General features: G+C 61.8%; 48 protein-coding genes and 3 tRNA genes (2 of these 51 cut by a window edge). 26 read left to right on the forward strand and 25 right to left on the reverse strand.

What is annotated here, in order from left to right; translation table 11 throughout:
• From AB4Y87_RS08140 to AB4Y87_RS08165, 6 genes are all read left to right on the forward strand, one after another.
• A protein-coding gene (locus tag AB4Y87_RS08140) for a YidH family protein (RefSeq protein ID WP_442003876.1) crosses the window boundary here: on the forward strand, positions 1-271 show its 3' portion. The gene continues 86 nt to the left of window position 1, outside the view; 271 of the gene's 357 nt are visible here — the last part of the coding sequence; the start codon falls outside the window, past its left edge; it ends in the stop codon at positions 269-271.
• Positions 272-277: 6 nt separating this feature from the next.
• The gene (locus AB4Y87_RS08145) at positions 278-652 is read left to right on the forward strand and encodes a DUF202 domain-containing protein (RefSeq protein WP_442003877.1); all 375 of its coding nucleotides are present in this window, start codon (positions 278-280) and stop codon (positions 650-652) included.
• A gap of 99 nt (positions 653-751) precedes the next feature.
• Positions 752-1681, forward strand: a complete 930-nt coding sequence (locus AB4Y87_RS08150; protein ID WP_442003878.1) for an MIP/aquaporin family protein — start codon at positions 752-754, stop codon at positions 1679-1681.
• Positions 1682-1752: 71 nt separating this feature from the next.
• Positions 1753-2928 carry an exonuclease SbcCD subunit D gene (locus tag AB4Y87_RS08155; RefSeq protein WP_442003879.1) on the forward strand — a complete coding sequence of 392 codons (1176 nt, stop codon included), beginning with the start codon at positions 1753-1755 and terminating at the stop codon, positions 2926-2928.
• Positions 2925-5933 carry an AAA family ATPase gene (locus AB4Y87_RS08160; RefSeq protein ID WP_442003880.1) on the forward strand — a complete coding sequence of 1003 codons (3009 nt, stop codon included), beginning with the start codon at positions 2925-2927 and terminating at the stop codon, positions 5931-5933. Before AB4Y87_RS08155 ends, AB4Y87_RS08160 begins: the two co-directional genes overlap by 4 nt.
• 87 nt (positions 5934-6020) lie before the next feature.
• Positions 6021-7439 carry an MFS transporter gene (locus AB4Y87_RS08165; protein ID WP_442003881.1) on the forward strand — a complete coding sequence of 473 codons (1419 nt, stop codon included), beginning with the start codon at positions 6021-6023 and terminating at the stop codon, positions 7437-7439.
• Here the strand turns inward: AB4Y87_RS08165 and AB4Y87_RS08170 are convergent, their stop codons facing one another.
• Positions 7440-8453, reverse strand: a complete 1014-nt coding sequence (locus AB4Y87_RS08170) for a helix-turn-helix domain-containing protein (protein ID WP_442003882.1) — start codon at positions 8451-8453, stop codon at positions 7440-7442.
• Between the two features lie 236 nt (positions 8454-8689).
• Between AB4Y87_RS08170 and AB4Y87_RS08175 the strand changes: the two genes are divergently transcribed.
• Positions 8690-10165, forward strand: a complete 1476-nt coding sequence (locus tag AB4Y87_RS08175; RefSeq protein ID WP_442003883.1) for an APC family permease — start codon at positions 8690-8692, stop codon at positions 10163-10165.
• 86 nt (positions 10166-10251) lie between these two features.
• On the opposite strand, the gene AB4Y87_RS08180 is transcribed toward AB4Y87_RS08175, so the two are convergent.
• The gene (locus tag AB4Y87_RS08180) at positions 10252-10998 is read right to left on the reverse strand and encodes an IclR family transcriptional regulator (RefSeq protein ID WP_442003884.1); all 747 of its coding nucleotides are present in this window, start codon (positions 10996-10998) and stop codon (positions 10252-10254) included.
• Between the two features lie 249 nt (positions 10999-11247).
• Here AB4Y87_RS08180 and AB4Y87_RS08185 point away from each other — a divergent pair, with 249 nt between their 5' ends.
• Complete coding sequence (locus AB4Y87_RS08185) at positions 11248-12582, forward strand: MFS transporter (protein ID WP_442003885.1); 1335 nt, start codon at positions 11248-11250, stop codon at positions 12580-12582.
• A gap of 84 nt (positions 12583-12666) precedes the next feature.
• Here the strand turns inward: AB4Y87_RS08185 and AB4Y87_RS08190 are convergent, their stop codons facing one another.
• Positions 12667-13350 carry a phosphoribosyltransferase gene (locus AB4Y87_RS08190; RefSeq protein ID WP_442003886.1) on the reverse strand — a complete coding sequence of 228 codons (684 nt, stop codon included), beginning with the start codon at positions 13348-13350 and terminating at the stop codon, positions 12667-12669.
• A 69-nt stretch (positions 13351-13419) separates the two neighbouring features.
• On the opposite strand from AB4Y87_RS08190, the gene AB4Y87_RS08195 reads away from it, so the two are divergent.
• Positions 13420-13833 (forward strand): MarR family transcriptional regulator, encoded by a 414-nt coding sequence (locus AB4Y87_RS08195; RefSeq protein WP_442003887.1) that lies wholly within the window; start codon positions 13420-13422, stop codon positions 13831-13833.
• Between the two features lie 14 nt (positions 13834-13847).
• Here AB4Y87_RS08195 and AB4Y87_RS08200 read toward each other — a convergent pair whose 3' ends face one another.
• From AB4Y87_RS08200 to AB4Y87_RS08220, 5 genes are all read right to left on the reverse strand, one after another.
• Positions 13848-14678 carry an alpha/beta fold hydrolase gene (locus AB4Y87_RS08200; protein WP_442003888.1) on the reverse strand — a complete coding sequence of 277 codons (831 nt, stop codon included), beginning with the start codon at positions 14676-14678 and terminating at the stop codon, positions 13848-13850.
• Position 14679: 1 nt separating this feature from the next.
• Positions 14680-15009, reverse strand: coding sequence for a biotin/lipoyl-containing protein (locus AB4Y87_RS08205; protein ID WP_442003889.1), 330 nt, complete (start codon positions 15007-15009; stop codon positions 14680-14682).
• Positions 15002-16054, reverse strand: a complete 1053-nt coding sequence (locus AB4Y87_RS08210) for an alpha-ketoacid dehydrogenase subunit beta (RefSeq protein WP_442003987.1) — start codon at positions 16052-16054, stop codon at positions 15002-15004. The genes AB4Y87_RS08205 and AB4Y87_RS08210 overlap by 8 nt, the downstream gene beginning before the upstream one ends.
• Before the next feature lie 40 nt (positions 16055-16094).
• Positions 16095-17147, reverse strand: a complete 1053-nt coding sequence (locus AB4Y87_RS08215) for a thiamine pyrophosphate-dependent enzyme (RefSeq protein ID WP_442003890.1) — start codon at positions 17145-17147, stop codon at positions 16095-16097.
• Positions 17148-17285: 138 nt separating this feature from the next.
• Entirely contained in the window at positions 17286-18671 is a 1386-nt protein-coding gene (locus tag AB4Y87_RS08220; protein ID WP_442003891.1) for an amino acid permease, read from the reverse strand.
• Positions 18672-18847: 176 nt separating this feature from the next.
• Between AB4Y87_RS08220 and AB4Y87_RS08225 the strand changes: the two genes are divergently transcribed.
• The 6 genes from AB4Y87_RS08225 (at position 18848) to AB4Y87_RS08250 (ending at position 25333) form a co-directional block, all read left to right on the forward strand.
• On the forward strand, positions 18848-19321 hold the full coding sequence (locus AB4Y87_RS08225) for an Lrp/AsnC family transcriptional regulator (protein WP_442003892.1): 474 nt from the start codon (positions 18848-18850) through the stop codon (positions 19319-19321).
• 112 nt (positions 19322-19433) lie between these two features.
• Positions 19434-20153, forward strand: coding sequence for an NUDIX hydrolase (locus tag AB4Y87_RS08230; RefSeq protein WP_431115590.1), 720 nt, complete (start codon positions 19434-19436; stop codon positions 20151-20153).
• Positions 20150-21457 carry a quinolinate synthase NadA gene (gene nadA / locus AB4Y87_RS08235; RefSeq protein ID WP_442003893.1) on the forward strand — a complete coding sequence of 436 codons (1308 nt, stop codon included), beginning with the start codon at positions 20150-20152 and terminating at the stop codon, positions 21455-21457. The genes AB4Y87_RS08230 and nadA overlap by 4 nt, the downstream gene beginning before the upstream one ends.
• Positions 21458-21502: 45 nt before the next feature.
• Complete coding sequence (gene nadB, locus AB4Y87_RS08240; RefSeq protein WP_442003894.1) at positions 21503-23242, forward strand: L-aspartate oxidase; 1740 nt, start codon at positions 21503-21505, stop codon at positions 23240-23242.
• Positions 23243-23252: 10 nt separating this feature from the next.
• Complete coding sequence (gene nadC, locus AB4Y87_RS08245) at positions 23253-24161, forward strand: carboxylating nicotinate-nucleotide diphosphorylase (RefSeq protein WP_442003988.1); 909 nt, start codon at positions 23253-23255, stop codon at positions 24159-24161.
• A 5-nt stretch (positions 24162-24166) separates the two neighbouring features.
• Positions 24167-25333 (forward strand): cysteine desulfurase family protein, encoded by a 1167-nt coding sequence (locus tag AB4Y87_RS08250; protein ID WP_442003895.1) that lies wholly within the window; start codon positions 24167-24169, stop codon positions 25331-25333.
• 18 nt (positions 25334-25351) lie between these two features.
• Here the strand turns inward: AB4Y87_RS08250 and AB4Y87_RS08255 are convergent, their stop codons facing one another.
• From AB4Y87_RS08255 to AB4Y87_RS08270, 4 genes are all read right to left on the reverse strand, one after another.
• Positions 25352-25837 carry a GtrA family protein gene (locus AB4Y87_RS08255; RefSeq protein ID WP_442003896.1) on the reverse strand — a complete coding sequence of 162 codons (486 nt, stop codon included), beginning with the start codon at positions 25835-25837 and terminating at the stop codon, positions 25352-25354.
• A gap of 18 nt (positions 25838-25855) precedes the next feature.
• Positions 25856-26704 carry a fumarylacetoacetate hydrolase family protein gene (locus AB4Y87_RS08260; RefSeq protein WP_442003897.1) on the reverse strand — a complete coding sequence of 283 codons (849 nt, stop codon included), beginning with the start codon at positions 26702-26704 and terminating at the stop codon, positions 25856-25858.
• A 25-nt stretch (positions 26705-26729) separates the two neighbouring features.
• The gene (locus tag AB4Y87_RS08265) at positions 26730-27332 is read right to left on the reverse strand and encodes a DM13 domain-containing protein (RefSeq protein WP_442003898.1); all 603 of its coding nucleotides are present in this window, start codon (positions 27330-27332) and stop codon (positions 26730-26732) included.
• A gap of 87 nt (positions 27333-27419) precedes the next feature.
• Complete coding sequence (locus tag AB4Y87_RS08270) at positions 27420-28094, reverse strand: DUF1684 domain-containing protein (protein ID WP_442003899.1); 675 nt, start codon at positions 28092-28094, stop codon at positions 27420-27422.
• Positions 28095-28156: 62 nt separating this feature from the next.
• On the opposite strand from AB4Y87_RS08270, the gene AB4Y87_RS08275 reads away from it, so the two are divergent.
• Both AB4Y87_RS08275 and AB4Y87_RS08280 read left to right on the forward strand, forming a co-directional pair.
• A complete protein-coding gene (locus AB4Y87_RS08275) occupies positions 28157-29023 on the forward strand; it encodes a hypothetical protein (RefSeq protein WP_442003900.1) in 867 nt (288 codons plus the stop codon).
• A 70-nt stretch (positions 29024-29093) separates the two neighbouring features.
• Positions 29094-29900: a transglutaminase-like domain-containing protein gene (locus tag AB4Y87_RS08280; protein ID WP_442003901.1), complete on the forward strand. Its 807-nt coding sequence runs from the start codon at positions 29094-29096 to the stop codon at positions 29898-29900.
• A gap of 50 nt (positions 29901-29950) precedes the next feature.
• Here the strand turns inward: AB4Y87_RS08280 and AB4Y87_RS08285 are convergent, their stop codons facing one another.
• From AB4Y87_RS08285 to bcp, 7 genes are all read right to left on the reverse strand, one after another.
• Complete coding sequence (locus tag AB4Y87_RS08285) at positions 29951-30427, reverse strand: MarR family winged helix-turn-helix transcriptional regulator (RefSeq protein ID WP_442003902.1); 477 nt, start codon at positions 30425-30427, stop codon at positions 29951-29953.
• On the reverse strand, positions 30427-31551 hold the full coding sequence (locus tag AB4Y87_RS08290; protein WP_442003903.1) for an LLM class flavin-dependent oxidoreductase: 1125 nt from the start codon (positions 31549-31551) through the stop codon (positions 30427-30429). The genes AB4Y87_RS08285 and AB4Y87_RS08290 overlap by 1 nt, the downstream gene beginning before the upstream one ends.
• A gap of 137 nt (positions 31552-31688) precedes the next feature.
• Positions 31689-34904, reverse strand: coding sequence for an efflux RND transporter permease subunit (locus AB4Y87_RS08295; RefSeq protein ID WP_442003904.1), 3216 nt, complete (start codon positions 34902-34904; stop codon positions 31689-31691).
• Positions 34905-34970: 66 nt separating this feature from the next.
• Entirely contained in the window at positions 34971-36476 is a 1506-nt protein-coding gene (locus AB4Y87_RS08300; protein WP_442003905.1) for a malate:quinone oxidoreductase, read from the reverse strand.
• 79 nt (positions 36477-36555) lie between these two features.
• On the reverse strand, positions 36556-38223 hold the full coding sequence (locus AB4Y87_RS08305) for an ABC transporter substrate-binding protein (RefSeq protein WP_442003906.1): 1668 nt from the start codon (positions 38221-38223) through the stop codon (positions 36556-36558).
• Positions 38224-38451: 228 nt separating this feature from the next.
• Positions 38452-38533: transfer RNA gene (locus AB4Y87_RS08310), tRNA-Leu, on the reverse strand.
• A gap of 63 nt (positions 38534-38596) precedes the next feature.
• Positions 38597-39070 carry a thioredoxin-dependent thiol peroxidase gene (bcp, locus tag AB4Y87_RS08315; RefSeq protein ID WP_442003907.1) on the reverse strand — a complete coding sequence of 158 codons (474 nt, stop codon included), beginning with the start codon at positions 39068-39070 and terminating at the stop codon, positions 38597-38599.
• A gap of 85 nt (positions 39071-39155) precedes the next feature.
• On the opposite strand from bcp, the gene AB4Y87_RS08320 reads away from it, so the two are divergent.
• A complete protein-coding gene (locus AB4Y87_RS08320) occupies positions 39156-39614 on the forward strand; it encodes a MarR family winged helix-turn-helix transcriptional regulator (RefSeq protein ID WP_442003908.1) in 459 nt (152 codons plus the stop codon).
• Between the two features lie 51 nt (positions 39615-39665).
• Here the strand turns inward: AB4Y87_RS08320 and AB4Y87_RS08325 are convergent.
• From AB4Y87_RS08325 to AB4Y87_RS08340, 4 genes are all read right to left on the reverse strand, one after another.
• A tRNA-Lys gene (locus AB4Y87_RS08325) sits at positions 39666-39738 on the reverse strand.
• A 194-nt stretch (positions 39739-39932) separates the two neighbouring features.
• Positions 39933-40008, reverse strand: a tRNA-Lys gene (locus AB4Y87_RS08330).
• Positions 40009-40127: 119 nt separating this feature from the next.
• Positions 40128-41273 carry a PQQ-dependent sugar dehydrogenase gene (locus tag AB4Y87_RS08335; RefSeq protein WP_442003989.1) on the reverse strand — a complete coding sequence of 382 codons (1146 nt, stop codon included), beginning with the start codon at positions 41271-41273 and terminating at the stop codon, positions 40128-40130.
• 71 nt (positions 41274-41344) lie between these two features.
• Positions 41345-42286, reverse strand: coding sequence for a sunset domain-containing protein (locus AB4Y87_RS08340; protein ID WP_442003909.1), 942 nt, complete (start codon positions 42284-42286; stop codon positions 41345-41347).
• 231 nt (positions 42287-42517) lie between these two features.
• Between AB4Y87_RS08340 and ilvD the strand changes: the two genes are divergently transcribed.
• From ilvD to metG, 8 genes are all read left to right on the forward strand, one after another.
• Complete coding sequence (gene ilvD, locus AB4Y87_RS08345) at positions 42518-44239, forward strand: dihydroxy-acid dehydratase (RefSeq protein ID WP_442003910.1); 1722 nt, start codon at positions 42518-42520, stop codon at positions 44237-44239.
• Between the two features lie 290 nt (positions 44240-44529).
• Positions 44530-46434 (forward strand): acetolactate synthase large subunit, encoded by a 1905-nt coding sequence (locus AB4Y87_RS08350; protein WP_442003911.1) that lies wholly within the window; start codon positions 44530-44532, stop codon positions 46432-46434.
• A 2-nt stretch (positions 46435-46436) separates the two neighbouring features.
• Complete coding sequence (ilvN, locus tag AB4Y87_RS08355; protein WP_216923893.1) at positions 46437-46949, forward strand: acetolactate synthase small subunit; 513 nt, start codon at positions 46437-46439, stop codon at positions 46947-46949.
• Positions 46950-47049: 100 nt separating this feature from the next.
• The gene (gene ilvC / locus AB4Y87_RS08360) at positions 47050-48075 is read left to right on the forward strand and encodes a ketol-acid reductoisomerase (protein ID WP_442003912.1); all 1026 of its coding nucleotides are present in this window, start codon (positions 47050-47052) and stop codon (positions 48073-48075) included.
• A gap of 266 nt (positions 48076-48341) precedes the next feature.
• Entirely contained in the window at positions 48342-49937 is a 1596-nt protein-coding gene (gene serA, locus AB4Y87_RS08365; protein WP_442003913.1) for a phosphoglycerate dehydrogenase, read from the forward strand.
• A gap of 210 nt (positions 49938-50147) precedes the next feature.
• On the forward strand, positions 50148-52958 hold the full coding sequence (locus AB4Y87_RS08370; RefSeq protein WP_442003914.1) for an FtsX-like permease family protein: 2811 nt from the start codon (positions 50148-50150) through the stop codon (positions 52956-52958).
• Positions 52955-53710, forward strand: coding sequence for an ABC transporter ATP-binding protein (locus AB4Y87_RS08375; RefSeq protein WP_224090846.1), 756 nt, complete (start codon positions 52955-52957; stop codon positions 53708-53710). The genes AB4Y87_RS08370 and AB4Y87_RS08375 overlap by 4 nt, the downstream gene beginning before the upstream one ends.
• Before the next feature lie 103 nt (positions 53711-53813).
• Complete coding sequence (metG, locus tag AB4Y87_RS08380) at positions 53814-55373, forward strand: methionine--tRNA ligase (protein WP_442003915.1); 1560 nt, start codon at positions 53814-53816, stop codon at positions 55371-55373.
• 119 nt (positions 55374-55492) lie between these two features.
• Here the strand turns inward: metG and AB4Y87_RS08385 are convergent, their stop codons facing one another.
• Positions 55493-56980, reverse strand: coding sequence for an FtsX-like permease family protein (locus AB4Y87_RS08385; RefSeq protein WP_442003990.1), 1488 nt, complete (start codon positions 56978-56980; stop codon positions 55493-55495).
• Positions 56872-57671: the 3' portion of an ABC transporter permease gene (locus AB4Y87_RS08390; RefSeq protein ID WP_442003916.1), read on the reverse strand. The gene runs 286 nt beyond the window's last position; only the last 800 of its 1086 coding nucleotides appear in the window; its start codon lies off the right edge, out of view; it ends in the stop codon at positions 56872-56874. The genes AB4Y87_RS08385 and AB4Y87_RS08390 overlap by 109 nt, the downstream gene beginning before the upstream one ends.

The following is a 57671-nucleotide window of genomic DNA, read 5'->3' on the forward strand; positions in this document are numbered from 1 at the left end:
CCGTACTTCTTTGGCATTGCTGGCAGGGTCTATTGCCATTGATCAGTTGGCGCCGAACATTGCCCCGCAGCCTGTAAGGATCGTCCTCTGTGTCCTCCTGTCCCTTATCGGAGCAGGCCTGGCTGCGCTGTCCTACCGCAGGTGGGGGCAGATGGAAGCTGCCATGCGCAACGACGAAGCCTTGCCGTTCTCTTGGGTCATGCTGCTCATGACGATCGTGGTGGCCGTGGCGGCATGCGCTTTCGCCGTGTTGATTTTGGTGGCGCGATGACCAGGCTTGCGCGATGAGCAGGCGGGCGAGTTGACCATGGACGTCCGTGATCCTGGCCTTCAGCCTGAACGGACCACATTGGCTTGGCGGCGCACCCTCATTTCGCTCGTGGTGGTGGACCTGTTCATCTGGCGCAGTTGGCTTACCTCCGAGCCCTCCACCGGCCGTGTGATTGCGGGCCTTCCGGGGCTGGATTATCAAGGAATCTGCGCCCTCATGGCTGCTGCCGCCACCATTGTCCTGGCTTGTGTCGTGTGGGTCCGCTCACGGCAGCTTCATGCTGGAAACGAAGCAGCTTCGGCACGACTCATCTTTGTCAGCACCCTTGCCGTGATAGGGCTGGGCGGAACGGCGATCGCCGCCATCGCCTTGGGCGGCTAAGCTCGGATCGGGACTCAGCAAGGACTCAGCAACTGTTCAGACTCAACTGGCAGGATGCTCAAGGGCCGTCCCAAAACCAATCGTAAGGAACCATTCGACATGACCTCTCCTATGCAAACCACGACCGACCACGAACCGGGGCTGTTCGCGCGGCTGTCGGCTGAAGCCGTCGGTTCGATGTTCGTAGTGCTCGTGGCCGTGGGTGTGTCGATCTTCTCGAACCCTTCCTCAGCGCCCCTACCCGCAGCCCTTGCGACCGGCCTGACAGTGACAGTTGCCATGCTTGCGTTCGGTCATGTTTCCGGCGGTCACTTCAATCCAATAATCACGCTGGGCAACCTGATTGCCGGCCGTATCCGCGCGGTGGCGGCTGTTGCCTACCTTGCGGCTCAAATCATCGGCAGCGTGATCGGCGCAGCTCTGGCCTACGTAGTGGTTCTCACGGTTCCGGTCTTGACGGATGCGCGGGCTGCCTTCGGCTCTGTGGCAGCGGGTTATGGCGAGCATGCTGCTGCCCAAACCCAGATGGCAGGGGTCTTGATCGTTGAGGTTGTTGGCTCCGCCTTGCTGGTTGCGGTATTCCTTGGAGCGACTGCCGGACGCCGTGCCTTTCCTGCCGTGGCTCCCTTTGCTGTAGGCCTTTGCGTCGCCGTGTTGCTGCAGTTTGGCCAGGTCCTTGGCAACCTTCCGTTTAATCCCGCACGCGCAACTGCGCTGGCTTTCTTCAGCCCTTCCTGGGCCTTGGGTGGATTGTGGCTCTTCTGGGTTGCTCCACTCATGGGGGCCGCACTGGCCGGACTGGCCTTCCGTGGCTTTGGCTACGCCTCCGCGGATTCCAACGTCGCAGATGACGTGCCGTTGACGTCAGTCCCAACCAGCGAGGATGAGCACCTGGATGTGGATGACACAGACGATTTCCGGGCAGAGGCAGAGGCAGAGGCAGAGGCAGAGGAAGTGGAGACCAGCACCGTTCGGAAAGAAGCTGCCGCAGATGACGCACGCGACTTCTTTGACGGAAAGAAGGGCTAGCAGCCGGACAGGATCGACGCCGGACGGCCTGTCTGCGCTTTTTTGTCGGTGCCCCCAGTTAGCTTGAAAATATGCGGTTACTCCATACCTCCGATTGGCATCTCGGCCGGTCATTCCACGGCGTTGGCATGCTTGAAGCCCAGCGCGGTTTTGTGGACCAGCTCGTGTCCTTCGTAGAAGCGAAGTCTGTAGACGTCGTCCTCATCGCGGGTGACGTCTATGATCGCGCCCTGCCTGGACTCGATGTCGTCAAACTTCTCGACGACGCCTTGGTCCGTATTACCCAAGCCGGGGCCACCGTAGTGCTCACCAGCGGCAACCACGATTCCGCCATTCGGCTGGGATTCGCGTCCCGCTTGCTCGAACGTGGCGGCGTTCACCTCAGGACAAGGGTGGAGGACCTGGACGTTCCCGTGCTCGTTCCCTTCGGAAAAGATGGGGAGGGCAGCGCCACACTTGCGATCTATGGGATTCCCTACTTGGAACCGCGGCTTGTCGCGGAGCGGCTGGAAGTGGAGACCGTGAGTCATTACGAGGTCACCCGTGAAGCGACCGATCGGATTCGGCGCGACCTCCAGGACCGCCGTGCATCAGGCGCAGTGCATCCGGTGGTCCTTGCACACACTTTTGCCAGTGGAGGTATCACTTCTGACAGTGAACGGGACTTGAGCATCGGAGGGTTGGGCGCAGTGCCCCTGGATCTCTTCGAGGATTTTGCCTACACCGCACTTGGTCACTTGCACGGTCGGCAGGAACTTGCCCCGAATGTCCGCTACTCCGGCTCCCCACTGGCCTACTCGTTCTCCGAAGCCAAACATTGCAAGGGCGGTTGGTTAGTTGATATCGATGCCGATGGAAGCATCGGTGTCCAGGAAGTTCTTTGGGAAGCTGCCAGGAGCCTGGCCGTGTTGAGAGGCAAGCTGAACGATCTCCTTGAATCAGACCAGCACGCCTGGGCTGAAGCTGCCTATTGCCAAATCACCCTCACGGATGCCGAGCGGCCCGCCCAGGCTATGGAGCAGCTCCGAACCCGTTTTCCTGACACCTTGGTTCTGTCCTTCGACCCCGAGGGTGCTGGAACCAAAGACAAAGTCAGTTACAGCAGCAGGATTGCAGCCGCCCAGGACGACCTCGAGGTCTGCTGCGGATTCCTGGAACACGTTCGGGAGCGCAGTCCCGGATCTGCGGAAGAAGCTGCCCTGCGCGCCGCCCTCGAGGCCGTGCGCCTGGAGGAGGCTGAACTGTGAGAATCCATCGACTGGAAATTGAGGCTTTCGGGCCTTTTGCCACTGCGCAGCACATTGATTTTGATCAACTCAGTGCACAGGGGTTGTTTCTGCTCAACGGCGCCACCGGGGCCGGCAAAACCAGCATCCTCGACGCCATCTGTTTCGCCCTCTATGGCTCCGTTCCGGGTGCACGCCAGGAAGGTAAGCGCCTTCGCAGCGATCATGCAGCGCCGGGTGCCGAACCCCGTGTGGTGTGCGAATTCTCGGCCCGCGGCAGGCGTTTCGAAGTCAGCCGTTCCCCGGCATGGGAACGCCCCAGCGCGCGCGGCCGGAACGGCTTCACCACCCAACAAGCCAAGACACTGCTCCGCGAGTGGGTTTCGGGGGTCTGGGAGGAAAAATCTTCGCGTAATGACGAAGTCGGCGCCGAACTGTCCGAGCTTTTGGGTATGGACCGGGACCAGTTCACGCGCGTTGTGATGCTTCCCCAAGGCGACTTTGCGGCGTTCCTTCGCTCCAAAGCCAATGATCGGCTCGAGCTCCTCCAGAAACTCTTTGGGACGCAGCGATTCGAGTCGGTGGAGAAGCAAATTGCGCGGCAGGCGGCCGAAGCTGCGCGCGCCGTGCAGGACAATGCGGCCGAACTGAAGATGCTGCTTGGCAGGGCAGCCGCGGAACGGGAGCAGCTTGGCCTTCCCGATGAGCTCTCAAATGCGGAGACAGCTGCCGAGGCGCCAGAGGCATGGCTCGCGGCCCTGGAGATGGAGTTGCTGGAAGAAGGTGGGCGACGTAAAGACGTGGCTACCGCAGCTGATGCCCGAGCCATACGGCTTGCGGAACAACTTCAGGAGGACCAGGAGAAGGCCCAACGGCATGCCAGGCTTGCTGCTGGGATGCAGCGGCGGGTCCTGCATGAACTAGCTGCTGCGCGGGCACTGGAAAACAAGGAAAAGCTCGGAGGACATCGCCGTGCGGCCGTCCTTGGGGGACAACTGGACGCCTTGGACGCCACGGAGCGTAAGTACCGGTCTGCCTTGGCGGATAGAGACAGATCCCGGGAGCAGCTTGAATCCCAGGGCCTGGACGCGGCACATCCTGTTGCTGCGCTGGAGACAGTAAAGACCACCCTTGCCGTCCTGGAAGCCCGCCTTCCAGATGAGCGGCGCATGGAGGACGTGGCCACCCGACTCGCAGCCAAACGAAAAGAGCACTCCAGCCATCTGGCGGCCGTCGAAGCAGCAGCAGAATCCCTGCAACGCCTTCGAGCCGAGGAATCAGCGGTGAAGGCCGGGATGGAAGACCTGGAACCCTCAGCTGCCCGCGTCGATGACATGGAACGGGAGGCGGCCGCTGCGGCCGAACTAGTGTCGGTTGTGTCCCGTCATGAAGCTGCCGCCGCCGAGTCGAAGGATCTCACTGAGCGCCACGCCCGTGCTCGCAACAAAATGCAGGACCTCAGGCAAGCGTGGCTTGATGTGAGGGAGGCACGCTTGGCCAATGCGGCCGGTGAGCTCGCGGCAGCCCTTGTGCCTGGACAGCCCTGTGCCGTTTGTGGCAGCAACGAGCACCCAAATCCCGCCGCCGCAGCTCGTTCGGCACTTTCCATCGCCCAGGAAGAGGAAGAAGCCAGCAAACTATTTGAGGCCAGCGAGAAGGCGCTGGGACGCATCGCGGAAGAGGTATCTAGAGCCGCACAGTTGCTGGCAGGCCTGGCTGCACAGGGTGGCTCCGCAGATCCAGAAGAATGCGCCGCCCGCTTGCTCGCATCCGAAGCTGCGGCGATCGAAGCCCGAAAGGCCTCTGGCGCGTTGGATAAGCTCCGCAAACGGCATGAGGATCTCAACAAACGCATTACCCTCCTGCAGGAGGATCATACCGGGTCAACGAATGCCGCCTTGCAAGCAAGCTCTGCTGTCGAGTTACTCCAGGAGCAGTACCTTGCGCTTGAAGACGAGCTTGCCGGCCTGAGGCAGGGCTTCGCCAGCCTTCGTGAGCGGGCAGAAGCTCTCACGTCCCAGCGTTTGCTGCTTCAGGCTGCTGTGGATGCCGCGAACGAACTCGAACGTGCCGGGGCTGCGCGCCTGGAGGCGCTCGCTGCGCTGGAAAGGGCACTGCCCGGGTCCGGTTTTTCATCAGTCGAGGATGTGCGTCGCCAGCTCATGTCGCCCGCGGATGTTGTGGCATTGGAGAAAGCCCTCGCGGATTTCGAGGCCGAAGCTGCCCGACTGGATGAACTGTTTGCCGGCGAGGAACTCGTCATGGCAGCGAAGGAAGTCAGCATCGGCGTGCTTCCCCTGCCGGAGGACGAAATCAGGGTCGCCAAGACTGAGGCTGCCCACGCCATGGAAGCAGCCAAGGCATTGGCGCTTTCCGCGGGGCTCGCGAGCAAAGCTGTCCGGTCTGTGCAGAAGATCCGCGCTGAGTATCAAAACACTGCCGAGGCAGGAAGGGAACCGCGCGAGTATGCCAACGTGTTGGGTGGGCTGGCGGACACGCTTCGTGGCGCAGGAGATAACAACTACCGCATGAGCTTGAACAGCTATGTCCTGGCTGCCGGGCTGGAGCAAGTGGCCATCGCAGCTTCGGAGAGGCTCGTTGCCATGAGCGATGGTCGCTACACCTTGCAACACACTGACGCCCGGGCTGCACGCAACCAGAAATCCGGTCTCGGACTGGAAGTGGTGGATGAATGGACGGGCCAGCGCCGTGACACGTCCACGCTCTCCGGCGGAGAGTCCTTCATGGCCTCCTTATCATTGGCCCTTGGCCTGGCTGATGTTGTACAGCAGGAGGCCGGTGGAGTGGACATTGAAACGCTCTTTGTTGATGAAGGGTTTGGAAGCCTGGACGAGCAAGCCTTGGAACAGGTGATGGATGCCTTGGAGGGTTTGCGCGACGGCGGCAGGGTTGTCGGGCTGGTCAGCCACGTGGCAGAAATGAAGCAGCGCATCAGCAGCCAGTTGCACGTGGTCAAGGGCCGCCATGGTTCCACGGTGGTTGTTGCCGAAGCAATGCCTGCCTGAGACCGCATCCGATAGACTTGATGTGTTACACCGGGTCGCGCGCATCGGGAGGAGGGACGATGCGCAGACTTTAGCGAACCCGGAACAATGGAAAAATCTTCTTTGGCCTCCAAGCCACTGCCTTCGCAATTGACCACCACCTCGTCCACGCATCGATCCCGCCTGCCGGGGAGGTTCGCGCGGCTGCCTGAGCTCGCCGGGCCGGGGTTCCTGCCCCTCGGCCTCTTCGCACGACTCCCGTTGGCAATGCTTACCGTGGGTACACTGACCCTGGTCACAGCGGTGAGTCATTCCTACGCAATCGGTGGGATGGCCGCCGGAGCAGTGGGTATCGGTTCGGCCGTCGGAGCTCCCGTCCTCGGCTCGCTGGCCGATCGCGCCGGCCAACGCATCGTTTTGCTTGTCGCGGCAGTTGTTAACACCCTGGCCGTCCTCGGCCTTCTCGCCGCGGCCTACGTGACTCCAAGTTATGTCTCCGTACTCGACGCTACGGGCGTGCTCGTCGCAGGCTTCCTCGCCGGGGCGAGCTGCCCGCAGGTCGGCCCCATGGCCCGTGTTCGCTGGATGGCGCTGACCGCCCGGAATCTGTCATCAGTGCACAAGGCCACTGTTTCCACGGAAGAGATTCCTGCAGCAGAATCATCAGTGGCAAGGAGCGGAGGCCGAAGCGTCGCGGCCAGCCGTGCCGATCTGGACACAGCGCTTTCCTATGAGGGCACTGCTGACGAGGTTACTTTCGTGCTCGGACCTGCCTTGGTTGGAATCCTGGCCAGCCTCATTGCTCCTTGGCTGCCCCTCGCCTTGGCAGCGATCATGACTATAACGCTTGTACCCGCCTTCGCCGCCCACCCCAGCCAGCAGGCCGTGGTGCCGGCACCGCGTCAGGCTGCTGCCGCCGTCGTGGGTAGTTCCAGTGAACCCGCAGCAAAGCGGGGGAGCCGCTGGGCGGGCGCGGTCGTGGCTGTGCCGGTTGTGGCAATGGTGTGCATGGGCACTTTTTTTGGTGCTACGCAGAATGCCCTGAGCGCCTTTTCTGCCCAGTACGCTACTGCGGAAATTGCTGGTCTCCTCTACTCCGTGATGGGTTTGAGCTCCGCGGTGGCGGCGCTGTCCGTTGCGTTCTGGTCGCAGCGCTTTAGTCTTGCCGCCCGGTGGGTTGCTGCGGCCCTTGCGATGTCATTGTTCGCCTTGCTGCTGTTGGTTCCGGCTGGCATCTGGCCCATGGTGTTCGTGCTGCTGTTGCTGGGAATCCCGGTGGGGCCGGTCATGGTCACGGTGTTCAGCATCGGTGGCGTGGTGGCCCCTGCTGGCCGCATGGCTACGGTGATGACAGCCTTGGCCAGTGGGATCGTGGCAGGCACGGCGCTCGGTTCCTACCTTGCAGGGCAGTTGGCGCAGACCCAGGGTCCCAGTGCAGCCTTCGTCGTATCCATGGCTGCCGCAGCGGGCTTGTTGGTGCTGGGAGTTCTGACTTATCTGGTCATGAAGCGTCGACCTCAGGCGTAATCAAATGCCTGACGTCGGCCCTTTGGTTCCCGACGAAGGTTCCCTCAAGTGGCTGTTGCGGTAGCCGGTGGGGGAGTTGCCGAATGCAGCCCGAAAGATCCGGCTGAAGTGGGCTGCGTCAGTGAATCCCCATCGCGCCGCAATGGCCGTGACGGGTCGGTCTGCCAGGACGGGGTCCAGGAGGTCGCGCCTGCAGCGTTCGAGCCTGCGCTGCCGGATGGACGCTGCCACGGTGGTGCCGATCTCCTGGAAAAGATCGTGCAAGTGCCGTGTGGAGACGTAGTGGGCCGCGGCTATGGTTCCCGGGGAAAGCTCGGGGTCACCCAGGTTGGCCTCGATGTGGTCATGGATCCGACCCAGCAGGAGGAGGTGGGGATCGCGGCCTGTCTCGATGAGCTGGTCCAGTTCCCCGTTGAACAGGGTAGTGACCAGGTCCAATGCGTTATGGACAAGGCGGAGGCCGTTCGCCCCTGAAAGGGCTTCGAGGTTATCGGCCAGTCTTACCAGGAAAGGGCTGATGAGTTCGCCGAGACCTTCGTCGCCTGGAATCCGCAGGGCTGTCACGTGGCCCATGGCTTCGGCCGGTAAGTCGAGGAGGACGTGCGGGAACATCAGCACCAAAGTGCGGAAGTCGTCGTCGAACGTTAATTGGTAAGGGCGGGAGGTGTCGTAGATGGCGAGGTCCCCGGGACCAAGCACCGCTTCGCGTTCGTCCTGAACCAGGCGGCCAGAGCCGGAGAGCTGGATGCTGAGCTTGAAGAAGCGTCCGGTGGACTTGGCGATCAGCTCAGGCGTTCGCAGGACCGTATGGGGACCAGCCGTTATTTCGACCACCGAAATTTGACCCAGGACCCGGGCCCGCATGGTCCCGTGGAAGGGAGCGCCTTTGGCGTGTTCAGGGGCTTTGGCCAGTAACGGCACGAAGGATGCTGAGATGGCGCGGCTCCATTCCTGGAACGAATCCGCCACCACTGTGTGCACGGTTGCGGGGCCGGTATCAGCCGCGACGGTCATCAAATTCCCTTTCAATGCCCGCCGTACCTGATGGCACCGGTACAGAATGCCACCAGTGCGGACGTGAGCTTGCCCACGATTCTACACCGGGGGACATTGCGCGGACTGTGCTTGCGTGCACCGACAAACACCTTGCGGTGTGAGACAAGTCACGCAATGCCCCAGCGGGGGAAGATTGCGGAATGACCGACATCGTGCCGCCCAATCTCCGTCCGGCACCCAGGCAGGAGCACACTATGAGCGTGGATAACCCCGTCAAAGGCAAGATCGCTGAGCCCGCAGACACCAAGAGGCGTCTTGGCGTCCCAGCCGTTACCTTCATGATTATTGCGGCCTCTGCGCCGCTGACCGTCCTTGCGGGCGGCGTGACCACCACTTTCGCTGTCACCGGAGTAACAGGTGTTCCGCTTTCGTTCTTGATTCTCGGCGGGATCCTGGCACTCTTCGCAGTCGGGTACGCGGCCATGAGCCGCTACGTCACCAACGCCGGTGCTTTTTACGCCTACATTGCCCAAGGCATATCCAGGCCGGCGGGTGTGGGAGCCTCGCTGGTCGCCTTGATGGCCTACAACCTTATGCAGGTAGGCATCTATGGGCTCTTCGGCTTTACCGTTTCCTCACTGCTCTCGGCAAGGCTGGGCATCAGCGTTCCCTGGTGGATCCCAGTGCTGGTCTGCATCGCGATTGTCGGCTGGTTGGGCGTTAACCGGGTGGATCTCTCGGCAAAGGTGCTGGGTGTCCTGGTGGCCCTGGAATTCCTGGTGGTCATCGCCTATGACCTCATCAGCCTTGCCGTGGCACCTGAAGGAGTCTCTGCAGCCTCCTTCAGCCCAGAAAGCCTGTTCGTCCCCGGAATCGGCGCAGTCCTTTCCTTCGGAATCGCCGCTTTCATGGGCTTTGAATCCGCAGCCATCTATGGGGAAGAGTCAAAAGATCCCAAGCGCACTGTTGCCCGCGCCACGTTCGCAGCGGTTGCCATCATCGCCCTCTTCTATGCCGCCTCAGCCTGGGCGATGACCGTAGGCGCAGGCCCATCCGCAGTCATCGAAACAGCCACCAACAGTGGTCCGGATATGATCTTCGCCTTCCTGGGTACCAACGGAGGCATGCTCTTGAGCGATATAGCGCAGATCCTGTTCGTGACCAGCCTTTTCGCTGCCTTGGTCAGCTTCCACAACGCTGTGGCGCGATACTTCTTCTCGCTCGGCCGAGAGCGCGTCATCCCCCCGTTCTTCGCAGCTGTCCGCAAAGGGAGTGGAGCTCCCTTCGCGGGGTCGCTGGCGCAAACGGTGATTGCCGTCGTCGTGACTGTTGCCTTCGCCATCGCGGGATCGGGCTCTGAGCTTGGTGAACTGTATCCCGTGCTGACCATGTTTACCTGGCTGACCAACAGCGGCGCCATGGGGCTGGTCCTGCTCATGACCGTAGTGTCCGTCGCCGTGATTGGCTTCTTCCGCCGGAAGCAGCATGGTGCCAGCCTCTGGGTACGGGTTGTGGCGCCTGGTCTTGGCTCCGTGCTCCTGGCGATAGTGTTTGTGCTCATCCTGGCCAACTTCGACGTCCTTCTCGGCCAGACGGAATCGACGGCGGCAACTTTCGTCCTGCCGCTCGTGGTACTGCTGCCGGGGCTCGTGGGAATCGCGTGGGGGCTGCGCCTGCGGCGCTCGCAGCCCGGGCTCTACGCCCGGATCGGCCACGGCTCGGAAGACTGAAGTCGCTTCGAACGCCGAAGCTGCACGCAAGAAAGCCCCGGCGGGTGCCGGGGCTTTCTTCATGTTGAGTATTGGGTTCCCGCGATTCAGGCCAACTGGCTCTCGATCCGCATGGCGCTCGCAGCCAACTCCTTACCTACGGCGTCAGCGTCCTGGTCGAGGCGGATATAGACGACGGCGATAGCGGCCGGCCTTCCGCCCGGGACGTGGATGGGAGCGGCGATCGATGACAATCCAGCGATGACTTCGTCGTGGCTGGTGGCGTAGCCGGCGCGCCGGGCTTCGTGCGCTTCGGCGCGGTAGGGGATACCTGCTCCTACTTGGTGCCAGCGGTCCTCGGTCATGGTCGATTGGATGGCGATACCGGGTGCGCCAATGCCGATGGGGTGGCGGCTTCCCGGATGTTGGGCGAGCGCGGCGCCCGAGTGGCGCGGTTCCACGGTGACCAACGTAACGCATTCCTGATGGTCCCAAACAGCCAGGAATGCGGTCATGTGCAGGGTGTTCGCCAGTTGGGTGAGCTCGGGCAGAGCAGCTGTTTGCAGGTTGCGCGAGACGCCACGTGCCAGCACCGCCAGTCCGGGGCCCGGCTGGACGCGGCCTGAATCGTCCCTGATCAGCAGCGAGTGGTCCTCCAGCGTTCGGAGGATGCGGTAGGCAACGGAGCGATGCACCCCCAGTGCCTCGGCGAGTTCGGCAATGCTGAGCGGGCGTTCGGCTTCGGCCAGGATCTCAAGTGCGCGGATTCCCCGTGAAAGGGTTTGCGACGGCGGGGCCTGGCTTGCTGCTTCCTGCGGACTTTTGACGTCGCTGCGGGGACTCATGCGAACCATCCTATGTTGGCGCCTGAAGGCGCGGGGGCGGACAACTCTTGTGTTGCGCGTCTCACCAAGATATCGTTCCATATAAGAATTGGCTATTCAACTATAGAACAGAGGGGATCTCGATGCCTCACACTCCTCGTTGTGCCGATGCAAATGCTGTGCGCTGGGTCACGGCATGTAGTACGATTTCCTAACTGACCGTTCTGTCGGTTAATGCACGTCACGCGCCGACCAGTCACCCTCACCCCTGGAGTTCCAATGACCGCAACCTCCACAGTCGACTCTGCGTCGGGCCCAAGCAGTAAGCGCGAAGAGCGCCGGGTCCTGGCAGGAACCCTGGTTGGCACCACCATCGAGTGGTACGACTTCTTCATCTTTGCCCAGCTCACGGCAACGCTGTTGTCGCCGCTGTTCCTGACTCCGCTGGAAAAATCGAATCCAGGAGTGGCGCAAATTCTGTCCTTCGCCACCATCGGCATCAGCTTTCTCTTCCGGCCACTGGGGGCCTTTGTTGCCGGCCACCTCGGCGACAGGTTGGGACGCAAGGCAGTCCTGGTCATGACACTTGTCATGATGGGGGCGGCGACCGCCCTGATCGGCGTGCTGCCTACCTACGGGACAATCGGGCTTTGGGCTCCCATTCTGCTGATCACCCTGCGGGTGGTCCAGGGCTTCTCGGCCGGTGGCGAGTGGGGTGGTGCCGCTCTGATGGCTGTGGAGCACGCTCCGATCACCAAGCGCGGACTCTTCGGCGCATACCCGCAGATCGGCGTGCCCATCGGCATGATCCTGGCAACCGGTCTCCTGTTCTTCCTGCAGTCGGGCATGTCGAAGGAAGACTTTGCCGCCTGGGGTTGGCGGGTGCCGTTCCTGCTCTCCGTGGTCCTGATCGTGGTGGGCTACCTCATCCGCCGCGCAGTCGGGGAAAGCCCGGTCTTCAAGGAGATCGCGCAGCGCAAGGCGGAAAGCAAGGCGCCCCTGAGTGAGCTGTTCCGGAACAACAAGAAGGAGGTAATCCTCGCGGCACTTATCTTCATCGCCAACAACGCCGCAGGCTACCTGTTGATCGCCTTCTTTATCTCCTATGCCACCAAGTCGCTGAAGATGCCGGCGCCGCAGATCCTCCTCGCCACCACGGTTGCTTCCTTCGGGTGGCTCATCTTCACTATGGTGGGAGGCTGGCTTTCGGACAAGATTGGCCGCGTAAAGACCTTCCTGCTCGGTTACGGCCTGGTGTTCGCGTGGATGATCCCCATGTTTGCTTTGATCGATTCCAAGGACATCGTGCTCTACGGAACAGCTTTGTTCGTCCTCACCATTGGGCTTGGCTTGTCCTATGGGCCCATGTCAGCCATGTACGCCGAGATGTTCCCCGCAAACGTCCGCTACTCGGGAATCTCCATCGGCTACGCCTTGGGTGCCATTCTCGGAGGTGCCTTCGCCCCGTTGATTGCCCAGGCTTTGTTGGACGCCACCAAGTGGTCCGGATCAGTCGGCCTGTACATCATGGGCCTGTGCATCATCTCAGCCGTGGGCGTGATTCTTGCCAAGGAAACCAAGGGCCGTCCCCTCGGCTTCAGCGTTCACCACTAGGCCAGCAACAGATCCATCCGTAATAAATTGATTCGCCGGGCGGGCGCGGTTGTGACACCGGGCCCGCCTCGGGCGTTATAACCGCTATTTCGCCCTCGGAGCCTCAGCGCCGTCGAGCTGCGCCACGACGTCGGCGTCCGTCAACTGTTCAAAACGCTCGTAAAACGAGCCAACAGCATGGAATTTACCCGGCGTGTGCAGTGACATCATGAAGTCGCAGACCCGTGCCAAGGATGTTGCGGCTTCCAGCGAAGCCACGGGCACGGCGGCGACCACTGTTCGGGCACCCGATGCCCGCACGGCCTCCACGGCAGCACGCATGGTGGCTCCGGTGGCAAGGCCATCGTCCACCAGAATGACAGTCATACCTCGAAGGTCGTTCTCGATTCCTGGGTATTGCCTTGCGCGCCGAAGCAGTTCGGCGCGTTCATGTGCTTCGACTGCATCCAACGCGGCTTGGCTGATGCCTTGGGCGAGGACATGTTCCTTGAGCGGCTTGTTGACGATGCGGACGACGTCTCCGTGGCACCACGCCAATGCGCCATAGGCAGTCTCCTCGCGCCCGGGTATCCCCAGTTTGCGGACCAAGATGGTACCAAAGGGCAGATACAACGCCGAGGCGGCGGCCACGGCCAGGGGGACACCTCCGCGGGCGAGGCCAAGGACGATCGTGTCCGGCCGTTCCCTGAACTGGGGGAGTCCTTCGGCCAGGCGCCGCCCGGCTTCCGCCCGGTCCTTGAAACGCATGCCCATTTGCCCCACTTCCACGTAATTTGGCTGCTTCCAGCCTACCGTTCAAAGCTTGCCGGGTAAGGCATCCGCTGGAAGCATGGGCTTGTGAACAAGCCCATTGGATATTGGATCAAGAGGCTCGACGCCGCCCTGGAACTCCAACTCGATGCCACGCTGGCCCGGGTCAAGCTGAGCCGGCGGCAGTGGCAGACCTTGGGCACTTTGGCAGAGGGAACGGTCCGTCCTGATGAGCTGGATGAGATCCTGCGCCCGTTCTGGGGCGATGACACCCGATTACGGGAGCGGGAGCTTGCCTCGTTGGTCGGCAGGGGCATGATCACGATGATTGACGACCGCCTGGCGCTCAGCGAGCTCGGCCGGGAGAAATACCACGAGGCCCTCCGCTATGTGGAAGCCGCCCGCCAGGATCTTTCCATGGGCATAGGAATCGATGAATATGCCATGGCGTTGAGCGTTCTGGAACGAATGAGCCTTAACGCGGAGCGGTTGACCCGTTAGCGCCGGCGCAATCTCTACACGCCAAGGAATTCGATGGCAGCTTCCTTGAAAGCCCTGCTTGTGATCACGTTCGTGTGGGTGCGTCCCGGGACCACAAGGGTCTCCACCAGGGCCCCCCGCTCGCCGGCGAGGTGCGCGAGTTCCGGCATGGTGGCCGCGCGATCATCTTTTTCGCCGGCAACCAAAAGGACAGGCACGTGCGGTGCAGCCTCGGCAGGATCAAATGGTTCACCCTTGATGGCCTCGATGAGCGAAAGCAGCGCGAACAGGTCATTGGTGGGCAACAATTGTGCCATCTTCAGCAGCCCGGCGGTGGACTGGTCCTCAATGGGTGTGCCATCGGCCAGGTGCTGCTGTGCGGCAGCGAGGTCGAAGGTTGCCAACGGATCCGCTGAACTCGGTCCGCCGAGGACGATCCGGTGAACCAGGTCCGGCTGGGTTGCGGCGAACTCCCAAGCCAGCCGGGATCCCAAGGAGTAACCGACAATGTCCAGTCCCGTGGAAGGATCGCCGTCGCGCAACGGACGCGCCCCGGCGTCGGTGACAATCTGGAGGAGGTCCGCACGGATGCGGCTGGGCGTGTACGAGTCCAGATCCTCGGGGGAGTGGCTCTGACCGTGGCCGGGAAGGTCCACCGTAATCACCCGGCGGCCAGCCTCCTGGAGGGTGGTGATCCAGCCGCTGTCGGCCCAGTTCAGTTTGCTCGAGGACGAAAAGCCATGGATCAGCAGGATGGGGCGGAGGCCGGCGTCGGTGGCTGGTTCATGGACTTCCACGAACAATTCGGGGTCTGTGCCCTCCACTGTGTGCCTGTGCTGTTCCACGGTGTGCCTGCCGGTCATCATGTCAGTCCTCATCGAGTACGGCGCTCAGGCGGACCCGGCGCTTGGGTGCTTCGTCCTTCGGAACAGTGCCCACGATCCCGGCGGTGTCGTCCGGAACCTCGAACACAATCAGCGGTTCGCCGACGTTGATGGTGTCTCCGGGCGCTCCGTGAATACGCACCACTTTACCCGCCTGCGGGCTGGGCAATTCGAGTGCGGACTTGCTGGTTTCCAGCTCCACAATTGGCTGGTTGCGCTCCACCTGCTGGCCCGGTGATACGAGCCAATCCAGGACGGTCGCGTCGATGAGGCCTTCGCCCAGATCGGGGAGCGGGAAGGAAAGTTCAGCCACGGCGGTACTCCAGTACGCGTTGGATCCCAAAGAGGATGCGGTCGATGTTGGGAATGTATTCGTCCTCCAGGTCACCGGAGGGATAGGGCACGTCGAAGCCGGTCACGCGTTCCACGGGAGCCTTCAGGGTTTGGAAGCAATGCTGCGTGATGAGTTGGGCGACTTCGGCGCCGAGGCCTGAGGTCAGTGGCGCTTCATGGACGACGACGGCGCGCCGCGTCTTCCCGACGGACCTCGCCAGGGCTTCGGCGTCGATTGGTTTCAGCCAACGCAGGTCCAGGACTTCGACGTCGATGCCATCTTCCGCTGCAAGCGCGGCGACCTGAAGGCACCGTGCAACCATGGCGCCCCAGGCGACGAGTGTCAGATGACGGCCTTCCCGCGCAACACGCGCACCCGTGAGGCTGCCGTCGTCGTTCACGCCGCCGTCGAGCATTGCTTGATCCTGAGGTGTTTGACCGGGAGCAGGACTGTTGACGTCTACCGGACCCTTCTGCCAGTAGCGGGATTTCGGTTCCATGAAGATGACAGGATCCGGCCGCGTGGCAGCGAATTTTAGAAGGTGATAGGCGTCGTGCGGGTTGGACGGCGAAACCACTTTCAGGCCCGGGACGTGTGCAAACAGAGCTTCAAGGCTTTCGCCGTGGTGTTCCGGAGCGCGGATTCCGCCGAAGCTGGGAACCCTGAGCGTGATGGGCATCGGGAGCGTGCCGCGGCTGCGGTAGTTCATCCGGGCGATTTGGCACACGATCTGGTTGATGGCTGGGTAGGCGAAGCCGTCGAACTGGACTTCGGGGATGGGGTGGAAGCCTGCCATGGCCAGTCCAACTGACATGCCCAGGATTGCGGACTCGGCCAGTGGGGTGTCGAAGACCCGTTCTTCGCCGTGCTTGGCCTGCAGCCCGTCGGTAATCCGGAAAACGCCGCCCAGGCGGCCGCAGTCTTCGCCGAAGATGACCGTTTTGGGATTGTCGGCCAGGATCTCGTCAAGCGCGCGGTTCAGGGCCTGCTGCATGGACAGCTGCAGGACGGGTTCCGCCTCCATTGTGGCGGACCCGGGAGCGAACGATAGTGCCGTGGCTGTGTCAGACATGTTCGGACTCCTTGCGCCACGCAGTGGCCTGGGATTGGAGGGTAGGCGTTGGTTCCTGGAAGACGAGGCTGAACATCTCAGCGCCGGGACGTGGTCCAAGGGCTTCGATACCCGTGCGGATGGCTTCCTCTTCCTCCTGGGCCTGCTGCTGTGCCTTGTCGAAGAATGCGTCGTCCGCAATGCCGTCGTGGAGGAGGCGCTGCTTGAAGCGTTCAAGGGGATCTTCACCCGCGCCGAGGCGTTCTTCTTCCAGGGTGCGGTAGCGCCCGGGGTCGTCCGCCGTGGAGTGGGGTCCGCGGCGGTAGGTCATGGCTTCGATGACGACAGGTCCGTTACCGCCACGGCAATGGGCGAAAGCCGAGCGTGTGGCCTCGTAGACTGCGACGACGTCGTTCCCGTCCACCTGCACGGAAGGAATCCCGTATCCGGCCGCGCGCGCAGCGACGGAGCCGCCGGCCACCTGGCGCTCTGTGGGCACGGAGATTGCCCAGCCGTTGTTCTGGATGAAGAAGACCACTGGCGCCTTCATCACGGCAGCAAAGTTCATGGCCTCGTGGACATCGCCCTGGGAGGATGCTCCGTCGCCGAAGTATGTCATGGCAACGCCGCGTTCGCAGTCGGGCTTTCCGGAGAGGGTTTGGCCGTGGGCCCAGCCAACAGCATGCAATACCGATCCGGCTACTACAGCCTGGATGGGGGCGAAGCGGGATTCCAGCGGGTTGTACATTCCGCCATGCCACGTGGCTTTGTGCGTTGACATGTAGCCCACCATGTCCAGGCCCATGGCCCGGGCCACGCCCATCTCGCGATATGTGGGGAACACGAAGTCGCGGGTCCGGTCAACGGCATATCCGCTGCCTACCTGCGCGGCTTCCTGGCCCAGCTGGGGCGCATAGCCGGGAATGATGCCTTGGCGCTGCCAGGCAACGGCTGCGGTGTCCAGGTGACGGACGGAGGCCATCAGGGAGTAGAGCTCACGCAGTTGTTCGTGCGTAAGCGGCGCCGCATCCTCATCGACGGCGGCGAGCACGGGTTTGGTAGTCATGGCTGTGACCCTAGTCACCAGCGAGGGGCGTGCGCAATCAGCTAAGTTTCGACGAAACATTTTGTACAATTTGGATACGGAAAGAGGTCCTGCGCAAAACAAATTGCGCAGGACCTCTTGGTTTCAATGAGCAGGCGGCTACTTGGTATGCAGTGGCTGCTTTCCGGCCTTCGACTTGGCGTTGAGGAAGCATCCAGCGGCGATAACCAGGATCAGGATGAACGTACCGATCAGCTGGCCGGCGCTCTCAGGGTTTGCAAAGCCCACCACGAGGATGATGCCCAGCAGGACGATTCCAACGACCGTGAGGACCGGGAAGCCCTTCATGCGCAGCGGCAATTCGGTTCCCTCGCGGTCGGCCCTGCGGCGCAGGATGAACTGGGAGACCAATGCGGTGCCCCACACCACCAGGCACGTGGAGCCCACGAGGTTCAGGAGCGCCGGCAGTACGTGCTCGGGGAAGAGCAGTTCCAGGACGGTTGCGATGAAGCCGAAAGCAACGGAAATCCCGACGGCGGCCACCGGCACCTTGGAGGCGCTCAGCTTGGACAGGAAGCCAGGAGCCTCGCCGCGCTCGGACAGGGAGAAGATCATCCTTGAGGCGCCGTACAGGTTGGCATTCAGGGCGGAAAGCAGGGCAACTACGGCCACCAGGGTGATGGCAGCGCCGGCACCAGGGATACCCGCGAGGTCCAGTACGCCCGCGAAGGGGGACTTCAACCCATCGGAGCCAACAGGAAGAGCCGCTGCGATGACGAAAACGGAGCCGATGTAGAAGACCAGGATGCGCCAAACCACAGTCCGGATGGCCTTGCCGACGCTGTGTGCCGGGTTCTCGGTTTCAGCAGCAGCGACACTGACGATTTCCGTTCCGCCGAACGCGAAGATCACCACGAACAAAGCAGCTGCGATGCCGCCGATTCCGTTGGGGGCGAAGTCCCCGAAGGCCGACAGGCCAGGCGAGGCAACGTTGGGCAGCCAGCCGAACAGCAGGGCGGCGCCGATAAGGAGGAAGATGACGATTGCCGCGACTTTCAGAATCGCGAACCAGAATTCGAACTCGCCAAAGTTGCGGACGCCCACGAGGTTGATGCCGGTGAATGCCACCATGAACACCAGGGCGAGCACCCACACCGGAATCACAGGCCACACGGTGAAGAGCAGGCCTGCTGCGCCAAGTGCTTCGGCTGCGATGACGACCACCAGCTGCAGCCACCAGAGCCACCCAATGGTGCCGCCCGCGGTCTTGCCCATCGCCTTTTCGGCGTAGACGGAGAAAGCTCCGCTGTTGGGGTTTGCGGCAGCCATCTCGCCCAGGGCCCACATGACCAGGATGATCAGGGTTCCCGCCACGAGGTAGGAGATCAGGACCGCCGGGCCGGCGGCCTGGATGCCCGCGCCGGAGCCGAGGAAGAGGCCTGCGCCGATGGCGCTTCCGAGCCCCATCATGGTGAGTTGGCGTGGCTTGAGTGAATGGCCAAGTCCGGATGTTGGGGCAGGAGCCGCGATGGACTTCGTTGTCATACGTGTCTACCTTCTATGGATTTCATACTCGGTTTAGCGAGCTGGCCTCTTGGGCTGAGCAAGCTGGGCGTCGACGACGCAGCAAGAGCCGTGGAATAATTCTCGCAGTTTGTAAGATACATCACTTTTTGCTGTGGCGATGTGATGGGTAAGAATCCCCGGGGACAGGAACTTTGATGCTGGTCGATGCGCTTGATGCAAAAATTGTACGTTTCTTCACGGATTCGCCAAGGTCCTCTGTGTTGGAGGCATCCCGCGTGTTGAGGGTTGCCAGGGCTACGGTGCAGTCCCGGATTGACCGAATGATCGAAAACGGAGTGATCGGCTCCTGGGTCCCACAACCGGATCCGGCCAACTTCGGGTTCCCCGTAGTGGCGTTCTGTTCGGTCACCATTACCCAGGAGATCGGTCACGACGCCATTATCCAAAGCCTTAGCGCCATCCCGGAGATCATTGAAGTGCACACCGTGACGGGAAATTCCGATCTGATGGTTCGCATCGCAGCGCGTTCAAATCCTGATATGCAGCGGGTCCTGGACGCGATGATCGCCACCAAATCCGTGGTGCGTTGCTCGTCCGTCATTGTGCTCAACAGCCACATCCAGGGCCGGACCCTGCCACTGCTGGAAGCTGCCGCCAAGTCAGTGTGACGCAGGGCATTTTGCCAAGAGGCTGCGGAGTCGTACCATTAGTTCTAGTCAAGATGACTTTAACTAAGATTCCAGTGCGTGGAGGAAGATCTCCAGGCGGCGACGAAGCGAGGTGAACGCCGTGAACCCGATCTCAGCGAACGTTGCTGAACGCCGCTTGGCGCCGCCGTCGTTGGCCATTTCAACGGTGATTTTCGCCCTCCGCCCCAGCGAAACATCCGGCCGCCCCACGCTCTGGCTGCCGCTTGTGCGAAGGATCCGCGAGCCCTACAAGGATCTGTGGGCCCTTCCCGGCGGGCCCTTGGCACACGATGAATCCCTCCAGGACGCCGCCTCGCGCAACCTCCGCGAAACCACGGGGCTGGCACCGCAGTACCTGGAGCAGCTCTACGCCTTCGGCGGTCTGCATCGTTCGCCCAGCCAGCGCGTCGTATCGATCGTCTACTGGGCACTCGTCCAGCCAACCGAAGCCGCCCTCGCGGACGAATCGGAAAATGTCCGGTGGTTCCGGGCGGACAGGCTCGGTGAACTCGCCTTCGATCACAACGCGATTGTGGACTACGCACTCTGGCGCCTGCGCAACAAGATGGCCTACGGTTCCATCGCCTACCACCTGCTGGGTGAGTTCTTCACCCTCGCGCAGGTCCGTGAAGTCTATGAAGCCGTGCTGGACCGCCAACTGGATCCGGCAAACTTCCGCCGCCATATCAAAGCCACACCGGACATTGAAGAAACCGGTGAATACCTGCAGGGCGGAAAACACCGTCCGCCACGCCTCTACCGCTTCACCGGCACGCCCGGTCTCGGGCCAGATAACAGGAGTACACCATGAGCAGCGTCAACACTGCCGTCCAGCTGATCACACGTGAGGAAGCCGAGAAGGGCCTTTCCCGCGCGGGATCCACCTGCAGCTCGGCCCTCGCCAAAGGGCCCTGGGAGTATGACCTTGCCGAGGCTCTTGCCGGTGCCCCCGCCTACGGACCGGGAGCCTCCAGCAGCGACGTCGCTCCCAAGGAGACACCGCGCCAGGGACAGCTCCCGGACGAGTACAAGCGGGCGACGGATGCTGAACTGGATGCCCGTATCCGGGCTGCCAAAGAGACACTCGGGGACCGCGCCGTAATCCTGGGCCACTTCTACCAGCGTGACGAAGTCATCCAGTACGCCGACTTCGTGGGTGACTCTTTCCAGCTAGCAAATGCTGCACTGACCAAGCCCGACGCCGAAGCCATCATCTTCTGCGGCGTCCACTTCATGGCAGAGACGGCGGATATCCTCTCCACGCCCGAACAGGCAGTCATCCTGCCCAACCTGGCGGCTGGCTGCTCCATGGCAGACATGGCTGATGAGGACTCTGTAGAGGAATGCTGGGAACAGCTCGAAGAAATCTTCGGCACGGACACCGACGCCCACGGCCGGGTCCCGGTCATTCCCGTCACGTACATGAACTCCTCCGCGGCACTGAAGGCCTTCTGTGGCCGCAACGGCGGAATTGTCTGCACGTCCTCCAACGCCAAGGTGGTCCTGGAATGGGCCTTCGAGCGCGGGCAGCGTGTCTTGTTCTTCCCCGACCAGCACCTGGGCCGCAACACCGCCAAGGCGTTGGGCGTCCCCCTGGAGCAGATGCCCATGTGGAACCCGCGCAAGGAACTGGGCGGCAACGACGAACAGACGTTGCTGGACTCCCGCGTGATCCTCTGGCACGGGTTCTGCTCGGTGCACAAGCGCTTCAACGTGGGCCAGATCGAAAAAGCCCGGCTCGACTTCCCCGGCGTCAACGTGATCGTGCACCCCGAATGCCCCATGGAAGTTGTGGACGCTGCCGATTCTGCAGGGTCCACCGACTTCATCAAGAAGGCCATCGCTGCGGCCGCCGAACCAACCACCTTCGCCATCGGTACCGAAATCAACATGGTGAACCGGCTCGCCGCGGAAAACCCACAGCACACCATCTTCTGCCTGGACCCGGTGATCTGCCCCTGCTCCACCATGTACCGCATCCACCCGGGTTACCTTGCCTGGGTGCTTGAGGAACTCGTCGAAGGACGCATCGTCAACCGCATCACTGTGGATGACGCCGTACAGGACAACGCCAAAATTGCGCTGGAGCGCATGCTGGCCGCAAAGCCTGCCTAACCGTTACCCACACCGGTCCTCCGGACGATCCGAATCGAGCCTCACATGACCTCAGGAAGCCTCGCTGAAGGGCACCAGCCCAAGCGGCTGATCGTCGTCGGAAGTGGCATAGCGGGGCTGTACTCAGCCCTGCTGGCCGCCGAAGCCGGAGCCGAAGTGGTGCTGCTCACCAAGGGCGCGCTCGCGGACAGCAATACATACTTGGCCCAGGGCGGCATCTCGGCCGTTCTGGACGAGCCAGCTCCGGGGGACACCGTTGCTGCCCACATTGCCGATACCCTCAATGCCGGCGCGGGCCACTGCGACGAGGAAGCCGTGCGGGTGCTGTGCACCGAGGCCCGGATGGACATTGCCGGACTTGAGCGCTTCGGCGTCCGTTTCGACCTTGACGACGACGGCGATCCCTCATTGGGCCTCGAAGCCGCCCACTCTGCCCCGCGTATCCTCCACGCCGGAGGAGACGCAACAGGTGCACGGGTTGCAGCCGCCCTGATCAAGACAGTGCTGGACTTCCAGGCGGCTGGAAAAATCCAGGTGATCGGGCATGCGCAGGTCACCTCACTGTCCCGGAGCGACGGACGCGTGGTGGGCGTCAACTTCCTCCACGACGGCAGGGAACTTGGCTACTACGCCGACGCCGTGCTCCTCGCAACAGGAGGGGCCGGTCAACTGTTCGCACAAACAACCAATCCGGCAGTCGCCACAGCAGACGGGCTCGCTTTGGCCTGGCGGGCCGGCGCCGCAGTGGCCGACCTCGAATTTTTTCAGTTCCACCCCACGTGCATGGTCCGTACAGGGGATGCCCTCGAAGCCGAAGGCAACACTGACCCCCTGCTCATCTCCGAGGCAGTCCGCGGCGAAGGCGCCATTCTCGTGGACGCCACTGGACGCCGGTTCATGGCCGATTACCACCCGGACGGCGAGCTCGCCCCCAGGGACGTCGTCTCCCGGAGCATAGCCCTGCACCTTGCAGCACTCGGTGACCCCAACGGTCACGTCTTCCTCGATGCAACCGTGATCGAGGAACAGCATGGAAAGGGCTTCCTCGAGAGGCGCTTCCCCACTATCAGCGAACGCACCCGACAAGCCGGCTTTGACTGGAGCCGCGCGCCTGTACCCGTCGCTCCAGCGGCGCATTACTGGATGGGTGGGGTGGTGACCGACCTTTACGGCCGGACCTCTGTTCCTGGGTTGTTGGCCGCTGGCGAAGTTGCCTGCACCGGGGTTCAAGGGGCTAATCGGCTGGCGAGCAACTCTTTGCTCGAAGGACTCGTGTTCGGGCGGCGGGCTGTTTCTGCTTTCCTGGCTGGGGACCGCGGTGGGTCGCCTAACGGAGTCCCTCTGCGTGCTAACTCGGCCGCGGGCGGCCTCGCTTTTACGCACGCTGCCGGGACCCCGCCAGACGACGATCGCAGCGGCCTTTTCAACGAAACCGCCCCAGCGACAGCACTTCCAGGCGGGTTTTCGCGGGAGGCACTTCGCCGGTTGATGACAGCGAAGGCTGGCGTGTTGCGTACTGGTCAGTTGTTGGAGGAGGCCGCGGAAGCTCTTGGATATTGGGAGGGCGATGTTCTGCCTCTGAGTGCTCCTGATTCTGTAGATGTTCGCGTGCATGAGGACTCCAATTTGTTGCTTGCGGCGCAGCTGTTGGTCCGGGCGGCGCGGGAGCGGCGGGATTCGCTGGGGGCCCACTACCGCAGTGACGGCGTGAGGGAACCAGCCGCCGTCGACGATTTTGACAAGCGTTACACCATGAGCCGGAAAGCGAGCCTCGTCAATGACTGACCTGACCTCCATGACCAACCTGACCCTTCCCACAGCGCCTGTGCGGGACATCCTGGAACGGGCCTTCGCTGAGGACGCTCCCAGCGGCGACATCACCTCACAACTGCTGATCCCCGCTGGGGCGCGTGCCACGGCAGTCCTGAACGCCCGCGTGCCGGGCGTGTTCAGCGGTGGAACCGTGTTTCGCGACGCCATGAAGCTCGTCGACCCGGACACGGAAGTGCAGCTGTTGCTGGCCGACGGTGAAGCGTTCGACGCCGGCACCCACCTCGCCCGGGTCACCGGCAGTGCGCGCTCGGTACTGTTGGCGGAACGCGTCGGACTGAACCTGGTGCAGCGGATGAGCGCCATTGCCACGAAGACCGCAGAATTCGTCAGGCTCGTTGAAGGAACGCGCGCCCGGATCACGGACACCCGTAAAACAACGCCCGGCTTGCGGGTGCTGGAACGCTATGCCGTGCGCTGCGGCGGGGGAGCGAACCACCGCTACAGCCTCTCGGACGCTGTGCTGGCAAAGGACAACCACCTGGCTGTCATGACTGGCGGAGACCCTGCAAAACTGACCGAACTGCTCGTAGCCGCCAAAGCCCAGCTGGGACACACCACGCACTTTGAAGTTGAGGTTGACCGCGCAGATCAGATCGAACCCGTGCTGGCCGCGGGAGTGGACACCATCATGCTGGACAACTTTTCCATCGATGAACTGCGGGCAGGCGTCAAGCAGGTAGATGGACGAGCCAACGTGGAAGCCAGCGGCAACGTCAACCTCAACACAGTTGCAGAGATCGCGGCAACAGGCGTGGACGTCATCTCCATCGGCGGACTGACGCACAGTGTTTCGGCACTGGACCTCGGACTGGATATTGAGCTGCGAACCGACGCAGAGCCGCGCACGGATGCAGAGCTGAAAGCAGTCTGACTTCCATGATCTTCCTGGACGCAGCAGCCACCACGCCTGTCCGGCGCGAAGTACTCGAAGCCATGTGGCCCTACCTCAGCGGCGAGTTTGGCAACCCATCCAGCCACCACAGCCTGGGTGAAGCGGCGGCGACGGCGCTCGCAGAGGCGAGATCCGCCGTCGCGAAGGTGCTTAACTGCCGCGCGGGCGAGGTGACCTTCACCTCGGGCGGAACGGAAGCGGACAACCTGGCCGTCAAGGGAATCGCACTCGCGCGGCAGGCAGCGGATCCCTCGCTGAAGCGGGTAGCGATAAGCGCCATCGAGCATCCGGCGGTGGAAGAATCCGCCCGCTACTTGGAACGCGTGCATGGCTTCAGCGTGGACGTGGTGCCGGTGGACCGGGACGGAGTGGTCACAGTGGACGCGCTCCGAGCGGTTCTTCGGCCGGACACAGCCATGGTGAGCATCATGTATGCGAACAATGAGATTGGTACTGTCCAGCCCGTCGCGGACCTTGCTGCCGTAGCACATGGGTTTGGCATCCCCTTCCACACTGACGCTGTCCAAGCCGCCGGCTGGTTGAGCTTGGATGTCAAGGCCCTGGGCGTAGATGCGCTGAGCATTTCCGGGCACAAGCTCGGCGCGCCCAAGGGATCCGGAGTCCTGTTCACGAAGGGCCGGATGCGCGTTGAGCCGTTGGTTCATGGTGGAGGCCAGGAGCGGGGAAAGAGGTCCGGAACAGAGAATGTAGCCGGGGCCGTGGCGTTGTCCACCGCCCTGACTTTGAGCGTTGGCGAGCAGCCGGAGCTGGCCTCGCGGGTTTCTGAGTTGCGGGAGCGGTTCGTCTCGCACATCCTCCAAACCGTTCCAGGCGCCCTGTTGACAGGGCATCGAAGCCAGAGGCTGCCATCGATCGCATCGTTCTGCTTCCCTGGAACCAGCGGCGAATCAGTCCTGCTTGAGCTGGAACGCCTCGGCGTGGTCTGCTCCAGCGGCTCCGCCTGTGCTGCCGGATCTGATGCGCCGTCACCGGTGCTGGTGGCGTTGGGCATTGCCCCGGAGATAGCCCAGACGGCCGCCCGCTTCAGCTTCGCCTCAACTGTCACCGAAGCCGAACTGGAGCAAGCTGCTGGAGCCGTGGAAACCGCCGTCGGGCGTGTCCGGAACCTGGCGTCTCCCCAACCCAACTAGTCACACGTTGCCGCGTAGTCACACGTGGCGGGCGCGGCGGAAAATCCAGTGCCTCAACAGGGTGAACCGGACGCCTGTGGCGACGAAGCCCGAGAGCGTCGTGGTCCAGAGTTCTTCACTCACCGTAGCGTCGGGGTGGATGAGATGCAGGATGCCCAGACTCCCACCAGTGATGACCAGCGCAATGCCAATCACAATCAACCCATGCAAGTGGTCCTGGCCGCGTTTCCTGCTGCCGCTGATCTTGAACGTCAGCCTGCGGTTCAGTGCTGTATTCATGAGCGACGTGAGGATCAACGCCACGGCGTTGGCAAGCTGCGGGTCGATCCAGGGACGCAGCAGCGCGTAGAGGGCAAGCGAACTCGCCGTGCAGAGAATTCCGACGCCGGTGAAGCGAAGCAGTTGCCGGACCACGGGGTACTTGAGGAGGCCGCGATGCCTCTTCCTGGGAGGCTTTTGTAAGGGAGGCGGCCGCAGTTCGGTGGCGTCTGCGGCTGTCTCCATGTGGTTAAGCCTGACACACTATGCGGGCAGGACCTCCCAGGAAGCCTTCGTGACCGGGTTGGAGAGCTCCCCAATTCCTTCCACCCGGCACACCACAGTGTCACCTGGCTGAATGCGCGCGCACTCGGCGGGGAAGCCAGTCAGAATCAGGTCGCCGGGATGCAGGGTCATGAACGAGGACAGGTAGACCAAGATCTCGTCCACTTTCCAGCCGAGGTCCGCGGAGCTGGCGGTTTTGAGCGCGGTGCCGTTGTGGACGATCCCGATGGAAAGATCTGTGGCGTCCAGTTCGGTGACGATCCAGGGACCCGCAGGCGTAAAGGTGTCTTGGCTCTTGGCGCTGATCCAGAGTTCGTCGGTCTTTTGGAGGTCGCGTGCAGAGACATCGTTCCCGATGGTGTAGCCGAGGATTGCCGACCCCGCCGTTTCCAGCGTCAGGCCTCGCGCTGTACGTCCGACGACGACCGTCAGTTCCGCTTCCGGGTCCACATGACCGACGTTCGAACTCAGCTCGATCGCCTCCCCCGGACCAATCACGCTGGACGCGGCCTTGTGAAATGCCTGTGGTTGAAGGTCCCTGCCGGCTTGCCCTGTGTTGTGGGCCATACCAAAGACGTTGGCAGGCACTGAAGGCGCGAGGAAAGTGAAAGCATCCTCAGTCACTCCAATCCCTGATTCCCAACCATGGCGCGACGGGCTACTCGCGTTTGCCCTTGATGCCCCGAAGGGCGAATCGATGACAATCCAGCGCTTCCCCGCCTCCGATTCGAAGTCCCGGGCCTCGTTGGAAACGAAGAATTGTTCGTTCAGGTCCTGTGAATCCAGGGGGCGGACGCGGGCGATGCGACGGGGGAGGCGGGAAGTCATGATGACATCCTACGTCCTCCTGCCGTCAGGCAAGCTGCGCCGATCCAAAAGCTACGCTGAAACGGTCACACCAGAGCACTACCGATTGCAGGCCGGAGAGGTCCACGGCGGCGGGGATGACATAGTTCTGGTTGCCGTGCGTGGCTTTGACGGGGCCGAGGTCCACATACCGATCCGAGCGGTACTTGTACCAATCGCCTCCTGCCTCAAGGCTGCTGAGCCAGACCTTGACGTCCGGACCATCGCTGCTGGCCAGGTTTTCCAACCTCAGCACACGGGAGCCATCGGGCAGTTCCAGGAGCTGTGCAGTACCAGAAGTCTGATGCTCCTGGGATTGGAAATTGCCGAAGCCCAGCACCACAGGATCGGTGTTGCCTGCTGGCGCTGAGGCTGACGTGTTGGGGGAAGGCGAGCCGTTGCCCTGTGAATCGGTAGTGGGTGCAGTCGAAGGGGACGCCGACGTTGATGCGGGAGGAGCCAGCGGCAGGGCCTCGTTCACGCTGCTGCTCGTAAACAGCCGCCAAGGCTGGAACAGGGCGGCGGCAACGATGACCAGGAACGCGACCGCTGCGCCGACCGTGGTGGCAAGGATCCTGTGAGCACGGATCATCCGGCCGATTCTGTTCATGCTCCAAGGCTAGGCTTTTACGGTCTGTCCCAGGGTGTTCCAGAACTTACGGTTCCGTGACGCTGGGGGCCCCTCGCCCAATTGGCGTTAGCCGTCTCCTAAATACAACTCACCCACTGGTACCTCGGCTGCGAGACGGTTGGGCGGTCCGGCTAAGGGGCACGCCCAAGCTTCGTTGTAGGCGCAGGACGGGTTGTACGCGAAGTTTAGGTCCACGATGAACTCCTGCCGTTCATCGATGCGCCGAACACCGTGGTAAGCGCCCTTCACTGTGTCCAAAAGGTATCTTCCGGCGCCGTAGCTTCCACCGGCTTTGCCGGCGGTAGCGTCGCGCAAAGGCACGAAGATGCCGCCGCCGTAGCTTCGCAGCCGCCAAACGGCCAAGGATCCGAGTCCAGGCAACTCAAAGGTTCCAATCCTCACAAACGGAACTACGCCGTCGGTCCCTGTTTCAACATTCATTTCCTGTCCCGTCCCCTCCGGTGACAGCGGAACGTACATCCGGAAGGCGGGGTCATAGTCGGCGGTACGCAACCCGGAGAAAGACGATTTCATCTCAGCCGTCAGCGCCGACGCAGGATGGGTAGCAAACATCCGGTCCCGCTCCTGGCGCCAATAGTTGTGTGCATCGAACGGATCTGTAGCCGCGAGCTGCCGCACTTGGTCATAGAGGGCGAAGGTCCGCAACCGCCAATCCGCAATATCAACAGCGGACATGTTGGGCATGTTGTCCTCGAATGCGTCATGCTGATCGGGAGCCATGTCTTCAGCCTAGTACGCCGTCAAATCCCGTGTCGGGCCTTACCCGCCGATAAGCTGTGCGCATGAACGGCACCATCCATCCGAATGGCATGACGGCGAAGCTTCGGCTCGGCGCACTGGTAGTGGGTGCGGTCCTGCTTATGACTACTGCGGCTTGTTCCACTGAGAACAAGGGCCCACAGGTTTCCCAGACCTCCGGTTCCCATCCAAACAGTTCCGAATCAGGCCTCCCGTCCCAGGGCTCCGGATCAGAAAGTACGACGCCGTCGGGAGACGCCGTCTCCCGCACCCCTTCCGCGACACCCGGTTCAACTGCTGCATCCACCTCTGACCCCAGCTCGGCATCCACGGCATTGACCTGGAAGACCTACACGGATCCCGCCAAAAAGGTCAGCTTCGAACTCCCGGAGAATTGGATTGCCCAGTCTGTCACGGCTGAAGCCGGCTCACTTCCAGGTGCCCTGAAGGTCGAAGTCAAAGATAGCGGGGGCCGATACATCGCGACCCTGCAGACAGGACTACCTCCGGCAGGGCCTATCGCTTGCCCCGCTGGCCAAAGCCATCCCTACATAGTTATCAGCAGTGCGCCATTGGATGTTCCGCACTCCGATGGTCCGGACACCATCGATCCCCGCGTCGTTTTCCGCGTGATCCAAGGCTACAAATTCTTCGGTTCCTTCGGCATCACCAACATGGTGGCTGGCGCCGACGGCCAGGCTTGCGAACTAAGGAACCGCATTCAGGGACCTTCCGGCAAGGGCGACTACTCTTTCGGGGATGTTACAGCGGTCCATGCCTTCGCCGCCGATGAAAAAGTAGCCCCGGCAAAGACTTTTGACACCTTGGACCTGGCCGCGAAGTACGTCGCCCATGATTCTGAATTCGCCAACGTCCAACGGATGCTACTGTCTCTGAAGGTCAATCTGTAGTCCTGCGGTTGGCTGATCCATATAACGGCGGCATCGGGGGCTGTCCCGCCGCAACCCACCCCGGAGATTAATGGAACGCAACGTTGCTGCCAAGCTCGTTTTCAAGACTGTAGCCAACACGAAAGTGGCCATGGCCATCGCCGTGGCCAACAATCCGGGGTACGAGTCAGTAACGGAAACACTCTCCATCACTCTTGATGGGAACGAGATTCCCTTCGCTGAACTCAGCGACCATCACGGGGGCCGCTTCCAATACATGGAATTCACGGAGCCCAGCGAAGTGACGGTTGACTACCAAGCCACAGTCCATGGCTTCGCAGACCGCGACACACCCTCTCCCATGGAACTCATCCGGTACGTCCGGCCGAGCCGCTACGCCGAATCTGATCGGTTGCTGCCCACCTCTTATGCCGAGTTCGGCAGCCTTAGCGGGGCCGAACTGCTCCACGCTGTCCGTGATTGGGTCAATGGAGAGCTGCGCTACGTCAGTGGATCCTCGCGAGGAACAGACGGTGCGGTGGAGACGCTCCTCCACCGGCGCGGTGTTTGCCGTGACTTTGCACACTTGGCCATTGCCCTCTTGAGGGCCAAGGATGTGCCGGCCCGCCTCGCAGCTGTGTACGCACCCGGTTTGAGTCCCATGGACTTCCACGCTGTGGCAGAGGCCTACATAGATGATGGATGGCACATCATTGATCCGACTGGGCTGGCGCCGCGCGAGTCCATGCTTCGCATCACGGCAGGACGGGATTCTTCAGATACAGCATTCTTGTCCACGGTGGGTGGGAGCCTGTCGCTGAAGACCCTCAAGGTCAGCGCATCAGTCAACGGCGAGCTCCCTGTGGAGGATCCACGGCAGCTCGTCCGCCTGCACTGAGACGACGTGCCCTGAGATGACCGCCCCTGAGACGACGGGGAGGGGCACCCCTACCCGTGCGTTGCCTGGTGTCCTGCCACTGAGGCGCGTAGCTTCTCCGTCAGGCGCAACAGCTCGCGCTGCTCCTCGACTGTAAGCGCCGGCCCAACGAGTTGGGCAATATCGCGCACGTGTTCCCGACCAATCGTTTTCTGCAACTCGCTGCCTGATTCTGTCAGGGACAGCAGCACTCCACGGCCGTCGTCTGGCGCTGTTGTCCGCTCCACCAAACCCCGCTTCTCCAGCCTGTCCACCAAACGGCTCAGGCTGGACTGGCTGAGCAGCACTTTGTCATTGATCTCGTTCAACCGCAGCTGACCGGAAGGGCATCGCGAGAGTGTGAACAGGACGTCATACTCCTTGACCGGCAGGGACTTGAACGCCGGACCTGATTGAAGTTTCCGCATCACCGCCACCTGGGAGCGGAACAGCGACTCCCAGGTCTCGGCGGCGAGGCGAACGGCGGAGGACGCCGAAGGGTTGGACATCAGGCCTCCTGACCCGGGGCTCCAGCTGGAGCGGACTCGTTGACGCTGGCCTCCATGTCCGCAGCAACGCGCGAAGCGTGCGTCGGCGCGTCCGGCACGTTGGCCGGCTTCAGGGCAGCATATTCCTTGCGGAGCACGGGAAGGACTTCTTCGCCGAAGAGGTCAAGCTGCTCCAGGACGGTCTTCAGAGGCAGGCCCGCGTGATCGATCAGGAACAACTGCCGCTGGTAGTCGCCAAAGAATTCACGGAAGGTGAGCGTCTTCTCGATGACTTCCTGCGGACTGCCCACGGTCAGGGGTGTCTGTGACGTGAAGTCCTCCAAGGAAGGACCGTGACCGTACACAGGTGCGTTGTCGAAGTATGGGCGGAACTCCTTGACGGCGTCCTGGGAGTTCTTCCTCATGAAGAACTGTCCACCAAGGCCCACGATTGCTTGGTCGGCCGTGCCGTGCCCATAGTGCTCGTAGCGCTCGCGGTACAGGCCAATCAACTGCTGGTAGTGCTCCTTGGGCCAGAAGATGTTGTTGGCGAAGAAGCCGTCACCATAGTAGGCAGCTACTTCGGCGATCTGCGGCGTGCGGATGGAGCCGTGCCAGACGAAGGGGGCAACGCCGTCGAGCGGGCGCGGTGTAGAGGTGAAGTTCTGCAGGGGGGTGCGGAACTTGCCCGACCAATTGACCGTATCCTCATCCCACAGCTTGCGGAGCAGGCTGTAGTTTTCGATCGCGAGCTCGATCCCGTCCTGGATGTTCTTTCCGAACCAAGGGTATACAGGCGCCGTGTTGCCGCGCCCAAGCACCAAGTCAACCCTGCCATCGGAGAGATGCTGCAGCATCGCAAAGTCCTCGGCGATCTTGACCGGGTCATTGGTGGTGATCAGGGTTGTGGCCGTGGACAACGTGATGCGCTCGGTCTGGGCCGCGATGTAAGCCAGGGTGGTCGTTGGGGAGGAGGAGAAGAAGGGACGGTTGTGGTGCTCGCCTATGGCGTAGACATCCATGCCGATTTCTTCGACCTTTTTGGCAATGGCAACGGAGGCCTTGATGCGTTCGTTCTCCGTGGGCGTACGGCCCGTGGTGGGGTCAGTGGTGATGTCACTGACGCTGAATACGCCGATCTGCATGATGTGCCTTTCTCCCTGCCCGTGGTCCCGGGCTCTGTAAACAGTGTATCTCAAACTAGATGCATTTGCATGTATCAGTTCCTGTAACAGGGCAGGGCCGGGAATTGTTCCCGGCCCTGTTGGCTGCTGATGCGGCTCTACTCCGCGGGGTTGTTCGCCGCCCGGCGTCCCGTAATCCGGGGCACCATGCCGGTGGTCCAGTCGACGAAGTCGTCGTGGCCGTTCCCGCCATTTCGCTTATCCGGCGTGACTTCGGGGCGGTGCTGCAGCTGCTTCAGGAGTTGTTTTTTCTCCCGGCGTCCTTCCACCAGTTTGTAAAGGACGGGGACCAGGATGAGTGTCAGCGCCGTTGAAGACACCAGGCCACCGATCACGACGATTGCCAGCGGCTGCGAAATGAACCCTCCGCCACCGGTGAGGCCCAGGGCCATAGGGGTCAGCGCGAACACTGTGGCCAATGCCGTCATCAGGATGGGTCGCAGGCGTTGGCGGGCGCCGTGGGTGATGGCATCGGCCACGCTCATGCCCGGTGTGCCGTTGTGGGGTTTGCGGTACTGGTTGATGAGGTCGATCAGCACGATTGCGTTGGTGACCACGATGCCAACCAGCATCAGCATGCCAATCAGCGATGGCAACCCCAGGGGAACGCCCGTCGCCAATAGCAAGCCCACAGCGCCTGTCGCGGCGAAGGGAACAGAAACCAGGAGGATCAACGGCTGCACCAACGATTTGAAGGCAGCCACCATGATCACGTAGACGATCGCGATCGCAGCCAGGAGAGCCAAGCCAAGCTGACGGAAGGACTCCGCTTGCTGCGTCGTGGCACCACCAACGGACGCCGTGACGCCGGCAGGCAACTCAACGGACGCCAACCGCTTCTGCACCTCGGTGCTGACGCTGCCCAAGTTGGACCCCGACGGCGTCACAGTTACATTCGCGGTCCGCTGGCCGTTGCTGCTCGTGATGGACACAGGCGTGTCGACTTGTTCGACGGTGGCGATACTCTCCAGCGTCACAGGACCACGCGCCGTGGGCAGTGGCAGTGCACGGACCGCGGTGATGCTGGTGAAGCGTGTTCCCTTTCCGATCTGGACGGGGTAGTCGTTGGTCTCGATGCGTACCGTACCTGCGGGGACCGGGCTGACGGTCGATGCCAGGAAAACCCCGACTTGTTCCTCTGTCAGCCCAGCGGCCACTGCCTTCGCTCGATCCACGCGCACTTGGACGACCGACTGGTTCGCTGCGAGGTTGGTGGACACCTCAGTGCTGCCGGGGACGTCCTGCATCGCCTTGACCATGGCATCACTTGCGGCCTGGAGATCAGCGGAATTTGCGGCCTTGATGGTGATGTCCACTGTGGATGATGTGCCAAATCCGCCCTGTTGGGAACCTACGCTGATCTTGCCCGTGGCCCCCTGGAGCTTGGAGCGGACATCGTCCTGAAGCTTCTTCTGGTTCGCTTTCTCGTCCGTAACGATCGTAAAGGTCGAGTTGGAGGAGCCAGTGGACGTTAGCGCGGCGAAACCCGACTGGGCGTTACCGGAAGTAACCTGGACGTCTTTGATGCCCACCATGCCACGGAGCATGTCCTCCACCTTGGAGGCTTCATCGCTTGTGGCCTCCAGGCTCGTTCCTGCCGGAAGGACCTGGCGCACTGTCATGCTGTTCTCGCCGGATCTCCCCAGTAGGTCCGTGGCTAGCAATGGCGATACGGCGACCGTTGCCACCAGCACCAAGGCTGCCGCAGACAAAGTGAGGACGGGGTGCTTCTGTGTCTTCGCGAGGATGGGCAAGTAGCCTCGCTGGAGCCGGCTCCGCTGTTCGGCTTCCCGTGCCTTCGCGGCAGCCTCGTTGCGCTCCATTGATGCTTCGGCACCTTGGCGGGGTGAGGGAAGGAACCAGTAGGCCAGGACAGGAACGATCGTCAATGAGACCAGCAAGGAAGACAACAGGGCGATGGTCACAGTCAGGGCAAAGGGCCGGAACAACTCGCCTGCCAGATCACCCACGAACGCGATGGGCAGGAAAACGGCCACCGTGGTCAACGTGGAGGCAGTGATGGCGCCGGCAACTTCCCGGATGGACGTCAGGATGGCGGCCAGCTTGTGCTCGCCATAACTCAAATGGCGCTTGATGTTCTCAATCACCACGATCGAATCATCAACGACCCGGCCAATGGCGATGGTGAGCGCACCAAGAGTGAGGATGTTCAACGAGTAGCCCGTGGCGGAAATGCCAATGAACGTGATCAGGAGGGAAAGGGGGATGGACACGGCCGTAACCAGCGTGGACCGTACGGACATCAGGAAGACCAGGATGACAGCGACGGCAAATCCCAGGCCCAGGAGCCCTTCAGTAGTGAGGTCCTTGATGGACTTCTCTATAAAAGGAGCCTGATCGAAGACGGGCGTGAACGCAGCGTTGTTCCCCAGCTCCGCCTCCATCGGCGCAAGCGCATCCCGCACCGCGTGCGAAATCGCCACAGTGTCGCCTTCGGGCTTCTTGGTGACTGACAGCGCAAGTGTTGGCTTGCCATTTGTGCGCGTGATGGATGTGGCGGGGTCGTCTTCGATGCTGACATCGGCAACAGTTCCGATGGTGGCGGAATCCTTTGCGCCCGATATCGGCAAGCCCTTGATGACTTCAAGGGAATCAACCGGGCTGCCCAGTTGCAGGGACAGGGTTTTGCCCTGGTCCTCTATGGTGCCCACAGGAACCAGCGTGCCGTTGTTCTTCAGTGCGCCGCTGATCGACTGGATGGACGCACCCTTCGCCGCGAGATCGGCAGGACGGGGCTGGATCAGGATGTGCTGCTTGGAGCCGCCAGTCAGATCGGCGCCGCGGACGCCGTCGATCTTTTGCAGCCGGGGAACGCTCAAGCGCTGGAGGTCGGCATTGAGTTCGCTGAGCGGTTTGTCAGAGGAGACAGCCAGGAACACGATGGGAAAGTCGCTGATGTTGCCGGCAATGGATTGCGGCTCGACGTCGGCCGGAAGCACGCGTTTGGCGTTGGAAATCGCGCGGTCGATCTGGTTCCGTGCACGGTCAAGGTTGGAGCCGTACGTGAACACCATGGTGATCTGCGAAACACCGTTGCGGGATGTGGAGGTGGTGGACTCAAGTCCCTCGACGCTGTTCAGGGCTGTCTCAAGGGGTCTGCTCAGCTGCTTGTCCACTACTTCGGGAGAAGCGCCGGGCATGGACGTGATAACTGTGATCTGCGGGAACTCGATCGAGGGAATAAGTTCCTGCTTGAGCGAGCCCATGGTGATCACGCCGAACACCGCCGCAAAGACGGTGATCAGCGCGATCAGGGCACGGTTTCCCAGGGACAAAGTGGCCAGACGGAACATTGCATAGTCTCCTGAGATCTACGGAACAATTCGGCTGACGGGAACCCGGCCGCAGCCCCGGCCGGCTTAGCCCTGGAGGGCGTTGGCCACTTCCAGTTGCAATGACCGTGCAGTGCTTGCCTCAAGCTCGGCGGCAAGCTCAGGGTTCTCGTTAAGCTTCACGCCATAGCCCGGCATCATGTCCTTGAGCTTGGACTGCCAACCCTTGAAGTTCTTGGGGAACGTCTTCTGCAGCAGTTCAATCATGATCGGAACAGCAGTGGAAGCTCCCGGAGACGCACCCAGAAGGGCGCCGATGGAACCGTCGCGGGACGCGATGACCTCAGTACCGAACTGCAGGATGCCGCCCTTTTGCGGGTGCTTCTTGATGATCTGGACACGCTGGCCTGCAGTGATCAGCTCCCAATCATCGCCAACGGCCTCGGGATAGTACTCACGCAAGGACTCCACCTTCGCCTCGTGGCGCTTGGCCACCTCCTTGATGAGGTACGCCGTGAGGTCCATGTTGTCCTTGGCCACCGCCAGCATCGGAATAATGTTTCCCGGGCGGATGGACAGCGGGAGGTCAAGGTAGCTGGAGGTCTTCAGGAAGTTCGTGGAGAAACCAGCGTACGGGCCAAAGAGGAGGGAACGCTTGCCTTCAACAAACCGGGTGTCCAAGTGGGGGACGGACATGGGTGGGGCGCCAACCGAAGCCTGGCCATAGACCTTGGCGCTGTGCTGCGAGGTGATGGAGTCGTCGGTGCAGCGGAAGAACTGGCCGGATACGGGGAATCCGCCGTAGCCCTTGCTTTCCGGAATGCCCGAGGCCTGAAGCAGGTGGAGTGCTCCGCCGCCGGCTCCTACGAAGACGAACTTGGCGTGGATGCGGCCGTGCTCACCCGACTTGGGGTGTTTGAGGGAAAGATCCCAACCGCCGCCTGATGCACGATGGATGTTGGTGACGTCGTGACCAAAGTTGACCTCGGCGCCGGTGTTCCGCAGATAGCCGGTCAGTTCGCGGGTCAATGCGCCGAAATCGACGTCGGTGCCTTCCGCCGCGCGGGTGGCGGCAACGCGCTGCTTGCGGTCCCGGCCCTTGACGATGAGGGGCGCCCACTTGGCGATCTTGTCCTGGTCCTCGGTGTATTCCATGCTGCGGAACAGCGTGTTGGGCTTGAGGGCCTCGTACCGGGTCTTCAGGAAGTTCGCGTGATCATCGCCGATGACGAAGCTCATGTGCGGAACAGTGTTGATGAAGCCCTTGGGGGAGCCAATGACATTGCTGTCCACCAGATGGGACCAGAACTGGCGCGAAAGCTGAAACTGCTCATTGATGTGGATGGCCTTGGAAGGATCCACGGAGCCGTCCTTGGCCGCGGGGGAGTAGTTAAGCTCACACAGCGCAGCATGTCCGGTGCCGGCGTTGTTCCATGGTCCGGAGCTTTCGAGTCCCGCTTCGTCGAGTCGTTCAAAGAGGGAGATGGTCCAGGTGGGTTCGAGTTGCTTGATGAACGCACCAAGGGTGGCACTCATGATTCCGCCGCCAATAAGGACGACGTCGGCATGTTGAGTCTTGGAAATGAAGGTCACGATCAATCTCCGTTAGCGGCGGCACTGGCTGTCACAGAATATCCCCGCGCAGACGCAATACTGAAATTGCAGGGAATCGTCAAGGCTTTAAGCGGACGTTTGTGAAAACTTCGTTGAGGACAGGTGAAGCGGGGTAGCTTTCCACCTTGTCGGACAGGGCCAGCGCAGAGATAGGGAAGGCTATGGGCACGGCCGGTACCGACGCCGCTATCTCGGCATTGATGGACTGGTACTGGGTGTTGCGGTCATCGCCGTTGGGCAGGGCGCGGGCTCGCTCGATCTTGTGGAAGACTTCCGAATCCGTGTATCCGAACTCGCCCCTGGGCTCTCCGAAAAGCGGGCCCAGGAAGTTGTCAGCATCGGCATAGGAGCCATTCCAGCCCAGGAGGTGCAGGGCGTGGTCGCCAGGGGACTGCACCTTTTGAAGGTAGCCATCCTCCCAGTCCACGGGAACCGGCTTGATGTTGATTCCTACGGCAACCAGTTGGCGGCTGATCTCGGCGTAGATCTTCTCTGGTGTGGGCATATAAGCCCGAGTGGCGTTCAGCGGATAGTAGAACTTCAGTTCCTCGCCCTTGTAGCCGGCCTTCTCCAGAAGCTCCTTGGCCTTCTCAGGGTTGTATCCCAAAGAAGGGGCGTTGTTGTTGAAACCACTGAGCTTCGGGGGAACAAATTGTGAAGCTTGCGCCGTATTGTCGATGAAGAACCTGCGGATCAGTGATTCCTTATCAATAGCCATCTCGATGGCCTGGCGGACCTCCAGCTTGTCCAACGGCGCAACCGCTTGGTTCATGCCGAGGTACATCACCGAGAACGGGTCACGCTGGATGATCTGGACACCCTTTTTGACAAGTTGATCAAAGGTTCCCGACGTCACGAGATCGTAGGCGTCGATCTTGCCGTCAAGGAGCGCTTGCTGGCGCGTTTCTGCGTGGTCATAAGGAATGAAGTTGATAACGCCGATTTGGCCCCTGTTGCCCCAGTAGCCCTTGTAGCTGGCCAACGTGATCTTGTGTTCGTCCCAGGCCGTGAATGCGTAAGGACCTGTCCCCACCGGATGGCTGGCGTAGGCGGACACCGCCTGGCCATTTTGCACCTTGTCCAGGACGTTGGCCTTCTGCCCTTCAAGGGCGGTGGGCGAGGAGATCGCAAAGGCGGGCAGCGTCAGGGCCTGCAGGAAACCAGTGAAGGGTCGGGTGAGGTTGATCTGGACGTTGCTGGCGGAAACAACCTTGCAGTCCTTGAAGATCGAAAACACTGGCTCGTCCGAATAGGCCTTGAAGACGTTTTGGAAAGAGATCCCGGGCGCTTGTTTCCTCAGGTCGGCGGGAAACGTAAACCAGCGGTTGAAGTTGGCGCAAACGGCGGCGGCATCGAACGGAGTTCCATCATGGAAAGTTACTTTTTCACGGAGCTTGAAGTCGTAGCTCAGCCCGTTGTTGCTGTCTTTCCATTCCGTGGCGAGCAGCGGGGTAGTCTGCCCGGTGGTGCCGTCCACGCCTACAAGTCCCTCAAGGACCTGGCGGGTCACACGGTATGACTCCGAATCCGCTGTCATCGCAGGGTCGAGCCCCAGCGGCATGGAGGCTGTACCGAAATTGAAGGTAGCCGTCGGCTCCGCAGCTGCTGTGCTGCTTGCCGATGATGACGCTGCGGGCCCCGGCGTTCCGGTACATGATGCCAGTCCCAAAATCAGCAGGACTGCCGTGAACGGTATTCCCAGCCGCCGTATCTTGCTGCTTGCCACTCTTGTCCCCTCAAGCCGGTCGGAAGTGCTGTGGCCGGCTTCGGCCAGACCGCATTCCAGTCTAGTTGAACGCCCCCGGTGCCGGTTCGGGCGCGTTGCGGGGCATAGTCCCCGTCTGCTTGAGGAAAGAACACCCCCGGTCCGAATGAAATGCTCAGTGAACCGGGGGTGTTTGAAGAATCCGTGGTTCTTCACCACTGTGTTGATGCCGTGTTGCTCCAACTGCTGTGCGCAAGGGGGGACTTGAACCCCCACGCCCGAAGGCACAGGAACCTAAATCCTGCGTGTCTGCCAATTTCACCACTCGCGCTGGCTGGCCACTGGACTGCCCTATGGGCTGACCGGAGCCTTCTTCCGGCCTCCAGTGTACCCGCTACTTGTCGAGTTTGAGGTCGCGGCGAAGCTTGGCGACGTGCCCTGTGGCTCTGACGTTGTACTGGGGCAGGTGGACCTTTCCGTCCGGGTCCACCACGATCGTGGAACGGATCAGGCCCATGTAGGTGCGGCCATAGTTCTTTTTCTCGCCCCAGGCACCATAGGCCTCGGCCACCGAGTGGTCTGCGTCCGAGAGTATGCGGAACGTCAGTTGTTCTTCCGCCGCAAACTTGGCCAGTGCCTTGACTGAATCCGGAGAGACTCCTACTACTTCATAACCCGAAGCCTGCAGGGATGCGAGGCTATCCCGGAAATCACAAGCCTCTTTGGTACAGCCGGGCGTAGATGCCGCCGGATAAAAGTAGACGATGGTCTTCCGTCCTCGGAAGTCCGAAAGACTGACGTCGTTGCCATCTTGGTCTTGAAGTGTGAAGTCCGGGGCTACGCCACCGGGAATAAGACGTTCCGCCATAATTTGCTCCTTGCTAACGTTCGCGACTCCCCAGTTTAGTGGCCAGAATCAACGGCAACAGCTGCCACGCGCATATACTGTCGGCATGCCAGATATGGAGAGATGGCCCACCACGCGATTGCTTTCAACGGCTGCGCGACTCGTGGAAATCTCGTGGAATGAAAAATTGAAGAACATCGGACTGACACATGCCGGCGTGATCGCCATGGAAGTCCTTGCTGCGAAAGGGCCCATTACGCAGGCGGCTTTGGCTGAAGTTGCCAGGGTCAAGGCGCAGACCATGGGCACTACCCTTTCAAGGCTCGAACTGCACGGTCATGTGAGTCGCCAGCGCAGCGACTCGGATCGTCGCAGTCACGTTGTGACGCTCACGGACGCCGGCTCTGCAGCTTTGGCCGAGGCAGTGCGGCTTGAGCAGGACGTGCTCGCACTGGTTCAGGTCGACACCGCCCGGCTGCGCGACGAACTCAAGATCGTCGTCCGGGGACTTGCCGGAATGCCCGCGCTCGACCGCCCAGCGGGGGACGCCAACCCTCAGGCTTGAATAAGAAAAGGCTCCGGATCGTAGCAACGATCCGGAGCCTTTCCTATTCTGTGCACCCCCCGGGACTCGAACCCGGAACCCATTGATTAAGAGTCAATTGCTCTGCCAGTTGAGCTAGAGGTGCAGCTATTGTTTCGGTCAATACGAAGGAGTCATATTCTCCATTGACGTCCGCAACGACAGATAACTCTACACCACATTTTGACGGCGGCTAACCAGAATTATCCCGGCGTGATGCATTCCACGAAGAGCGGTGTTCGAGCGGAACAAGGCAACGAAAAAAGGCCCTGGAGTGAATATCACTCCAAGGCCTTTCGTTGGTGCACCCCCCGGGACTCGAACCCGGAACCCATTGATTAAGAGTCAATTGCTCTGCCAGTTGAGCTAGAGGTGCAGCTGTTGATTTCGACCCAAACCCGGGGGCTTTTGTTCCCTCGGCGATCTCCGCAACGACATGTAACTCTACACGACTTCGGCGGATGAGGGAAATCGGCGGCGCCAAGGGTCCTAGGTTCACGAAGAGCGCCTCAAAATCAGCGCAAAATCAGGGTTTCTGTTGTTGCTGAGGACCCACAACGACCCGTCGGGAGCCTTGGCGACATCCCTCAGCCGACCATACTCGCCTGTGAAGTAAGCCACAGGTGAACCCGCCTTGTTGCCGTTGAGCGGGATGGCCCAAAGCCGTTGGCCGCGAAGGGCTCCGGTGTAAGCCACGCCGTCGGCAATTTCCAATCCGCTGGGCGATGCATCGGAGGTTGAAGGCCAAACAACTTTGGCGTCGATGAACCCGCTGCGGCCGGGGGCTCCTGTCACTGTGGGCCAGCCATAGTTGCCGCCAGGGGTAATGAGGTTTAGTTCGTCGTCCACGTCCGGACCAAACTCGCTGGCCCACAACCTTCCTTCGCTGTCCCACGCCAAACCCTGCACGTTCCGGTGTCCGTAGCTGTAAACAGGGTTCTCACCGAATGGGTTGCCCGGAGCGGGGCGTCCTTCGGGAGTCAGCCGCAGGATCTTTCCGCCCAAGGCGTGTGTATCCTGCGGCTGTTCCCGGCGCTGCGAATCGCCGGTGCCCACATACAGGAATCCATCAGGGCCAAAACGGATCCGGCCACCGTTATGGGTAGAAGCCTTTGATATGCCGGAAAAGACCACCTCAGGGCCGCCAAGCCTCAAAGCGCCTCCCGGCTCTTCCGACAAGTGCATTCTGGCGATCCGGTTGTCCGTGGCTGACGTGAAATAGGCGTAAAGCCATCGGTCGCTGGCGAAGGCAGGAGACAGGGCAAGGCCCAGAAGCCCACCTTCACCACCAGGTTCGACGCCGGCAACCTCGCCGATGGTTGTTGTCCGGCCGTCGCGGATGCTCTTGACCTGGGCCGAATCGCGTTCCGACACGATGGCTGTGCCGTCCGGCAGGAAGACGATGGACCAAGGCAGCTGCAGGCCGGCGTCGAGCTTTTGCTTTACCTCCAGTTTTGGTGGGACAGCAGGTGGCGCTGACTCGGATGCAGGGCCCGTCCCTGGCGACACGGGGACAGTGGAACTGGTGGGGCCCTCAGGCGTGGCAGTCGAACCTGGCGACGACGGACTACCCGTACAAGCCGCTGACAGGGCCGCCAGTAAAAGAGCGGCCAGAAGCCTGACCGCAGTCCGGGCGGGCATCAACCAGCAGAAACCGGTGGCGGGTCGGCCGTCAGCTCTTACTGCACCTCTGCCCATATCGCTTGTTCTGTTCAGTGCCTGTTCCGTGGAGGAGGGCGGAACCCGGCCGCTTCCGCATGCGCGGCCGATTCAAACCACACATCCGCGGTGGCTTCGTCGTAGCCGGCGGTATCTTCATCGTGATACGTCATGGTCGAAGCGTCGGCCTTCACCGGGTAGCCCTCGGGGCCGCTGCCGTCTGCCGCGGCTCCTGCTGAGCCAACCCCATATGGGTGCTCGGCGGCGAGATGGCCCGTTGGTGTCATTGAATCTTCGTCGTCCATTTCAGCAGCCGCGGTCTCGGCGCCGGCGAGGGTGGCTGAGTGTGCATCCGTGTATTCGTGATGGTGGATCGCAGTGCCGCCTGCGTCCGTCCACGAGGATTCCCACTCAGCTTTGTCTGCTGCGTTGGTGTCCGCTGACTCCTCCACCTTTGGCGTGTCATCTGCGCGCGTCACGTCATCCGCTGTCACTCCGTCCCCGGATCCGGAAGCCGCTGGCTCAGAAATCGCAGACTCGGCCGCCAGGGGTTCAGATGCCGGCGTTCCGGCAGCCTCCCAGTCATCGACATCACCGGCAGTGACCTGTGCATCGGTGTCCACCACTGGCTCATCGACCTCCGGCGTTTCAATCACAGGTTCGTCCACCGGCGGTCCAGCCTGAGCTTCGGTTTCGGCCCGCGATTCCATACTTGATTCGGCGGGACCGCTTCCCTCGGCCGCGGCCTTTCCCATATTCGTGACGCCAGCCAGGCCCGCTACGCCAGCCACCGCCGCGGCTGTATCGGGCATCGACATCGTGTCGCTGGGTTCCATGGCAGCTGGTGCGGCAGTGCCTGGCCGTCCGGGAGTCCCGGTGCCAGTGGCAGTGCCCAATGGTGCAGGTGAGGAATTCCTGGCGTTGTTGCGGCTCAGCAGCCACCAAACAATCGCGACTATCAGCACAATTACAATGACCCAAATCAACCAGTCCATGGTGAGGCCCTTCTGCTTACAGGGTGCAGTTAGTGGTATTTCCGACGTTACGTGGCTGCTAATGGGGTGTCCAGCGTTTAGGGGCCGTCCAGCCTGGGTTGTGATGGAGTTGGTGATCCCCTGAAAAGAGGCTCAGGTTTTCCGCGCTGACGAGGAAATATTCTTACCTTCGTGCTTAACCCGGGAGGATTACGTCGTGGGCCGCTGCCGTGGACACATAGACTTTGGACCATGAGCGACGCCACCCAAATTGCGACAGATACCAAACCGGACATCAAGCCCCGCAGCAGGGTCGTAACCGACGGAATTCACGCCGCGCCCGCGCGTGGCATGTTCCGTGCGGTGGGGATGGGGGATGACGACTTCGCCAAACCACAAATTGGTGTCGCCAGTTCGTGGAATGAAATTACCCCCTGCAACCTGTCCCTCAATCGTCTTGCGCAGGGCGCCAAGGAAGGTGTCCACGCCGGTGGTGGATTCCCTATGCAGTTCGGCACCATCTCCGTCTCGGATGGTATTTCCATGGGCCACGAGGGCATGCACTTCTCGCTCGTTTCCCGCGAGGTCATAGCCGATTCCGTGGAAACGGTGATGCAGGCCGAGCGCATTGATGGCTCGGTGCTCCTTGCCGGGTGCGACAAGTCCCTCCCCGGCATGCTGATGGCTGCGGCCCGGCTGGACCTCGCCTCGGTATTCCTCTACGCCGGATCGATCATGCCCGGTTGGGTCAAGCTCGAGGACGGCTCGGAGAAGGAAGTCACGCTTATTGATGCCTTCGAAGCCGTCGGCGCCTGTGCCGCAGGCAAGATGAGCATGGAGGACCTCACTCGTATCGAGAAGGCAATTTGCCCGGGCGAAGGCGCCTGTGGCGGGATGTACACGGCCAACACCATGGCCTGCATCGGCGAGGCGCTGGGCATGTCACTCCCGGGTTCGGCCGCTCCGCCCTCGGCAGACCGCCGACGTGATGACTTTGCACGCAAGTCCGGCGAAGCTGTGGTGAACCTGCTTCGCCTCGGTATCACCGCCCGCGACATCATGACCAAGAAGGCGTTCGAAAATGCCATCGCCGTCACCATGGCGTTCGGCGGATCCACCAACGCGGTCCTGCACTTGCTCGCAATTGCCCGCGAAGCCGAGGTTGAACTGACCCTGGATGACTTCAACCGCATTGGCGACAAAATCCCGCACCTCGGTGACCTGAAGCCGTTCGGTCGCTACGTCATGACTGATGTGGACAAGATCGGCGGCGTGCCGGTCATCATGAAAGCGCTTCTCGACGCCGGGCTGCTGCACGGCGACTGCCTTACCGTCACCGGCAAGACGCTTGCCGAGAACCTTGCCTCGATCAACCCGCCGGACCTTGACGGAAAGATCCTTCGGGCACTGGACAACCCCATCCACAAGACCGGTGGTATCACCATCCTCCACGGCACCATGGCTCCGGAAGGGGCCGTGGTGAAGAGCGCCGGCTTCGACGCCGACGTCTTTGAGGGCACAGCCCGCGTCTTTGAGCGCGAGCAAGGGGCCCTCAACGCACTGGACAATGGCGAGATCCACAAGGGCGACGTTGTGGTTATCCGCTATGAAGGACCCAAGGGTGGTCCCGGCATGCGCGAAATGCTTGCGATCACTGGTGCCATCAAGGGCGCTGGACTGGGCAAGGATGTGCTGCTGCTGACCGATGGCCGCTTCTCCGGCGGGACCACCGGTTTGTGCATCGGCCACGTTGCGCCTGAAGCGGTCGACGGCGGTCCCATCGCCTTCGTCCAGGACGGTGACCGCATCCGTGTGGACATCGGGGCACGTTCATTCGACCTCCTGGTGGAGGAAGCTGAGCTTGAAGCCCGCAAGGTTGGCTGGGAGCCCCTTCCAGCGAAGTTCACCAAGGGTGTTTTGGCCAAGTACGCAAAGTTGGTCCACAGCGCCTCGACCGGTGCTTACTGCGGCTGATGCCGGACCCCGGACTCCCCGGCCTTGGCAGGGGAGTCCGGCAGGCGGACACCCCTGTCCATATGGTGAGATACGATGGTGGTCAATTGACACGTATCTCACTTAGAGGGAACACTGAACGCATGATCTCATTCGTTACCGTCGGCGTCGTCGTACTTACCAAGCGCGTGGCTTAGCCCGACTGGTAACGAACTGTCACGCGCAACCCCTCGAAAAGCCGCAAGGCTGAGGGGTTTTTTTATTCCCCTAAGCAAGACCCATCAACTGAAGATCCACTAAGGAAGAGTCCGATGAGCAAAGGATCGCCGATCAGCCCCTCGCTGATGGCTGCAAAGTCCGCTGGAGCCCCAAAGGCTCCGGAAAAGGTCGACCGAACGGCTGAGGCCGTCGTCGTCGACACTGCTGCACCTCTCTCTCCTGTACTTGGGCCGAACAACGTTGTACCCCCAACGGTGATGACCGGCTCGCAAGCAATTGTCCGTTCGCTCGAAGAACTCGGCGTGGACGATATTTTCGGTTTGCCCGGTGGCGCGATCCTGCCCACCTACGACCCCTTGATGGCCTCCAGCATGAATCACATCCTGGTCCGTCACGAACAGGGAGCCGGCCACGCCGCGCAAGGCTACGCCATGGTTACCGGACGGGTTGGCGTTTGCATCGCCACCTCGGGACCCGGTGCCACCAACCTCGTTACCGCCATCATGGACGCCCATATGGACTCCGTGCCGATGGTAGCCATTACCGGCCAGGTCGCCAGTGGCGTCATTGGTACGGACGCGTTCCAGGAAGCGGACATCGTGGGCATCACCATGCCCATCACCAAGCACTCCTTCCTGGTAACCGATCCCAACGACATCCCGCATGTCATGGCCGAAGCCTTCCACCTTGCTTCTACCGGCCGCCCGGGACCCGTCCTTGTAGATATTGCCAAGGATGCCCAGGTAGGCCAGATGACCTTCTCGTGGCCGCCGAAGGTTGACTTGCCGGGCTACCGTCCTGTGGTCCGTGGCCACAGCAAGCAGGTCCGTGAAGCTGCCAAGCTGATCGCAGCCTCCCGCAAGCCCGTTCTCTATGTGGGTGGCGGTGTGGTCAAGGGACATGCCTCTGCCGAACTCATGGAATTGGCCCTGGCAACCGGAGCGCCGGTAGTCACTACGCTGATGGCCCGCGGCGCGTTCCCGGACTCGCATCCCCTCCACGTTGGAATGCCGGGCATGCACGGTTCGGTATCTGCGGTTACCGCCCTGCAGCAGGCAGACCTCCTCATCACCCTCGGCGCCAGGTTCGATGACCGCGTCACCGGTGTGTTGAAGACCTTCGCTCCTTTTGCCAAGGTGATCCACGCGGACATCGATCCGGCGGAGATCTCCAAGAACCGGACGGCCGATGTCCCGATTGTCGGTTCCGTGAAGGAGATCATCCCGGAACTGACCGAGGCCGTGAAGACGCAGTTCGAGCTCAGCGGCGCACCGGATCTGGACTCATGGTGGGCGTTCCTGGGCAATCTGCGCGACACCTACCCCTTGGGTTGGACTGAGCCCGAGGATGGACTGACGGCCCCGCAGCGCGTGATCAAGCGCATCGGCGAGCTCACGGGTCCGGAAGGTATCTATGTCGCCGGCGTTGGCCAGCACCAGATGTGGGCTGCGCAATTCATCAAGTATGAGCGTCCCCACGCCTGGCTGAACTCCGGTGGAGCCGGAACCATGGGATACTCGGTTCCGGCAGCAATGGGTGCCAAGGTTGGTGAGCCGGACCGCGTGGTCTGGGCCATTGACGGTGACGGCTGCTTCCAGATGACCAATCAGGAACTGGCCACCTGCGCCATCAACAACATCCCGATCAAGGTCGCCATCATCAACAATTCCTCGCTGGGCATGGTCCGCCAATGGCAGACACTGTTCTACGAAGGCCGCTACTCGAACACCGATCTGAACACCGGCCACGACACCGTCCGCATTCCCGACTTCGTCAAGCTGGCAGATGCATATGGTTGTGCTGCACTGCGTTGTGAGCGGGACGAAGACATCGATGCCACCATCCAAAAGGCACTGGAAATCAATGACCGTCCTGTCGTGATCGACTTCGTCGTCAGCCCCAACTCGATGGTGTGGCCGATGGTCCCCGCAGGTGTCAGCAATGACCAAATCCAGGTTGCCCGCAATATGACCCCGGAATGGGAAGAGGAGGACTAGGCATGAGCCGCCACACACTGTCCGTTCTGGTCGAAGACAAGCCCGGCGTGCTGACCCGCGTAGCCAGCCTCTTCGCCCGGCGCGCGTTCAACATCAATTCACTGGCTGTGGGACCCACTGAAGTTCCCGGCATGTCCCGCATGACGGTCGTCGTCGATGCCGACGGCGACCTCATCGAGCAGGTCACCAAGCAGCTCAACAAGTTGATCAACGTGATCAAGATCGTTGAACTGACTTCCGAATCTTCCGTACAACGCGACCACATCCTGGTCAAGGTACGTGCGGATGCCGCGACACGCCTGCAGGTAACCCAAGCTGCAGACCTGTTCCGTGCCGCCGTCGTCGACGTGTCTACAGACTCGTTGGTGATCGAGGCAACCGGTACCCCCGAGAAGCTCGCTGCACTGCTCTCAGTGCTCGAGCCATTCGGCATCCGTGAAATCGTGCAGTCCGGCACCTTGGCCGTTGGACGGGGATCCCGCTCCATGAGTGACAGGGCGCTCCGCTCCGCGTAGGAAACAGGCAAGGCCTGCGTTAGCATGCCGTGCCGAGCGTTGCGTCCAGTACCGCAGCACCACATCAATATCCAGAAACCACTCAAGAGGAGTTACGCAAGTGACTGAAATGTTCTACGACGACGACGCAGACCTGTCGATCATCCAGGGCCGCAAGGTTGCCATCGTCGGCTACGGTTCCCAGGGCCACGCGCACGCACTGAACCTGCGCGATTCCGGCGTCGAGGTTGTTATCGCGCTGAAGGATGGGTCGAAGTCGACCGCCAAGGCAGAGGACGCAGGCTTCACGGTCAAGAACGTTGCCGACGCCGCTGAATGGGCCGACGTCATCATGATCCTTGCGCCGGACCAGCACCAGCGCGCGATCTACAACGACTCCATCAAGGACAAGCTGACCGAAGGCAAGGCACTCGCCTTCGCCCACGGCTTCAACATCCGCTTCGGCTACATCGAGCCGCCCGCAGGCGTCGACGTCATCCTGATCGCTCCGAAGGCTCCGGGCCACACCGTGCGCCGCGAATTCGAAGCCGGCCGAGGCATCCCGGACATCATCGCTGTTGAGCAGGACGCATCCGGTTCCGCTTGGGAGTTGGCCAAGTCCTACGCCAAGGCAATCGGTGGCACGCGCGCCGGTGTCATCAAGACCACCTTCACCGAAGAGACCGAAACGGACCTCTTCGGCGAGCAGTCCGTCCTTTGTGGCGGCGTTTCCCAGCTGGTCCAGTACGGCTTCGAAACCCTCACCGAAGCCGGCTACCAGCCGCAGATCGCCTACTTCGAGGTCCTTCACGAGCTCAAGCTCATCGTTGACCTCATGTGGGAAGGTGGCATCGCCAAGCAGCGCTGGAGCGTCTCCGACACCGCAGAGTACGGCGACTACGTTTCCGGCCCCCGCGTCATCACTCCCGAGGTGAAGGAAAACATGAAGGCTGTCCTCGCGGACATCCAGAGTGGTGCCTTCGCCAAGCGCTTCATCGAGGACCAGGACAACGGCGCCGTCGAGTTCAAGGAACTGCGTGCCAAGGCAGAGCAGCACCCGATCGAAGAGGTTGGTCGCGAACTGCGTTCCTTGTTCTCCTGGCAGCAGCAGGACCAGGACTACGTCGAAGGCTCCGCAGCCCGCTGACCTTTTGCCCAGTGCCCTGGGCACTGAACCGACGCCCGTCCGGCAAACAAAGCCGGGCGGGCGTCGCTGTTTCGCAGCCGCTCCTCCCAACACAGCGTCCTGTGAATTTCTTCACAACAACCTCAACGGGGCCGTAACATCGTTCACCGGCACCGGAATCCTTGCCCAGGTTCGATATTCTGGGCTGGTCCGGCGTCGTGTCCGGCCCCCGCATCCGCTCCTTGTCCAGTACTGTCCCAAAGTTGTCCAAAGTAAGGTGCCACCCCGTGTCAGCCACCAAACCCGTCGTCCTCCTCGCTGAGGAACTTTCACCCGCCACCGTCGAGGCATTGGGCCCGGACTTTGAAATCCGCCAAATCGACGGCGCCGACCGTTCCCAGCTGCTGTCCGCCATCGCCGACGTCGACGCAATCCTGGTTCGCTCTGCCACCCAGGTTGATGCCGAGGCCATTGCCGCTGCGAAGAACCTTAAGGTCATCGCCCGTGCCGGGGTGGGACTGGACAACGTGGACATCAAGTCCGCGACGCAGGCCGGTGTCATGGTGGTCAACGCACCGACGTCCAACATCGTTTCAGCAGCCGAGTTGACGGTAGGGCACATCCTGAGCCTCGCCCGCCACATTCCCCAGGCGAGCTCCGCGCTGAAGAACGGTGAGTGGAAACGTTCCAAGTACACCGGCATCGAACTCTTCGAGAAGAAGATCGGCATCATCGGCCTGGGCCGTATCGGCGCCCTCGTGGCAGCCCGCCTGCAGGGGTTCGAAACCGAGATCCTGGCGTACGACCCCTACATCACGGCCGCTCGTGCCGCACAGCTCGGGGTCAAGCTGGTCACCTTGGATGAACTCCTGGAAAACTCCGACTTCATCACTATCCACATGCCCAAGACGCCCGAGACTGTGGGCATGCTTGGCGCCGACGCCTTCCGCAAGATGAAGGAAACGGCCTACGTCATCAACGTTGCCCGTGGCGGCCTGGTTGATGAGGAAGCCCTCTACATCGCCCTGAAGGAAGGCCAGATTGCCGGTGCCGGCGTGGATGTCTTCGTCAAGGAACCCAGCACGGATCTGCCTTTCTTCGAACTGGACAACGTGGTAGTCACCCCGCACCTCGGCGCATCCACGGACGAGGCCCAGGAAAAGGCTGGTGTCTCCGTGGCCAAGTCCGTACGCCTTGCCCTTGCCGGCGAGCTCGTGCCGGATGCTGTGAACGTTGCAGGCGGTGTGATCGCCCCGGACATCCGACCGGGCATCCCGCTGATCGAAAAGCTCGGCCGGATCTTCACGGCGCTGACCCATGCGTCGCTGACCCAGATCGACGTCGAGGTTGCCGGCGAGATTGCCGCGCTGGACGTCAAGGTGCTTGAGCTCGCTGCCTTGAAGGGCGTCTTCGCCGATGTCGTCACGGAGCAGGTCTCCTACGTCAACGCCCCCGTCATCGCAGAGCAGCGCGGTATCAATACCCGCCTGATCACCACCCCGGACGCCGAGGACTACCGCAACGTCCTCACGATCCGTGGTGCGCTCAGCGACGGTTCCCAGATCTCCGTTGCCGGTACCCTGACCGGACCCAAGCAAGTGGAGAAGCTCGTCGGCGTCAACGGCTATGACGTGGAAATCCCCATCAGTGAGCACCTGGTGGTGGTGGCCTACGCGGACCGTCCCGGTGTCATTGGCACCATCGGCCACATCCTGGGCATGAACAACATCAACATCGGCGGCATGCAGGTTGCACGCCAGACCGAGGGGGGCCAGGTGCTTGCGCTCCTGACAATCGACAGTTCTGTTCCGCAGCAGGTACTGGAAGCCATCAAGGCGGGCATTGGCGCGGACATGGTCCGCGAGGTGGACCTGGAGGACTAGGACAGCTCCTCATCAGCCAAGTTCGCGTGCCGGAGACACACCACTGACACGCAACGGTGGCCGGTCTGCTTACAATGGCTTGGTCCGGGATTCGGACCCGGCAGCAGGCCGGCCACTACTTTTTGCACATAGAGCCCGGGATTCCTTTGTGTTTTTCAAGGATTCACGGAGCATGTGTGCGCGCCCGCAATCAAGGTCTCAGGGAGCCCAATGAACGCCGTCCAAAGGTTCATCAGAAGCCGTGTGCTGCTGCTGACCGCGGCCATTTTGATCGTCGCGATGTGCTTGTCCGTCCTAGTCCAGAGCCAGTCACAGGCCGCTCTGAACAGGACTGTGGATGAGAACTCGCGGGGACTCTACGACATCCTGGTCCAGGCGAAGCCGGACCCCTCACAGGACGGGGACGGCGGCGCGCTGATCCAGCCGGAAATTGCCAATGGGCAGGGCGGCATCAGCTTTGAGCAGCTGGAGAAAATCCGCACCATGGGCCAGACTGCTGTCGCTGCCCCCATCAGCCTCGTTTCGCGGGTTTCTCAGAACCTCGAGGCTCCGCGCCTCAATGCCATGGACTACCTTGGGTACAACGCAGGCCTTGCCGGTGGCATAACTGCAGGCGACCCCTCGGCCATGGACTCCAGCAAGTGGCCCGCAGCTGAATCTGTTTTGTCCGACACGCCCAAGAAGTACCGGCTGACGGCCTCCGCCACAAGCTCAGATGGCGTCAACCAGCAGACCCTTTTCAAGACCAGCGCCGAAGGCACCCTGGGCAAGGGCCGTTTGATCCAGGAACAAGCTGCTGGTGGTTCGAACGTCCGGATTGCAGGTCCGGACGGCGAGACCGGGATAAAGTTCCCGGCTCCAGCACTCGGATCGGAGCACAACCTCTTCAATCTTTCGGTGGCGCTTCCACTGGCGCCGGAGGTGACGGAATCCGTCGTCGCCGTCGATCCTGCCTCCGAGCGGGCGCTCTTGGGCTCCGCAGGTGATTTCCTTGCACCCTTGGAGAAGGCTCCGCCAGCGGACGCCCGCAATGCAGGCGCTATTGGCCGGCATTTCGAAAGCCTTTTCACCAGCGGCCTCAGCATGAACCAGCTTGAAGAAGGACCTGATTTCCTCGGTGTGAAGCTGAAGTACTGGGCTCCCTTGATGACGCAGTACCAGCAGGCAAAGCGTGACGGACTGCTGACCGATGACTCCCAGGCCATTCCCCTGATTGTCCGCTCGGGAACGTCGCTGGATTTGAAGTACTCGGTCAAGATCGAGGAAATCGACAACAACGGCAAAGTAGTCAAGGATGTCGGCACTGCAACGCGGTCCCTGGACAAGGACTACCTGCCGTTCGTTTCCAAGGCCCCGTTTGCCCTTGAATGGCCGGGTTCCACGGATCACAGCCAACTCCTGGGCAGCACTGCCTCCTTCAGCCAAGGGCTCTACAACCCGGCGACCTGGAGTACAGCTTTTGCTGCAGCCCCGAAGTACAAGGAGGGCGACGAAGCCTCCAATGGTGCTTCAGACAAGACGGCAACGCCGGGGGACTGGGTGACAGTCAACCGGCTTCCGGAAAAGTCGTCCTTCGGCGCAGCCGTGGACCAGACCCAGCGCAAGCCTGTGGACGAGCGCTCTTACCGTGAAGACCTGGAAACCGGAAAAAAGCCCGCGACTCCCATGCCGATGGTGTACGGCACGTTTAACCCGGCAGACGTTCAGGCCGCGGCCGGTGACGTCAACAAGCTCCCGTTGGGTGGCTATGACCCAGCTCCCTTGACACTGAGCAAGGACGCCGAGGGCAAGGACGCCAATGGCACTGTCCTGAAGCCATCACTGAGCGCCACAGGTCTGGTCAGCCAGTCCGCCGGCGCCATCACTGACTACTACGGCCTGGCCGCAGCCCGTGGCTATGACACCAATGCCGACGTCATCGATGCCATTCGTGTCCGCGCCAATGCCACCGGAACGTGGAAACAGGCCCAGCCGGACGTTGAAAAGCTGGCCGCCCAGATCCGTGAACTGGGCCTTGAAGCGACCGTCGTGGCGGGTTCCGCCCGCGAAGACGCCAACATCTTCGTCCCTGGGTACAGCAAGGACGACGCCGGCAAGGAATCTCCGCTGGGCACAGTCCAGCAGTCCTGGGTTCGGCAGGACGCGGCTGACGCCGTTTCGGGTTCGCTGACAGGCACCAACATCACCCTCCTCTTCCTGACGCTTCTTGGCGCCACGCTCCTGACTGGTGCCTCGACCGTCAGCTACATCCGGCAGCGCCGGAGCGAAGCAGGCATCCTGCGGGCGATGGGCTGGACGCAGAAGCGCGTCAGGTCCTGGGTGCTCGAAGAGTTCGCCGTGGGCGCGGCTGCCCTGGCCGCGGCAGGGATCATCTTGAGCCTGCTTAGTTGGAACCTTGCCACCGTGATCGTCTCAGTGACCATGCTCATCATCTACGTGGGCGCTGCGTTGCTGGCTGCCCAGCAGCTGCGTCACCGCGTGGAGGTAGACCAGGAACCCCAGCATGATGAACGCCTCGTCACTGTTGATTCGCCCCTGACGTTCGCCAACAGGCAGCTCACTACCAACCGGTTCAACTCTGTTTCGCTGGCCGTGGCCGTAGGCGTCTTCGGTGCCGCAGTCGGAGCCTTGATCGCACTGTTGATCGACATCCCCCGGGCAGCAGGAGCCAGTGCCTTGAGTGGGCTGGCCGCCGCGAGCATCGCCTTGCCAAGCGTGATCCTCGCTGTGTTCGGCGTAGTTGTGGGTCTGCTGCTCACACTCGTGACCGGGCGGTTCGAGCTCCATGCCAAGCGCGAGTATCTTGGCACTTTGCGTGCCATGGGCTGGAACCCGGACATGCTGGGCCAGGTCCGCTTCTTTGAAAATGCACTTGTCGGCACCGTGGCGCTTCCCTTGGGCGTCCTTGGTGCCCTTGGACTGGGGCTGCTCCTTGCTCCGTACGCAGCACTCTGGGCCGGTCTGGCCGGGCTGCTGGCCGTAATTTGCTGGATTCCGATTGCAACGAAAGTAGTCAAATGACTGACAACCTCAACCCCGAGCTGACGGCGACCCCGGAATCCACGGACGAGTCGCTGCAGACACGTGCCAACACCATCGTCCGGGCATCCGACCACGCGACACCCTTGGAGCTCAGCCGCGTCACTATCCACTACGGCGGAGACAAGGGCGGCGCCGAGGAAGTCGACGTCGTGGATGACTTCAACCTCACCTTGCACGCAGGCGAGATGCACTGCATCGCCGGCCGAAGCGGCTCGGGCAAGACCAGTATCCTGACCGTCAGCGCCGGGCTGACCCTGCCGACGTCAGGCACCGTGTTTTGGGAAGGCCAGTCCTTGGCGTCCATGGGCGACGACGAGATCGCTGACAGGCGTCGTGCCTTGATTGGCTACGTCGATCAGGGCGGCGCCTTGATCGACGGCATGAGTGCCCTCGAGAACGTGCTGCTGCCCGCCGTCCCGGATGGGGAAGTGGAACAGCGCACGGAAATGGCCAAGGACCTCCTGGACCTGGTGGGCCTCGGACGCCGCATGCGGCACCGTCCCGCCCAGCTTTCCGGCGGTGAGCGCCAGCGTGTGGCAATCGCCAGGGCCCTGATCCTGGGAACCCGCGTGTTGGTGGTGGATGAGCCCACCGCCAGCCTGGACCGTGCTGCAGCCAACCGCATCATCGGCATCCTGAAGGACACCACGAACGATGGCATCGCTGTGCTCGTGGCTTCACACGACCACGAACTGGTCCGGCTCAGCGATACGCTGACCGAACTCAACTAGTCCGCAAGACTGCTCCTTCGCCGGGATGTCCGGCACATACCGGACCGGCCGTCATTTGCGGCCGGTCCAGTCATTCCATCCGAAAAAAAGGTAACTTCTTAGAGTGACGTCTGCAGAGAAATCCCCGTTCTACATCACCACCGCTATCAGCTACCCCAATGGCGTGCCGCACATCGGACACGCCTACGAGGTCATCGCGACTGATGCCATGGCGCGCTTCAAGCGCCTCGACGGACATGAGGTGTTCTTCATGACCGGCACGGACGAGCACGGGCTCAAGATGCAGCAGTCGGCCGAGAAGGAAGGCATTACCGCCAAGCAGCTCGCCGACCGCAACTCCGCGGCGTTCAAGCAGATGAGCCAGGACCTGGGAATCTCCCATGACCGTTTCATCCGCACCACGGACCCGGACCACTACACGGCGTCGCAAGCCATCTGGAAGAAGATGGAAGCGAACGGTGACATCTACTTGTCCAAGTACGAGGGCTGGTACTCGGTCCGCGACGAAGCGTATTACGTTGAGGACGATACTGTCGTCAAGGAAGACGGCCTACGTTACTCGAAAGAGACGGACACCCTCGTCACCTGGACTGCTGAGGAGAGCTACTTCTTCCGCTTGTCCGCTTACCAGGAGAAACTCCTGGCCCTCTATGAGGACCAGCCTGAGTTTGGTGCGCCGCAGTCCCGGTTCAACGAGGTCATCAGCTTTGTGAAGCGCGGACTTGATGATCTCTCCATCAGCCGCACCACTTTCGACTGGGGTGTTCCTGTTCCCGGCGACGAGAAGCACGTCATGTACGTCTGGGTGGATGCCTTGACGAATTACCTCACGGGTGCCGGATACCCGGACGTGGAGTCCGAGTCCTTCAGGAAATTCTGGCCTGCCGATGTCCACGTCATCGGCAAGGACATTTCCCGCTTCCACGCGATCTACTGGCCTGCCTTCCTCATGAGCGCCGGCCTGGCTTTGCCCAAGCGCGTCATGATCCACGGCTTCCTGACCAACAACGGCGTGAAGATGTCCAAATCCCTCGGCAATGTTGTCGCCCCACAGGACTTTGTGGCGCAGTACGGGCTGGACCAGTGCCGCTTCTTCTTCCTCCGGGAAGTCCCGTTTGGCGCCGATGGCAGTTACAACCATGAGGCAATCGTGGGCCGCATGAATTCGGACCTGGCCAACAACTTCGGCAATCTTGCCCAGCGTTCATTGTCCATGGTCGCGAAGAACTGTGAAGGTAAGGTTCCTGTCCCCGGAGAGTTCACGGCCGAGGACAACGCCTTGCTCGCCAAGGCCGGAGAATTGCTGGCTACCGCCCGGGGCGCCTTTGACAAGCAGGAGTTCAGTCGCGCCCTTGAGGCTATCTGGACAGTGCTGGGCGACACCAATGCCTACTTCGCCGATCAGGCCCCGTGGGTGCTGCGGAAGACCGACGTCGAGCGCATGAATACCGTGCTGTACGTCACCCTGGAAGTTGTCCGCATCGTGGCGATCCTTGCCCAGCCGGTGATGCCTTCCTCGTCCGCCAAGCTCCTTGAGGTGCTCGGACAGCCCGAAGGCGATGCCAGGCAATTTGCTGCCATCGCCACGCCGATCGTTCCGGGAACTGAACTTCCGGCTCCGACGCCGATCTTCCCGCGCTACGAGGAACCAGCGGAAGCGTAGGCACCGTTCGCTCTCTCACATAGCAGCCTTAAAGCAGAAATGCTCGCTCACATCCTCCCGTTCAGGGAAAGGAAGTGAGAGAGCATTTCTCATTGGGCAGGTTTGATGTGGGAGAGGGATTAGGCCGTGGCCAAGCCCTCCACGGGGGACAGCCGCGCTGCACGATGGGCAGGAATCACGGAGGCCAGCAAACCCGCCACTACGGCTACGCCGAACACCGTTGCGAGTTGCAGCCACGGAACTGCTGGCACAACATCAGCCACACCGCCAAGAGCGGCCTGGGCGCCCAGCCAACCATAGACGACGCCGATGCCCGCACCCAGGGCTGCGGCCACACCGGCTACGAGCACGGCCTCGATCGCGAGCATTCCCCGGAGTTGGCCCGTCGTCAGGCCCAGTGCCCTCAGCAAGGAGTTCTCCCGCGTTCGTTCAAGGACAGATAGGGACAACGTGTTCGCCACGCCGATCAGCGCAATCACCACGGCCACGCCCAGCAAGCCAGTAACCACCAGCAACAGGACGTCGATGATGCTGTTAAAAGTCACGCGCTCGATGGCAGCGCCACTGACAGTGCGTTCCTGCACGCCCAAGGCTGTGGCCACTTCCTTTTGAACGGCCTGGACACGGTCCGCCGATACCGAGTCGTCCAGTTTCACCCACACCATGGCGGGCATTTCCGGTAGGGGAGTGGAAGCAAGACTGGACTTCTCAACGAATGGCGGAATATGGCGCGTCCGCAGGACTTTGGCATCCAGCGATACGGAACCGGCCGCCGTCGAGATCTTCGCGGGTCCGCCTCGTGAGTCCTCGGGCAGGAAGACGGTACCGGGCCCCGGCTGCAGTGCGCCGTCGCGCAGCACGGACGCGGCATCGGCCGCGGAGATTGCATAGATGGTATTTCCACCATCAGGGGTGGCCTGCGCAAGAGTCCCGACTGCCGGGAGCAGGACTGCCGTATTGACGCCGTCGATTGCCTTGATGCGGGATACGGCCGCATCGCCGGAGCCGATGGCATCCGCCGCGGTCATCGCTCCAAGGTCCACCGGATAATTTTCAGCGAGGGTATCGTCGAAAGCTTGCCGTGAGGTTGCGGCGCCGGTCATCATCAGGGACACCAGTGTGACGCCAATCAGCAGTGCGGCGGCGGTAGCCGACGTTCGGGCGGGGTTGCGCGTGGCGTTGACTGCAGCCAGCTTCCCGGGAACACCCACAGGCGCGGCCAAGCGGCCTGCCACGGCCACCACCGTGGGGATGAACAGGGTTGAGCACAGCAGGATCCCGACAAAGGAGAGGGCTCCGCCGAACAAGGCAATCAGCAGTGAGACTGTGGTGCTGCCGAAAATCAGCAGTGACGCGCCTCCGAGGAGAGCCACCAGACCCAGAATCAGGCGGACCTTGCCACGCCGGTTGCCAACAGCAGCGTCGTCGGCGGGCCTTAGGGCAGCGAGGGGAGCGACGGCGGTAGCGGCTTTGGCGGGGACGAGGGCTGCGATGACGGTCAGCAGCGTTCCGGCCACAAGGCCCGCGATGATTGCCGACGGTGGTACAGCCAGGGTGGCAAAAGCCTGTTCAGGCTGTGTCTTCGCCCAAGAGATGAGCCCGTACATGAGGCCGGTTGCGGCAACCACGCCCAGCACGGAGGAAATGAATCCGACCACGGGGCCTCCAGCATGACGGATCCGCGGATTTGGGACCGGCCCGCGCCGAGACACCGAAGAAGCGCCAGTTCCCTTGTTCGCTGGGCTACCAGCACGGAGAACGTATTGGCCACCACCAGGGCGGAGACAAGGACAGCGACGCCTGCGAAGGCGAGCAGCACAACGGTCAGCTGGTCCTGGCCGGCGCTCAGCATGGCGACCGTCGAGGTGACCTTCTCCTGCGCGGTTTCCAGAGTGGGGGAATCGGCACCTGCCGCTTCCATGCGGTGCGCGATGTACTCCTTCTCTGCGGAGGCGTCTTCGCCGGATTGGAGGATGAATTGCAGTCCCGAATATCCTGCTCCGGCATCCTGCACCGCGTTCAGGACAGACTCTGAAGCGACCAGCTGGGCCGCCGAGGACGAGAACGGATCATTCGTGGCCTGAATCAGGCCGGTAACTTTCACCTTGGCGTTCTTGACGGGTCCGGCACCGTGCAGCTCGAGCGTACTTCCAACAGTCAGTCCGAGATGCTCTGCGGTCTTGACATCTAGGACGGCTTCGAAGGGCTGCGACGGCATGGAACCTGAGGACAAGACTGCGCCCTCCAAGGATGACGGCGCCGTATTTCGCAGCCGGCCGTGCTGCTCACCGCCACCGG

This window comes from Paenarthrobacter sp. RAF54_2 (assembly GCF_052113945.1).
In the GTDB taxonomy this organism is placed as follows: Bacteria; Actinomycetota; Actinomycetes; order Actinomycetales; family Micrococcaceae; genus Arthrobacter.

Bases quoted from the DNA above. Each gene is read 5' to 3' on its own strand.
- AB4Y87_RS08320 (WP_442003908.1), top strand. From the start codon at position 39,156: ATGCCAGATATGGAGAGATGGCCCACCACGCGATTGCTTTCAACGGCT.
- AB4Y87_RS08285 (WP_442003902.1), bottom strand. From the start codon at position 30,427: ATGTCCAACCCTTCGGCGTCCTCCGCCGTTCGCCTCGCCGCCGAGACC.
- AB4Y87_RS08270 (WP_442003899.1), bottom strand. From the start codon at position 28,094: ATGGCTCCCGATCAGCATGACGCATTCGAGGACAACATGCCCAACATG.
- bcp (WP_442003907.1), bottom strand. From the start codon at position 39,070: ATGGCGGAACGTCTTATTCCCGGTGGCGTAGCCCCGGACTTCACACTT.
- AB4Y87_RS08220 (WP_442003891.1), bottom strand. From the start codon at position 18,671: ATGACAACGAAGTCCATCGCGGCTCCTGCCCCAACATCCGGACTTGGC.
- AB4Y87_RS08350 (WP_442003911.1), top strand. From the start codon at position 44,530: ATGAGCAAAGGATCGCCGATCAGCCCCTCGCTGATGGCTGCAAAGTCC.
- ilvD (WP_442003910.1), top strand. From the start codon at position 42,518: ATGAGCGACGCCACCCAAATTGCGACAGATACCAAACCGGACATCAAG.
- AB4Y87_RS08265 (WP_442003898.1), bottom strand. From the start codon at position 27,332: ATGAACAGAATCGGCCGGATGATCCGTGCTCACAGGATCCTTGCCACC.
- AB4Y87_RS08155 (WP_442003879.1), top strand. From the start codon at position 1,753: ATGCGGTTACTCCATACCTCCGATTGGCATCTCGGCCGGTCATTCCAC.
- AB4Y87_RS08175 (WP_442003883.1), top strand. From the start codon at position 8,690: ATGAGCGTGGATAACCCCGTCAAAGGCAAGATCGCTGAGCCCGCAGAC.
- AB4Y87_RS08295 (WP_442003904.1), bottom strand. From the start codon at position 34,904: ATGTTCCGTCTGGCCACTTTGTCCCTGGGAAACCGTGCCCTGATCGCG.
- AB4Y87_RS08210 (WP_442003987.1), bottom strand. From the start codon at position 16,054: ATGGAGGCGGAACCCGTCCTGCAGCTGTCCATGCAGCAGGCCCTGAAC.
- AB4Y87_RS08335 (WP_442003989.1), bottom strand. From the start codon at position 41,273: ATGCCCGCCCGGACTGCGGTCAGGCTTCTGGCCGCTCTTTTACTGGCG.
- AB4Y87_RS08370 (WP_442003914.1), top strand. From the start codon at position 50,148: ATGAACGCCGTCCAAAGGTTCATCAGAAGCCGTGTGCTGCTGCTGACC.
- AB4Y87_RS08180 (WP_442003884.1), bottom strand. From the start codon at position 10,998: ATGGTTCGCATGAGTCCCCGCAGCGACGTCAAAAGTCCGCAGGAAGCA.
- AB4Y87_RS08385 (WP_442003990.1), bottom strand. From the start codon at position 56,980: ATGTACGGGCTCATCTCTTGGGCGAAGACACAGCCTGAACAGGCTTTT.
- AB4Y87_RS08290 (WP_442003903.1), bottom strand. From the start codon at position 31,551: ATGCAGATCGGCGTATTCAGCGTCAGTGACATCACCACTGACCCCACC.
- AB4Y87_RS08225 (WP_442003892.1), top strand. From the start codon at position 18,848: ATGCTGGTCGATGCGCTTGATGCAAAAATTGTACGTTTCTTCACGGAT.
- AB4Y87_RS08165 (WP_442003881.1), top strand. From the start codon at position 6,021: ATGGAAAAATCTTCTTTGGCCTCCAAGCCACTGCCTTCGCAATTGACC.
- ilvN (WP_216923893.1), top strand. From the start codon at position 46,437: ATGAGCCGCCACACACTGTCCGTTCTGGTCGAAGACAAGCCCGGCGTG.
- AB4Y87_RS08150 (WP_442003878.1), top strand. From the start codon at position 752: ATGACCTCTCCTATGCAAACCACGACCGACCACGAACCGGGGCTGTTC.
- AB4Y87_RS08250 (WP_442003895.1), top strand. From the start codon at position 24,167: ATGATCTTCCTGGACGCAGCAGCCACCACGCCTGTCCGGCGCGAAGTA.
- AB4Y87_RS08340 (WP_442003909.1), bottom strand. From the start codon at position 42,286: ATGGACTGGTTGATTTGGGTCATTGTAATTGTGCTGATAGTCGCGATT.
- AB4Y87_RS08255 (WP_442003896.1), bottom strand. From the start codon at position 25,837: ATGGAGACAGCCGCAGACGCCACCGAACTGCGGCCGCCTCCCTTACAA.
- AB4Y87_RS08280 (WP_442003901.1), top strand. From the start codon at position 29,094: ATGGAACGCAACGTTGCTGCCAAGCTCGTTTTCAAGACTGTAGCCAAC.
- nadA (WP_442003893.1), top strand. From the start codon at position 20,150: ATGAGCAGCGTCAACACTGCCGTCCAGCTGATCACACGTGAGGAAGCC.
- AB4Y87_RS08185 (WP_442003885.1), top strand. From the start codon at position 11,248: ATGACCGCAACCTCCACAGTCGACTCTGCGTCGGGCCCAAGCAGTAAG.
- AB4Y87_RS08215 (WP_442003890.1), bottom strand. From the start codon at position 17,147: ATGACTACCAAACCCGTGCTCGCCGCCGTCGATGAGGATGCGGCGCCG.
- AB4Y87_RS08275 (WP_442003900.1), top strand. From the start codon at position 28,157: ATGAACGGCACCATCCATCCGAATGGCATGACGGCGAAGCTTCGGCTC.
- AB4Y87_RS08260 (WP_442003897.1), bottom strand. From the start codon at position 26,704: ATGACTTCCCGCCTCCCCCGTCGCATCGCCCGCGTCCGCCCCCTGGAT.
- AB4Y87_RS08170 (WP_442003882.1), bottom strand. From the start codon at position 8,453: ATGACCGTCGCGGCTGATACCGGCCCCGCAACCGTGCACACAGTGGTG.
- nadC (WP_442003988.1), top strand. From the start codon at position 23,253: ATGACCAACCTGACCCTTCCCACAGCGCCTGTGCGGGACATCCTGGAA.
- AB4Y87_RS08375 (WP_224090846.1), top strand. From the start codon at position 52,955: ATGACTGACAACCTCAACCCCGAGCTGACGGCGACCCCGGAATCCACG.
- nadB (WP_442003894.1), top strand. From the start codon at position 21,503: ATGACCTCAGGAAGCCTCGCTGAAGGGCACCAGCCCAAGCGGCTGATC.
- AB4Y87_RS08200 (WP_442003888.1), bottom strand. From the start codon at position 14,678: ATGATGACCGGCAGGCACACCGTGGAACAGCACAGGCACACAGTGGAG.